Source organism: Aeromonas sp. 603079 (assembly GCF_049172135.1).
In the GTDB taxonomy this organism is placed as follows: Bacteria; Pseudomonadota; Gammaproteobacteria; order Enterobacterales; family Aeromonadaceae; genus Aeromonas; species Aeromonas veronii.
In genome coordinates this window covers 1-46,492 of sequence record NZ_JAAKPX010000031.1, presented here as the reverse complement: position 1 = coordinate 46,492, position 46,492 = coordinate 1, and the positions used below count along the sequence as shown (strand labels likewise).

Annotated in this window: 44 protein-coding genes; 30 read left to right on the top strand and 14 right to left on the bottom strand. The window is 59.9% G+C overall.

All coding sequences use genetic code 11. From position 1 onward, the window contains the following. Positions 1-303: 303 nt before the first annotated feature. The 3 genes from G5287_RS19445 to G5287_RS19435 all read right to left on the bottom strand — a co-directional run bounded on the left by G5287_RS19445 (position 304) and on the right by G5287_RS19435 (position 3,658). Positions 304-513: a cold-shock protein gene (locus G5287_RS19445; protein ID WP_005338972.1), complete on the bottom strand. Its 210-nt coding sequence runs from the start codon at positions 511-513 to the stop codon at positions 304-306. 274 nt (positions 514-787) lie between these two features. Beyond that, positions 788-1,456, bottom strand: a complete 669-nt coding sequence (locus G5287_RS19440; protein WP_103250429.1) for a LysM-like peptidoglycan-binding domain-containing protein — start codon at positions 1,454-1,456, stop codon at positions 788-790. Positions 1,457-1,555: 99 nt separating this feature from the next. Further along, entirely contained in the window at positions 1,556-3,658 is a 2,103-nt protein-coding gene (locus G5287_RS19435; RefSeq protein ID WP_421231752.1) for a methyl-accepting chemotaxis protein, read from the bottom strand. Between the two features lie 274 nt (positions 3,659-3,932). On the opposite strand from G5287_RS19435, the gene gltX reads away from it, so the two are divergent. Then, the gene (gltX, locus tag G5287_RS19430; RefSeq protein ID WP_323906666.1) at positions 3,933-5,348 is read left to right on the top strand and encodes a glutamate--tRNA ligase; all 1,416 of its coding nucleotides are present in this window, start codon (positions 3,933-3,935) and stop codon (positions 5,346-5,348) included. Positions 5,349-5,488: 140 nt separating this feature from the next. Here gltX and G5287_RS19425 read toward each other — a convergent pair whose 3' ends face one another. Further along, positions 5,489-6,739, bottom strand: coding sequence for a methyl-accepting chemotaxis protein (locus tag G5287_RS19425; protein ID WP_216952949.1), 1,251 nt, complete (start codon positions 6,737-6,739; stop codon positions 5,489-5,491). Positions 6,740-6,770: 31 nt separating this feature from the next. Between G5287_RS19425 and G5287_RS19420 the strand changes: the two genes are divergently transcribed. The 11 genes from G5287_RS19420 (at position 6,771) to G5287_RS19370 (ending at position 20,928) form a co-directional block, all read left to right on the top strand. Continuing rightward, a complete protein-coding gene (locus tag G5287_RS19420) occupies positions 6,771-7,589 on the top strand; it encodes a potassium channel family protein (RefSeq protein WP_304520555.1) in 819 nt (272 codons plus the stop codon). 146 nt (positions 7,590-7,735) lie between these two features. Then, positions 7,736-8,341 (top strand): TIGR04211 family SH3 domain-containing protein, encoded by a 606-nt coding sequence (locus G5287_RS19415; protein WP_005335443.1) that lies wholly within the window; start codon positions 7,736-7,738, stop codon positions 8,339-8,341. A gap of 329 nt (positions 8,342-8,670) precedes the next feature. Continuing rightward, positions 8,671-11,835 carry a bifunctional proline dehydrogenase/L-glutamate gamma-semialdehyde dehydrogenase PutA gene (gene putA, locus G5287_RS19410; protein WP_227342007.1) on the top strand — a complete coding sequence of 1,055 codons (3,165 nt, stop codon included), beginning with the start codon at positions 8,671-8,673 and terminating at the stop codon, positions 11,833-11,835. Positions 11,836-12,094: 259 nt separating this feature from the next. Next, complete coding sequence (gene nudC, locus G5287_RS19405; RefSeq protein ID WP_227342008.1) at positions 12,095-12,874, top strand: NAD(+) diphosphatase; 780 nt, start codon at positions 12,095-12,097, stop codon at positions 12,872-12,874. Between the two features lie 182 nt (positions 12,875-13,056). Next, positions 13,057-14,124, top strand: coding sequence for a uroporphyrinogen decarboxylase (hemE, locus tag G5287_RS19400; RefSeq protein WP_005335440.1), 1,068 nt, complete (start codon positions 13,057-13,059; stop codon positions 14,122-14,124). Between the two features lie 112 nt (positions 14,125-14,236). After that, on the top strand, positions 14,237-15,166 hold the full coding sequence (locus G5287_RS19395) for an ROK family protein (protein ID WP_227342009.1): 930 nt from the start codon (positions 14,237-14,239) through the stop codon (positions 15,164-15,166). Positions 15,167-15,226: 60 nt separating this feature from the next. Beyond that, complete coding sequence (gene epd, locus G5287_RS19390) at positions 15,227-16,237, top strand: erythrose-4-phosphate dehydrogenase (protein WP_108614224.1); 1,011 nt, start codon at positions 15,227-15,229, stop codon at positions 16,235-16,237. 61 nt (positions 16,238-16,298) lie between these two features. Then, entirely contained in the window at positions 16,299-17,462 is a 1,164-nt protein-coding gene (locus tag G5287_RS19385; RefSeq protein ID WP_005340965.1) for a phosphoglycerate kinase, read from the top strand. A 115-nt stretch (positions 17,463-17,577) separates the two neighbouring features. Next, positions 17,578-18,657: a class II fructose-bisphosphate aldolase gene (gene fbaA, locus G5287_RS19380; RefSeq protein ID WP_005340963.1), complete on the top strand. Its 1,080-nt coding sequence runs from the start codon at positions 17,578-17,580 to the stop codon at positions 18,655-18,657. A gap of 159 nt (positions 18,658-18,816) precedes the next feature. Next, positions 18,817-20,121 carry an NAD(P)/FAD-dependent oxidoreductase gene (locus G5287_RS19375; RefSeq protein ID WP_421231751.1) on the top strand — a complete coding sequence of 435 codons (1,305 nt, stop codon included), beginning with the start codon at positions 18,817-18,819 and terminating at the stop codon, positions 20,119-20,121. A gap of 216 nt (positions 20,122-20,337) precedes the next feature. Further along, positions 20,338-20,928: a hypothetical protein gene (locus tag G5287_RS19370; RefSeq protein ID WP_266135361.1), complete on the top strand. Its 591-nt coding sequence runs from the start codon at positions 20,338-20,340 to the stop codon at positions 20,926-20,928. 55 nt (positions 20,929-20,983) lie between these two features. Here the strand turns inward: G5287_RS19370 and G5287_RS19365 are convergent, their stop codons facing one another. From G5287_RS19365 to cutA, 4 genes are all read right to left on the bottom strand, one after another. Beyond that, on the bottom strand, positions 20,984-21,397 hold the full coding sequence (locus G5287_RS19365; protein WP_064341340.1) for a hypothetical protein: 414 nt from the start codon (positions 21,395-21,397) through the stop codon (positions 20,984-20,986). Between the two features lie 70 nt (positions 21,398-21,467). Then, positions 21,468-21,959 (bottom strand): GNAT family N-acetyltransferase, encoded by a 492-nt coding sequence (locus G5287_RS19360; RefSeq protein WP_139477557.1) that lies wholly within the window; start codon positions 21,957-21,959, stop codon positions 21,468-21,470. Next, positions 21,949-23,748 carry a protein-disulfide reductase DsbD gene (locus tag G5287_RS19355; RefSeq protein WP_421231750.1) on the bottom strand — a complete coding sequence of 600 codons (1,800 nt, stop codon included), beginning with the start codon at positions 23,746-23,748 and terminating at the stop codon, positions 21,949-21,951. The genes G5287_RS19360 and G5287_RS19355 overlap by 11 nt, the downstream gene beginning before the upstream one ends. Continuing rightward, positions 23,745-24,062 (bottom strand): divalent-cation tolerance protein CutA, encoded by a 318-nt coding sequence (cutA, locus tag G5287_RS19350; protein WP_263084573.1) that lies wholly within the window; start codon positions 24,060-24,062, stop codon positions 23,745-23,747. Before cutA ends, G5287_RS19355 begins: the two co-directional genes overlap by 4 nt. A 244-nt stretch (positions 24,063-24,306) precedes the next feature. Here cutA and G5287_RS19345 point away from each other — a divergent pair, with 244 nt between their 5' ends. After that, entirely contained in the window at positions 24,307-24,663 is a 357-nt protein-coding gene (locus G5287_RS19345; RefSeq protein ID WP_069529227.1) for a hypothetical protein, read from the top strand. Between the two features lie 162 nt (positions 24,664-24,825). Here the strand turns inward: G5287_RS19345 and G5287_RS19340 are convergent, their stop codons facing one another. Continuing rightward, positions 24,826-25,272: a PACE efflux transporter gene (locus G5287_RS19340; RefSeq protein WP_216961077.1), complete on the bottom strand. Its 447-nt coding sequence runs from the start codon at positions 25,270-25,272 to the stop codon at positions 24,826-24,828. Between the two features lie 125 nt (positions 25,273-25,397). Between G5287_RS19340 and G5287_RS19335 the strand changes: the two genes are divergently transcribed. Then, positions 25,398-26,279 carry a LysR family transcriptional regulator gene (locus tag G5287_RS19335; RefSeq protein ID WP_216950229.1) on the top strand — a complete coding sequence of 294 codons (882 nt, stop codon included), beginning with the start codon at positions 25,398-25,400 and terminating at the stop codon, positions 26,277-26,279. A 6-nt stretch (positions 26,280-26,285) separates the two neighbouring features. Here the strand turns inward: G5287_RS19335 and ygfZ are convergent, their stop codons facing one another. Continuing rightward, positions 26,286-27,194 carry a tRNA-modifying protein YgfZ gene (gene ygfZ / locus G5287_RS19330; RefSeq protein WP_216950230.1) on the bottom strand — a complete coding sequence of 303 codons (909 nt, stop codon included), beginning with the start codon at positions 27,192-27,194 and terminating at the stop codon, positions 26,286-26,288. 111 nt (positions 27,195-27,305) lie between these two features. Here ygfZ and G5287_RS19325 point away from each other — a divergent pair, with 111 nt between their 5' ends. Together G5287_RS19325 and G5287_RS19320 are read left to right on the top strand one after the other, a co-directional pair. Then, a complete protein-coding gene (locus G5287_RS19325) occupies positions 27,306-27,575 on the top strand; it encodes a succinate dehydrogenase assembly factor 2 (RefSeq protein ID WP_005335417.1) in 270 nt (89 codons plus the stop codon). A gap of 19 nt (positions 27,576-27,594) precedes the next feature. Beyond that, positions 27,595-27,987, top strand: a complete 393-nt coding sequence (locus tag G5287_RS19320) for a protein YgfX (protein ID WP_421231749.1) — start codon at positions 27,595-27,597, stop codon at positions 27,985-27,987. Between the two features lie 154 nt (positions 27,988-28,141). On the opposite strand, the gene nadB is transcribed toward G5287_RS19320, so the two are convergent. Then, entirely contained in the window at positions 28,142-29,749 is a 1,608-nt protein-coding gene (gene nadB / locus G5287_RS19315) for an L-aspartate oxidase (RefSeq protein ID WP_005354382.1), read from the bottom strand. Between the two features lie 182 nt (positions 29,750-29,931). On the opposite strand from nadB, the gene rpoE reads away from it, so the two are divergent. The 11 genes from rpoE (at position 29,932) to cysQ (ending at position 39,606) form a co-directional block, all read left to right on the top strand. Then, a complete protein-coding gene (gene rpoE, locus G5287_RS19310; protein ID WP_005335411.1) occupies positions 29,932-30,513 on the top strand; it encodes an RNA polymerase sigma factor RpoE in 582 nt (193 codons plus the stop codon). Positions 30,514-30,535: 22 nt separating this feature from the next. After that, complete coding sequence (locus G5287_RS19305; protein WP_227342014.1) at positions 30,536-31,138, top strand: RseA family anti-sigma factor; 603 nt, start codon at positions 30,536-30,538, stop codon at positions 31,136-31,138. A gap of 21 nt (positions 31,139-31,159) precedes the next feature. Beyond that, the gene (locus tag G5287_RS19300) at positions 31,160-32,140 is read left to right on the top strand and encodes a MucB/RseB C-terminal domain-containing protein (protein ID WP_216980206.1); all 981 of its coding nucleotides are present in this window, start codon (positions 31,160-31,162) and stop codon (positions 32,138-32,140) included. A gap of 100 nt (positions 32,141-32,240) precedes the next feature. Continuing rightward, positions 32,241-32,702 carry a SoxR reducing system RseC family protein gene (locus tag G5287_RS19295; RefSeq protein WP_421231753.1) on the top strand — a complete coding sequence of 154 codons (462 nt, stop codon included), beginning with the start codon at positions 32,241-32,243 and terminating at the stop codon, positions 32,700-32,702. A gap of 116 nt (positions 32,703-32,818) precedes the next feature. Then, entirely contained in the window at positions 32,819-34,612 is a 1,794-nt protein-coding gene (gene lepA / locus G5287_RS19290) for a translation elongation factor 4 (protein WP_005335396.1), read from the top strand. Positions 34,613-34,615: 3 nt separating this feature from the next. Continuing rightward, positions 34,616-35,539: a signal peptidase I gene (lepB, locus tag G5287_RS19285; protein WP_421231748.1), complete on the top strand. Its 924-nt coding sequence runs from the start codon at positions 34,616-34,618 to the stop codon at positions 35,537-35,539. Then, a complete protein-coding gene (gene rnc / locus G5287_RS19280; RefSeq protein ID WP_005335394.1) occupies positions 35,540-36,211 on the top strand; it encodes a ribonuclease III in 672 nt (223 codons plus the stop codon). Further along, positions 36,208-37,107: a GTPase Era gene (era, locus tag G5287_RS19275; RefSeq protein ID WP_005335393.1), complete on the top strand. Its 900-nt coding sequence runs from the start codon at positions 36,208-36,210 to the stop codon at positions 37,105-37,107. The genes rnc and era overlap by 4 nt, the downstream gene beginning before the upstream one ends. After that, the gene (gene recO, locus G5287_RS19270; protein WP_041210624.1) at positions 37,108-37,818 is read left to right on the top strand and encodes a DNA repair protein RecO; all 711 of its coding nucleotides are present in this window, start codon (positions 37,108-37,110) and stop codon (positions 37,816-37,818) included. Between the two features lie 84 nt (positions 37,819-37,902). Further along, entirely contained in the window at positions 37,903-38,640 is a 738-nt protein-coding gene (pdxJ, locus tag G5287_RS19265) for a pyridoxine 5'-phosphate synthase (RefSeq protein WP_005335389.1), read from the top strand. 198 nt (positions 38,641-38,838) lie between these two features. Next, positions 38,839-39,606, top strand: a complete 768-nt coding sequence (cysQ, locus tag G5287_RS19260) for a 3'(2'),5'-bisphosphate nucleotidase CysQ (RefSeq protein ID WP_421231747.1) — start codon at positions 38,839-38,841, stop codon at positions 39,604-39,606. Between the two features lie 79 nt (positions 39,607-39,685). Here cysQ and G5287_RS19255 read toward each other — a convergent pair whose 3' ends face one another. From G5287_RS19255 to G5287_RS19245, 3 genes are all read right to left on the bottom strand, one after another. Further along, a complete protein-coding gene (locus tag G5287_RS19255; protein ID WP_005354350.1) occupies positions 39,686-39,982 on the bottom strand; it encodes a YciI family protein in 297 nt (98 codons plus the stop codon). A 24-nt stretch (positions 39,983-40,006) separates the two neighbouring features. Beyond that, positions 40,007-40,570, bottom strand: a complete 564-nt coding sequence (locus tag G5287_RS19250) for a septation protein A (protein ID WP_421231746.1) — start codon at positions 40,568-40,570, stop codon at positions 40,007-40,009. A gap of 90 nt (positions 40,571-40,660) precedes the next feature. Continuing rightward, the gene (locus G5287_RS19245) at positions 40,661-42,184 is read right to left on the bottom strand and encodes an aminotransferase class V-fold PLP-dependent enzyme (protein WP_421210072.1); all 1,524 of its coding nucleotides are present in this window, start codon (positions 42,182-42,184) and stop codon (positions 40,661-40,663) included. Between the two features lie 175 nt (positions 42,185-42,359). On the opposite strand from G5287_RS19245, the gene trhA reads away from it, so the two are divergent. The 3 genes from trhA to G5287_RS19230 form a co-directional block, all read left to right on the top strand. Further along, entirely contained in the window at positions 42,360-42,995 is a 636-nt protein-coding gene (trhA, locus tag G5287_RS19240; protein ID WP_421210070.1) for a PAQR family membrane homeostasis protein TrhA, read from the top strand. Positions 42,996-43,122: 127 nt separating this feature from the next. Next, complete coding sequence (locus G5287_RS19235) at positions 43,123-44,784, top strand: putative transporter (protein ID WP_216952965.1); 1,662 nt, start codon at positions 43,123-43,125, stop codon at positions 44,782-44,784. Positions 44,785-45,013: 229 nt separating this feature from the next. After that, positions 45,014-46,492 (top strand): retention module-containing protein (locus G5287_RS19230; protein ID WP_421231745.1); only part of this gene is annotated, 1,479 nt, incomplete at its 3' end.

The following is a 46,492-nucleotide window of genomic DNA, read 5'->3' as shown; positions in this document are numbered from 1 at the left end:
CGGGAATAGCTCAGTTGGTAGAGCACGACCTTGCCAAGGTCGGGGTCGCGAGTTCGAGTCTCGTTTCCCGCTCCAATCTCTCTTCGAAGTTTTCATAATCCCTCTGAATTGCCCTTCACATCGCGTTGCGATGCTTTGTCGTATCTGGCGTTTACTCAGCGAGTCTCCGCCGCCTTCTGCGAACAGGAAGGTGGTACGGGTTCATTGTGCGGGTTTTACGAGGGAAAGGTGGTTGGCAGGAAGAATTGCGGGCAAAAAAGAGGAGGGGCCTTGGCTCCTCCTGCATGATTCACTGGCGCGGGCTTAGACCAGAGTAACGTTCTCAGCCTGAGGGCCTTTTTTGCCCTGGGTCACAGTGAACTGGACTTTTTGACCTTCAGCCAGGGTTTTGAAACCGGTGCTCTGGATGGAGGAGAAGTGAACGAATACGTCCGGACCCTGGGATTGTTCAATAAAGCCAAAACCCTTGGTTTCGTTGAACCATTTTACCTGGCCGGTGCGAATGTCAGACATGTGCTAAATCCTATCAATAACAAAATGAAACTAAGCCCGTGCTGGGCTGCATTTGCCTTGCAAGCAGGGGTTGGCTCATGACTGACCACGTCTCTTTGTCCCAGTAGCACGTAGAACAATCCCTGTCTAAAGCACAAACGATTGTACGTTAGCGCCGATCCTTGTCAATTTGACCCCTTTCGTTTTTTGAACAAGCTAAAAATATTGTGAAGTCAGTAGCTTATTTGTAGAGATTTGACTGAAAAAAACGGGAGGCCAGCGCCTCCCGTTTTTGTTATTCCTTGAGGGCGAACCCTTCGCCCTGCCGGTCGTAGCGGTAAACCGCCTGACCGTAGGAGCGGATCTCCACCCGCTGGATGCGGCGGGTGTCGTCCACCAGGATGAAGATAGAGCGGCCCGATTGCAGGCGGGTCAGGGGGCGATCCGGCCCCTCGATGGCGATCAGGCGGCTCAGCTCGGCACCCGGCAACTCGAATTTGCGCCAGATGGAGTAGAGGGTCTCACCCGCCTGCACATCGTGTTGCAGCCAGGTACCGTTGACCTTCTCTTCGACCGGCTTGGCTGCCGCGGGGGCACTACCTGCCGCGCCATTACCGACAGTTAGAGCTTGAGCAGGCACGGCCAGCGGCACTTCCAGCGAGCCGGAAGGGGCGGCTTTGGGGGCGGATGGTGCCGGCTCCCAGGCCAGCACCAGCAACCAGAGCGGGATCAGGATCAGCAGACCTATGGTGTTTTTACGCGGCAGCGGGCTGGACAGCTTGAATTTGCCTGCTTTGGCATCCTGGCGACGTTGGCCGAGGTTGCTCATCCCTTGGCCAAAACGTTGGCGCAGGGACAGGGTCGCGGCATTGATGCGATGGAGCAGGGATCCTTGTGATTCGTCTTGGCGACGCTGCTGGGCTCGTCTGTTATGGCCTCGTGGGCGACGGTCCGGGGTGGGCACGGCATTTACCTCTCACTACATTGCCTGCCATCAGGCAAATTCGTCGCCTATGGTAAACGGACTCGCCCCCGAGGGGGAGAGTCCTGAGGCGGAAAATTATCAGCTGAGACGAAATTGACCCAATAATTGCTGCAATTTGTCGGCCGCCTGACGCAATGCCTGACTGGCTTTGGCCGTTTCGGTCGCATCCTGAGCAATGTCGTTGGCCAGTGCGTTGGTTTTTGACAGGTTGCCGGAGACGGTTTCTGAGACCGAGCTCTGCTCTTCGGCGGCGGAGGCGATCTGATAGGTCATGTCGTTGATGGTGGAGATGGCCTGGTAGATGCTGCCGAGCGCCTCTTCCGCCAGATCCGCCTCGCCCACCGCCTGATGGGTCAGCTGCTGGCTTTGGGTGATGGCGTTGACTGCATTGGTGGAGCTGAGGCGGATCTTCTCTATCAACTCCTGGGTGTTCTGTACCGCCTGCTGGGTATTACCCGCTAGTTTGCGCACCTCGTCGGCGACTACCGCAAAGCCGCGACCCTGTTCGCCAGCCCGCGCCGCCTCGATGGCGGCGTTGAGGGCCAGCAGGTTGGTCTGATCGGCAATCCCCTGAATGACGGTGAGGATGCTGGTGATCTGGGCGCTGTCGTGGGCCAGCCCTTCGACCACTTCAGCCCCTTTACCGGCTTCTGCCGCGACCTTGTGCATCGACTGGATCACCTGCTGGAAGCGCTCCTTGCCCTGATCCGCCGCGCTTTGCGCCTGTTTGGCCGAGTCGGCGGTATTGTTGGCGTGGGTGGCGACCTCCTGACTGACGTAGGACATCTCCTGTACCGCGGTCAGCATCTGCTCCATCTCGGCCTGATGATGCTGCAGATTGTTGTCGGTCTGACCGGCAATGCGATCGGTGTCACCGGCGTAGCGGTTCACCTCGCTGGCAGTCTTGAGCACATCCCCGAGCAGCCCCTGCAGTTTGTCGATAAAGCGGTTGATCCCCTTGGCGAGATCCCCTAGCTCATCGACAGATCGGGTCGTGAGGCGTTTGGTGAGATCCCCTTCACCATCGGCGATGTCATCCACCAGGCTGACCATCTGACGGATGGGGCCTGTGATGCTGCGGGCAATCACCAGCATGGTGGCCAGCGCCAGCACCAGTACGATAACGGCACCCACCAATTGCTGGGTCATGGCTGCCTGGTTCATGTCGCTCAGCTGGCTTTCCAGTTGATCGGCCCCCGCCAGTACCACCTTGTAGGGCAGGGTGACGATGATGGCCCAGTTGCGGCTCATTCCCGGTACCATGATGGGGACGGAAATACGGAATGACTCGTCCAGCTCCTGACGCTGAACTTCCGGTTTCAGGTACTGCTGCCACTGGTTGCCCAGCACCTTACTTGCGCTGCTGCCGAGCAGGCTGGCATCGCCGCTGGTGCCGGTGATGACACCGGCGGCGCTGACGATCAGGGTTTCGCCCTGGCCGTCATAGATGTTGCTGTTGAGGCTCTTGGCCTGACGGCTGATGGAGTCCACCGCCAGATCGAGCGCTGCGATCCCCTTGAACTGACCATTCACCATGATGGGGGTGGTGATGGTGCTGACCAGCACCTGCTGACCGTTGATATCCACCTTGAAGGGATCGATGAGGCAAGAGCGTCCTTCCCGTTTCGGGCAGGCGTAGTAGTCGTTGGCGGGATTGCCGAACTCGTCCGGGTCGGTTTTTTCGATGGAGAGCAGCAGATCGGTACCGATTTGATCCTTGTCGCGATAGAAGTAGGGCACGAAGCGCCCCTTGTCGTCACTGCCCAGCGCACTCTGGCCAGCAAAGCTGGCATCCTGACTATCGAAACCGTTGGGCTCGAAGCCGGCAAAGGCGCCATAGAGCTGGGGCTCCAACGCCAACTGTGCTTTGAGCAGGTCGGTGGCCTGCTGGCGATCCAGCGGCAGTTTTCCTTGCTGTTGCAGGGCGAGGGCGCTGGCCATCTGCTGGGTGTAGGAGAGCCCTTTTTGCAGCAGTTGGGTGATGGTGGCCGCCTCGGCGCGGGCATTGGCGCTGACCTTCTGCCATGCCTCCTGCTGCAGCGCTTCACGGCTGGAGCTGATGGTGAGTTGTTGGGTCTGTTGGCCGGAATATTGGTTGAGCAGGATCAGGATGACCAGGGCTGCGGTCATGGCGATCCCGGCCATCACTAGAATGCGATTCTGGATAGAACGGAACTGCATCGTCTCTTCCTTGTTCGTGAGAAGTGTGGTGAGCGTTATTTGGGTATCGACCGGAGGAGGCAGCTCTCCAGCATTGTGCATAGCAAATCGGAAACGGGGCTTCTGTTTTGCGATCCTCTTCAAATATCGGGCTACAGATGCAAATGGCGACAGATTTAATCCCCTACTTTAGCCCGCAATGGCGTCATGGTTTTCCCATCCGTGATTGTCGGTGCTAAAATGCGACGGTTTTTTCTAACGAATTGGCCCAAGGCCCTCTACACAAGGCTTAAAGATGAAAGTCAAAACCCGTTTTGCTCCCAGCCCGACCGGCTTTTTGCATGTCGGCGGTGCCCGTACCGCACTCTATTCCTGGTTGTTTGCAAAGAACCAGGGCGGTGAGTTCGTGCTGCGTATTGAGGATACCGACCTGGAACGTTCCACTCAGGAGGCGATCGACGCCATCATTGAGGGCATGGAATGGTTGGAGCTGAACTGGGATGAGGGCCCCTACTACCAGACCAAGCGTTTCGATCGCTACAACGGTCTGATCGACGAGATGCTGGCTGATGGCCGCGCCTACAAGTGCTACTGCTCCAAAGAGCGTCTGGAAGCGCTGCGTGAAGGCCAGATGGCCAACGGCGAGAAGCCCCGCTATGACGGCAAGTGCCGCGACCACGCCCACGATCACCCGGCCGATGCGCCGCACGTGATCCGCTTCCGCAACCCGACCGAAGGCTCCGTGGTGTTCGACGACCACGTCCGTGGCCGCATCGAGTTCGCCAACACCGAGCTGGACGATCTGATCATTCGCCGTACCGACGGCGCGCCGACCTACAACTTCTGCGTAGTGGTCGATGACTGGGATATGGAGATCACCCACGTGGTGCGTGGCGAAGACCACATCAACAACACCCCGCGCCAGATCAACATCTACAAGGCGCTGAACGCGCCGGTGCCGGAGTTTGCCCACGTCTCCATGATCCTGGGTGACGACGGCGCCAAGCTCTCCAAGCGCCACGGTGCCGTTTCTGTGATGCAGTACCGCGACGACGGCTACCTGCCGGAAGCGCTGCTGAACTATCTGGTACGTCTGGGCTGGTCCCACGGCGATCAGGAGATCTTCACCCTGGACGAGATGATCAAGCTGTTCAGCCTGGATGCCATCTCCAAGTCCGCCTCTGCCTTCAACACCGACAAGCTGCTGTGGCTGAACAACCACTACATGCGCAGCCTGGATCCGGCCTATGTGGCCAAGCATCTGGCATGGCACATGGAAAACCAGAAGATCGACACCAGCAATGGCCCGGCGCTGGCCGAGGTTGTCACCCTGCTGGCCGAGCGTTGCAACACCCTGGTTGAGATGGCCGCCCAGAGCCGCTACCTGTTCGAAGAGTACGAGGCCATCGACGAAGCAGCTGCCAAGAAGCACCTGCGTGGCGTCGCTGCCGAGCCGCTGGCTCTGGCCAAGACCAAGCTGGCCGCACTGGATAGCTGGACCACCGAAGCGCTGCACGAGCTGATTGAAGCGACCGCTGCCGAGCTGGGTCAGGGCATGGGCAAGGTTGGTATGCCGCTGCGTGTAGCCGTCACCGGTCTGGGTCAATCCCCTGCCATCGACGCCGTGATGGCGCTGGTGGGCAAAGAGCGCGTACTGGCGCGTATCGACCGCGCACTGGCTTACATCGAAGCCCGTATGGCTGCCGAGTAAGTTGTGCAAGAGTGGGCAAAGCGATAGCCGAGCCTGCCCTTTGTCCGATAGAAAAAATCCGAAACCACTGGTTTCGGATTTTTTTATGGCCGGGAGCGGCGGCAGGGCACAACGCGGTCATGCCCGACCAGGGCGAGCAGTCAGGCGAGCTTGAAGGAGTGGATCTGGCTGTCGAGCTCCTTGCTGTGCTGTTCGACCAGCTCGGAGGCCTCTTGCAGCTCGCGCAGCACCACGACGGAGCCTTCGGCAATCTGCTTGACCTGTTCCAGATTGCCGCGCATCTCTTCGGCGACCGAGCTCTGCTGCTCGGAGGCGGCGGCGATGTGGCGGTTCATGTCGGCGACACCCTGTACCCGCTGCACTATGGTGGCGAGCTGGGTACCGGCCTGGGTCACCTGTTCCACCCCCTTGTCGGCCTGGCGCACGCTCTGGGCCATAAGTTCGGCGGCCTGACCGGCATTGCCCTGCAGCTGTTCGATCATCTTCTGGATCTCGACGGTGGCGGCCTGAGCCCGGTTGGCCAGCTCGCGCACTTCGGAGGCCACCACGGCAAAGCCACGACCCGCTTCACCGGCGCGAGCCGCTTCGATGGCGGCGTTCAGTGCCAGCAGGTTGGTCTGCTCCGAGATGCCGCGAATGGTGTCGACCACAGAGCCAATGCGCTCGACCCCCTGCTCCACCTCGTTGACCACGGTGGCGGAGCGCTGGATGTTGCCGGAGAGGGTGTCGATGGTGCTGACGGTATCGGCGACGCAGCGGCTTCCCTCTTCCGCCAGCTGGCTGGTTTCGGCGGTGGCGTGAGAGGCCTGATCCGCATGGGCAGCCACTTCGCGAATGGCGCCGACCATCTGGCTCATGGCGCTCGCCAGCTGTTCGATCTGGGTGAACTCTTCGTTGATCGCTTCGTTGGCCTCCTCCATGCAGAGGGTGACCTGAGAGGCGATGTCGTTGAGCTCCTTGCAGGCGGCGCGCTGGTTGTTAAACACTGCTTTGAGGTTCTCCTGCGAGTGGGAGACCGCCTTGGCGATGTCACCGAATTCATCCCGAGATTTGAGCAACACCTTGTGACTGAGATCCCGCTTGGCGAAGCGCTCCAGCAGATCCACCAGATAGTGCACCTGCTTGACCATCAGGCGGGAACCGGTCATCAGCAGGATCACGAACAGCAGCCCCATGATGGTGGTCTCCATCAGGCCGCTCCAGAGCAGGCGGTCGGCAATGGCGTTGGCTTTGTCCGGATCAAGCCCCTCGCTGAGCAGGGTGGTCTCCAGATTGTTGGTATCAAACCAGAGTTTGGTCAGTAGCAAAATGGTACTCACCACCATCAGCAACACCACTTTCGGCACCAGCCGAATGTTGCTCATCCGCTTCTCCAGCAGGTTCAACTGCATCGTAAAATCTCCTTTGAATATCGCTTTTCCTTTGCCCTCAAGGCTATCGGCATTATCTTCTCTTTTATTAATTCGCACTGTGCTTAAAGTTGGAAAATGTATGCGACATCACTTAACTCATCTACGGGCGATGGATCTGCTGATGGCATTTCTGTCGATTGTCTCGGTTCTGCTGGTGACGGCCCGCTGGTGGGGCCACGAAACCCTGACTCCCCAGACCCTGCAGCTCTTCTATGACCTGGACAGTCTGATCTGCTACTTCTTCCTCGCGCATTTTGCTTATGGCTGGATCCGTGCTCCAGACCGCAAAGCCTACTTCAAGGCAAACTGGTTCTATCTGCCGGGTAGTCTGCCGATGGTGGAGCAGCTGCGTTGGGCCCGACTGCTCCAGTTGTGGCGGGTCTATCAACTGTTCAAGGAGCACCCGGATCTCTGGGCCATGTTCCGTCGCGAGCGCAACGAGACCACCCTCTCCGGCATCCTCTTCCTCTTCGTCCTGCTGCTGGGATTGGGCTCCGGCGTCATGTACTGGATTGAGTCGGGCCAGCCCGGCAGCCAGATTGAGACCCCCTATGACGCCTTCTGGTGGACGCTGGTGACCCTGTCGACCGTGGGCTATGGCGATCTGGTACCCAAGACCGAGGAGGGGCGTTTTGTCGCCAGCCTGCTGATCCTGTTCGGGGTCGGTCTGTTTGGTGCCATAAGCGGTTTTATGGCCAGCATCTTTTTGCAGCCTGCCAAGGAGAGCGAGACCGACAAGTGGCGTCATCACTACAACAACCAGCAAGAGGAGTTGCTGCGAGAGATCCGCGCCCTGCGCAGCGAGGTGCGGGAGCTGAAAAACAAGTGAGGCCAAGGGCGGGCAAGTTGCGAGGTGACTCGCAACTCCGCGCTTTATATCCGGGGGGAGCTGCTTTTTCTTTGCTTGTCCTTTAGCCTGCTGGCGGCTTAACATTCAACCTCTTGTCCACACCAGAAAAAGAGAACCGATCGACCATGCGCGCCCTTCTCGGGATTTTGATCTGCTTGTGTGCCCAACAGGCACTGGCCGATACCCGTTATGTTTCAGACAACATCTTTACCTATATCCACAATGGCCCGGGTACCCAGTACCGGATCCTTGGCAGCGTCAAGGCTGGTGAACCGCTGGAGGTAAAGGCGGTGAACAGCGAGGCCGGTTTCACCCAGGTGGTGGACGGTCGCGGCCGCGAGGGGTGGATCAAGAACAGCGAACTGCAGAGCCAGATCAGCCTGCGCGAGCGTCTGCCCCAGGTGGAAAAAGAGCGCGATGAGCTTAAAGATCGCCTGCAGAACCTCAACGGTGACAACGAGAAACGCTTCACCGAGAAGGATGGTCAGATCGCTGCCCAGAGCAAGGAGATCGCCGCCCTCAAGGCTCAGCTGGTCAGTCAGGGTGAGGAGATGAGCAATCTCAAAGAGCAGAATGATGCCCTGACCCAGAGCTACGACAACCAGGAGCACGACATGCAGATGGACTGGTTTATCCGTGGTGGTGCCATGGTGGGGGCCGGTATTCTGCTTGGCATCCTGCTGCCGATGCTGCCCCGTCGTCGCAGCCGCGGCGATCGCTGGATGAACTGACAGCATCTGGCTGAATGAATTGCTGAGAAGGGTCGCCGTGGCGGCCCTTCTTTTTTGGGGCGCATTGGAGACATCCACTATTGGACGGAATGCGTGACTGCTTTGCGACAGGGTGGTGGCAGATCGTATACAAAATGAAGTCAGATGACCCTCACGCTTGCTGGCGTATTGGCTTCAAAAGGGAGTTCATGGGGGGAATGAGCGATCTTTGTTAAAGATTGGCAACAAATTCATTTCATATAGGGTGCAATATTGTATACATTATCGGCGTTTCGGCGGCGCGTCCGCCTTTGTCGATATCAGCCCTAGGGCGTACAGGAAGACCCCATATGTTCAAAGCTACTCAAGTGCTTGCCGCTGACTATATCCCCTCCGATCTGGCCGCCCTGCGCGAAGCCATCACCCAAAACTACGTGGTGGATGAAAATGCCTATCTGGCCGAACTGTCGGCCATGCTGCCGGGGGATGGCGCCTCGCTGGAGCAGGTGACCCAGCGTGCCCGTACTCTGGTGACCAAGGTGCGCAAGGAGAGCGGCTCCGGTGACGGTATCGACGCCTTCCTGCAGGAGTACAGCCTCGATACCCAGGAGGGGATCATCCTGATGTGTCTGGCCGAGGCGCTGCTGCGCATTCCCGATGCCGAGACCGCCGACGCCCTGATCAAGGACAAGCTCTCCGGCGCCAACTGGTCCTCCCATTTCCGCAAGAGCGACTCTACTCTGGTCAACGCCTCCACCTGGGGGCTGATGCTGACCGGCAAGATCATCAAGCTGGACAAGAAGCTCGACGGCAACCCGGCCAACCTGCTGGGGCGCATGGTCAACAAGCTGGGCGAGCCGGTGGTGCGCTCCGCCATGTACGCCGCCATGAAGATCATGGGCAAGCAGTTCGTGCTGGGGCGCGACATGAAAGAGGCGCTCAAGGCGAGCCGCAAATCCCGCGAGCTGGGTTACACCCACACCTACGACATGCTGGGTGAGTCGGCACTGACCATGCAGGATGCCGACAAGTATCTGACCGATTACCGCAACGCCATCGAGGCGGTCGGCAACGAGCGGATCAGCGACGGCGGCCCGGCCCCCTCCATCTCCATCAAGCTCTCGGCACTCCATCCACGCTATGACGTGGCCAACCGCGAACGGGTGCTCGGCGAGATGTGCGAGCGGCTGGTGGGGCTGGTGCGTCTGGCCCGCGACAAGGATGTGGCCATCAGCATCGACGCCGAGGAGATGGACAGACTCGAGCTGTCGCTGGATCTGTTCGAGCAGCTTTATCGCTCCGACGCCAACCGTGGCTGGGGCAAGCTCGGCATGGTGGTGCAGGCTTACTCCAAACGCGCCCTGCCGGTACTCTGCTGGCTCACCGCGCTGGCCCGCGAGCAGGGTGACCTCATTCCGGTTCGCTTGGTAAAAGGCGCCTACTGGGACAGCGAACTGAAATATGCCCAGCAGGCGGGTCTGCCCGGCTACCCGCTATTTACCCGCAAGGCGGGCACCGATATCTCCTACCTCGCCTGCGCCCGCTACCTGCTGAGCGAGTCGACCCGTGGCTTTATCGCCCCCCAGTTTGCCACCCACAATGCCAATACCGTGGTCAGCATTCTGGAGATGGCCGGTGATCGCCAGTTTGAATTCCAGCGTCTGCACGGCATGGGGGAGGAGCTGCACAACGCCGTGCTGAACGACAATCCCGGCCTGCACTGCCGCATCTATGCGCCGGTCGGCGCCCACAAGGACTTGCTGCCCTATCTGGTACGCCGCCTGCTGGAGAACGGGGCCAACACCTCCTTCGTTCACAAGCTGGTGGATCCCAACACCCCGGTGGACTCGCTGGCCGAGCACCCGCTGCGTACTCTCAAGCGCTACTCCGGTTTTGCCAACGACCGCATTCCCCAGCCGGTGAACCTCTTCATCGACCGCAAGAACTCCAGCGGCGTCAACATGAACATCCTCTCCATCCAGCGCCCCTTCTTCGCCCGCTTGAAAGAGCTGGAGAGCAAGCAGTGGCTGGCGGGCCCCATCGTCGATGGCGAGACCCTCAAGCGCAGCGAGGCTCGCACCGTGCTGAGCCCGCAGGATGTGAGCCTGACTGTCGGCAAGATCCACTGGGCCGACGAGCAGGCGGTGGAACAGGCTTTGGCATCTGCCCACGCTGCCTTCCCGCGCTGGCGTGAAACCCCGGTGAGCGAGCGTGCTGCCGCGCTGGAGAAGCTGGCGGATCTGTTGGAAGCGAACCGCGAGCAGTTCGTCTCCCTCTGTACCCGCGAGGCGGGCAAGTTGCTGCAAGATGGCATCGACGAGGTGCGTGAAGCGGTCGATTTCTGCCGCTACTACGCGGTGCAGGCCCGCGGCCTGATGGGGCAGGCAACCCTGTTGCCCGGTTATACCGGCGAGCAGAACGAGCTGTTCCTGCAGGGGCGCGGTGTCTTTGTCTGCATCAGCCCGTGGAACTTCCCGCTGGCGATCTTCCTCGGCCAAATTGCTGCTGCGCTGGCCACCGGCAACACCGTCATCGCCAAACCGGCGGAGCAGACCGGCCTTATAGCCCATCTGGCGGTGACTCTGGCCCATCAGGCCGGTATTCCGGGCGACGTGCTGCAACTGCTGCCCGGTGACGGTGCCACCGTGGGTGCCAAGTTGACAGCCGATCCGCGCATCGGCGGCGTCTGCTTCACCGGCTCCACCGAGACTGCCAAGCTCATCAACATGACCCTGGCCCAGCGCGATGGCGCCATCCTGCCGCTTATCGCCGAAACCGGCGGCCAGAACGCTATGATCGTCGACTCCACCGCCCTGCCGGAGCAGGTGGTGCGCGACGTGGTGAGCGCCGCCTTCCAGAGCGCCGGTCAGCGCTGCTCGGCCCTGCGGGTGCTCTACCTGCAGGAGGAGATCGCCGAGCGGGTGCTGGAGATCCTCACCGGCGCCATGCAGGAGCTGAAAGTGGGCAACCCGACCGAGCACAACACCGACGTCGGCCCGGTGATCGATGCCGATGCCAAGGCCGGTCTCGATGCTCACCTCGCCTACATGATCCCGCGTGCTCGCCTGATTGCCCAGGCGCCGATGCCCGCCGCGACCATGGAGGGACACTTCGTCCAGCCGACCGCGCTGGAGATCGGCTCCATCCGCGAGCTGGTGAAGGAGCAGTTCGGTCCCATCCTGCACGTGGTGCGCTACGCCACCCGGGATCTGGACAAGGTGATCAGCGACATCAACGGCACCGGCTATGGCCTGACGCTCGGGATCCACAGTCGCAACGAATCCCACGCCGAGGAGCTGGCAAGCCGCATCAATGTGGGTAACGTCTACATCAACCGTAACCAGATCGGCGCCATGGTCGGGGTGCAACCGTTCGGCGGCCAGGGGCTCTCCGGCACCGGCCCCAAGGCGGGTGGCCCCCACTATCTCGGGCGGTTTGTTACCGAGAAGACCCGCACCATCAACACCACTGCAGTGGGCGGCAACGCTTCCCTGTTGGCGATGGGCGATGCCTGATCTGCGTCGATAGAGGCCGGATACGGGATACCGGATAACAGCGGGCCGCCTTCGGGCGGCCTCTTCGTTGGTATGCTCCTCTTGCTCGCCAGTTTTGGCCCCGGCGGGGAGAAGATCGGAGACGATTTTGTTGTGGCGGCGGGGTCGTCAGTGGCGCTTGCCAGTCGTAAGATGGGGCCCATTCGCGCTATTTTGCCCCTGCTGCAGCCTGCTGTGACCGTGGCGTTGTTTAATCTGACTTAACGAGAGTGTTTATCCGATGTCATTAACCGAACAAGCCTGCTGGTTCGTGCTGGGGGGCGATCATCTGGTACTGCTTGATCAGCAGGGAGAGGTGCCACAAGGAAGTAAAGCGTGCCTGCCCACAGCGCTGGCTGACGCCCATTTCGAGCGTTTTGACGAGTGGCAGGGGCTGCCCTGCTATCTGCTCGATCTGGGTGATGAGGCTGACACGAGCGCTATGAGCCCCCTGCGCCAGTTGATGGTAGCGGGGGATGAAGAGGGGTTTCGTCTCGCGGGCCGTGCCTGGCAGCTCGTTACCTTCCGCCGCACCCACCGTTTCTGTGGTGAGTGCGGCGCCCCCATGACCCCGAAGGCGGGGGAGTGGGCGCAGGTGTGCCACCACGGCCACACGGCCTATCCGCGCATTTCACCCTGCATTATCGTGGCGGTGCGCAAGGGGGCGGAGATCCTGCTGGCGGCCCATCGCCGTCACTATCAGGCGGACGATCCCATGTATACCGTGCTGGCCGGCTTTGTGGAGGCGGGAGAGGACCTTGAGCAGTGCGTGGCACGGGAGGTGTTTGAGGAGAGCGGCATCCGGGTGCGCAATGTGCGCTATGTGGCGAGCCAGCCCTGGCCATTCCCCCACAGCCTGATGATGGGCTTTACCGCCGACTACGAGAGCGGCGAGATAATGGTGCAGGATGACGAACTGGTTGCCGCCGCTTTCTTTGTCGCCGACCGGCTGCCGCGTTTGCCGCCCCACGGCACCATTGCCCGGCGGCTGATCGAGTTGTCACTGGCGGGCGAGGGGTAACGAGGCGCTTATCTTTTCGCCAATCCTTTTGTACTTCTTGTTACAAGCGGGGCGGTCAGGTTTGCGCCCCTTCACATCTTTGCAACCGCGCGTCCATTTGCCACGTTTTGGGCAGTCCGATCCGGTGGGCAAAGTGGTATTATGGCCGCCATTTTATGCGTGATACGAACTCAGGAACTGGGATGAAAGAGCTGAAGAACGATCGATACCTGCGCGCCCTGCTGCGTCAGGACGTGGATATGACCCCGGTATGGATGATGCGCCAGGCTGGCCGTTATCTGCCGGAATACAAGGCGACTCGCGCCCAGGCGGGGGATTTCATGTCCCTGTGCCGCAACGCCGAGCTGGCCTGTGAAGTCACCCTGCAGCCGCTGCGCCGCTACCCGCTCGATGCCGCCATCCTCTTCTCCGACATCCTCACCGTGCCCGATGCCATGGGGCTGGGTCTCTACTTCGAGCAGGGTGAAGGCCCGCGTTTCGAGCGTCCGATCACCTCCATGGCCGACGTGCAGGCGCTGCCCATTCCGGATCCGGAAGATGAGCTGGGCTACGTGATGAACGCGGTGCGCACCATCCGCCGCGAGCTGAAGGGCGAAGTGCCGCTCATCGGTTTCTCCGGCAGCCCATGGACTTTGGCCACCTACATGGTGGAGGGGGGCAGCTCCAAGGCATTCACCAAGATCAAGCAGATGATGTACGCAGAGCCGCAAACTCTGCACCTGCTGCTCGACAAGCTGGCCGACAGCGTGATTGCCTATCTCAACGCCCAGATCAAGGCGGGTGCCCAGGCGGTCATGGTGTTCGACACCTGGGGCGGCGTGCTCACCCCGCGCGATTACCGCGACTTCTCCCTGCAGTACATGCACAAGATTGTCGATGGCCTGATCCGCGAGCACGACGGTCGCCGTGTGCCGGTCACCCTGTTCACCAAGAACGGTGGTCAGTGGCTGGAGCAGATTGCCGCCACCGGTTGCGATGCGCTGGGTCTGGACTGGACCACCGACATTGCCGACGCCAAGCGTCGGGTCGGCGACAAGGTGGCGCTGCAGGGCAACATGGATCCCTCCATGCTCTACGCTACCCCGGCTCGCATCCGTGAAGAGGTCGCCTCCATTCTGGCCGGTTTCGGTCACGGCAATGGCCACGTCTTCAACTTGGGACACGGCATCCATCAGGATGTGAACCCGGAACATGCCGGTGTGTTCGTCAACGCGGTACACGAGCTCTCCGCCCAGTACCACGGTCGCTAAGGCCGGGGCGAGAGAAGAAGAGTTTGCTTGATATCCGGGGCCGTCAGGCCCCGTTTTACATTTAAAAATGGCGCTGCGACGACGAGCGCGTGGCGTCCGTGCAGGAGGCAAGATGAGCAGCAAGTCACTGGATTGGGGTATCGATCTTGGCGGTACCAAGTGTGAATGCGTGGTGCTGGATGGCGACGAGGTGCTGCTGCGCCACCGCATCCCCACCGAGCGGGCGGGCGGTTATGACCATATGATCGGCCAGATCGCCAAGCTGGTAGCTGAGTGCGCCGAGAAGATTGGCCAGCGCCCGACCGTCATTGGCATGGGCACGCCGGGGGCGCGGGATCCGCAGACCGGTCTGATGAAGAACTGCAACACCACCGAGCTCAATGGCAAGCCGTTCAAGGAGGATCTGGAGCGCCGGCTCGGCGTGCCGGTGCTGATCGCCAACGATGCCAACTGCTTTGCGCTGGCAGAAACCCATCTTGGTGCGGTGCGCCAGCACCATCCCGATGCGAAAGTGGTGTTCGGCATCATCATGGGCACCGGAGTTGGCTCCGGCATCGTCATCAACGGCCGCATTCTCAATGGTCATCACGGTATCGCCGGTGAGTGGGGCCACAACGTGCTCTCTCCCGACGGCCCCGAGTGCTACTGCGGCAAGCATGGCTGCGTCGAGACCCTGATCAGCGGCCCGGCGCTGGAGGCCTGGTACGAGGCCAAGGCCAAACGTCGCCTCTCGCTGGCGCAAATCGCGGCTGCCACCGCCCACGATCATGTGGCCAGGCTCACCATCGACCGGCTGCATCTGCTGTTTGGTCAGGCGCTGGCCAACGTGGTCAACATTCTCGACCCGGATGTTATTGTCATCGGCGGCGGGGTAGGCAACGTGCAGAGCCTCTACAGCGTGGGACGGCAGACTATTTTGCCCTTCCTCTTTAATCCCCGTTTCAGTGCCCCCATTATTGCTCCAGCCCTTGGCGACAGTGCCGGGGTGTTCGGGGCGGCCCTGCTGGCCCGCGGTGAATTCAAGGAGGCCCTGCTGTCGTAGCCGGGGCTCCCGGGCGGCCGGTGTGCCGTCCTGTTGCTGGTTCAAGGAAACGGATTCTCGATGATCAAGATTGCCATCAATGGTTACGGGCGGATCGGTCGCAACGTGTTGCGAGCCCTCTATGAAAGCGGGCGCGACAAGACCATCAAGATAGTGGCCATCAACGAGCTGGCGGCCCCCGAGGCCATGGTGCACCTGACCCGTTACGATACCAGTCACGGTCGCTTCCACCATCCGGTGCAACTGGCGGGTAACAGCATGCTGGTGGGCGAGGATCTCATCTCCCTGTTTGCCGAGCGGGATCCGTCAAAGCTGCCGTGGCGGGCGCTGGGAGTCGATGTGGTGCTGGATTGCACCGGGGTATTCGGCTCGCGGGCCGATGCCGAGCTGCATCTGACTGCGGGGGCGGGCAAGGTGCTCTTCTCCCACCCGGCGGATGCCGATGTGGATGCCACCGTGGTCTACGGGGTCAACCATCATACCCTCACCGGAGCGGAGCGGATCGTCTCCAACGCCTCCTGTACCACCAACTGCGTGGTGCCGGTGATTGAAACATTGCATCGAGAATTCGAGATAAATTGTGGTACTATTACGACAATTCATTCGGCCATGCATGATCAGCAAGTCATCGATGCCTACCATAGTGACTTGCGCCGAACCCGCGCTGCCAGTCAGTCCATCATTCCGGTGGATACCAAGCTGGCAAAGGGGCTGGAGCGTATCCTGCCCCACTTCGCCGGCAAGTTCGAGGCGATCGCGGTGCGGGTGCCGACCATCAATGTAACAGCGATGGATCTCAGTATTACTGTTCGTAAAAAAGTGACAGTTACTGACGTAAATCAAGCCCTGCAACGGGCATCCAGAGGTACATTACACGGTATTCTGGATTACACGGAAGAACCGCTGGTCTCCGTAGACTTCAATCATGATGCACACTCCTGCATCATTGATGGTACCCAGACCCGGGTGAGCGATGCCAACCTCGTCAAGATGTTGATGTGGTGCGATAACGAATGGGGCTTCGCAAACCGGATGCTGGATACCACCCGGGCCATGATGGCCGCAGGCTGAGCCTGCCCCGGGCGAAAGGTTACTGTTTTTAACATTACCTGGAAAATATAGAGGACTGAATATGTCTGTTATCAAGATGACTGACCTGGATCTGGCGGGTAAACGCGTTCTGATCCGTGCTGACCTGAACGTACCGGTAAAAGACGGCAAGGTCACCTCCGATGCACGTATCGTTGCGACTCTGCCGACCATCAAGCTGGCTCTGGAAAAGGGCGCCAAGCTGATGATCACCTCCCACCTGGGTCGTCCGACCGAGGGTGAATACAACGAAGAATTCTCCCTGGCTCCGGTTGTCAACTATCTGAAAGACGCTCTGTCCTGCCCGGTTCGCCTGGCCAAGGATTACCTGGATGGCGTAGAAGTCGCTGCCGGTGAGCTGGTTGTGCTGGAAAACTGCCGATTCAACAAAGGCGAGAAGAAGAACACCGAAGAGCTGGCCAAAAAATACGCCGCCCTGTGTGACGTCTTTGTAATGGATGCGTTCGGCACTGCTCACCGCGCCGAAGGTTCCACCTACGGTGTTGCCCAGTTCGCTCCGGTCGCTTGTGCCGGCCCGCTGCTGGCTGGTGAACTGGAAGCGCTGGGCAAAGCCATGCTGAAGCCCGAGCGCCCGATGGTTGCCATCGTTGGCGGCTCCAAGGTCTCCACCAAGCTGACCGTTCTGGAATCCCTCTCCAAAATCGCTGACCAGCTGGTTGTCGGTGGTGGCATCGCCAACACCTTCATCGCTGCTGCCGGTCACAACGTCGGCAAGTCCCTGTGCGAGCACGATCTGATCGACACCGCCAAGAAACTGGCTGCCGAGACCAACATTCCTGTGACCACCGACGTGGTTGTAGGTGCCGAGTTCTCCGAGTCCACTCCGGCCACCATCAAGTCTGTTAACGATGTGACCGACGGCGACATGATCTTCGACATCGGCCCGGATTCTGCCAAGGCTCTGGCTGACATCATCATGAACGCCAAGACCATCCTGTGGAACGGCCCGGTTGGTGTGTTCGAGTTCGACCAGTTCGCTGAAGGCACCAAGGTTATCGCTGAAGCCATCGCTGCTTCTCCGGCCTTCTCCATCGCTGGCGGTGGTGACACCCTGGCTGCCATCGACAAGTTCGGCATCGCTGACAAAGTCTCCTACATCTCCACTGGCGGCGGCGCCTTCCTGGAGTTCGTAGAAGGCAAGGTACTGCCGGCTGTTGCGATTCTGGAACAGCGCGCTAAAGCCTAATTGACCCGGAACGGGGGGCAAAAGCCTCCCGTTTCGTTTATCATGTGCCCGCTGTGCCGGTTCATGATGAACCCTCCATTTTTTATTAACGGCATACGAGACAGGACGATTAAACATGTCTAAGAAAATTTTCGACTTCGTAAAACCCGGCGTGATCACTGGTGATGACGTTCAGAAAGTGTTCGCCATCGCTAAAGAGAACGGCTTTGCTCTGCCGGCCGTAAACTGCGTTGGTACCGACTCCGTGAACGCCGTACTGGAAGCTGCCGCCAAGGTTAAAGCGCCGGTTATCGTTCAGTTCTCCAACGGTGGTGCCGTGTTCACCGCCGGTAAGGGTCTGAAGCTGGAAGGTCAGAAAGCTGCCATCCTGGGTGCCATCTCCGGTGCCAAGCACGTTCACGCTGTTGCCGAAGCCTACGGCGTGCCGGTAATCCTGCACACCGACCACGCTGCCAAGAAGCTGCTGCCGTGGATCGACGGTCTGCTGGAAGCGGGCGAGAAGCACTTTGCTGAAACCGGCAAGCCGCTGTTCTCCTCCCACATGCTGGATCTGTCCGAAGAGTCTCTGGAAGAGAACATCGACATCTGCTGCGAGTACCTGACCCGCATGGCCAAGATGAACATGACTCTGGAGCTGGAACTGGGTTGCACCGGTGGCGAAGAAGACGGCGTCGACAACAGCCACATGGATCAGTCCGCTCTGTACACCCAGCCGGAAGATGTTGCTTACGCTTACGAGCGTCTGTCCAAGATCAGCCCGCGTTTCACCATCGCTGCCTCCTTCGGCAACGTACACGGTGTATACAAGCCGGGTAACGTCAAACTGACCCCGTCCATCCTGGACGCTTCCCAGAAGTACGTTTCTGAGAAGTTTGGCGTTCCAGCCAAGTCTCTGGACTTCGTATTCCACGGTGGTTCAGGTTCCACTCTGGAAGAGATCCGCGAGTCCATCTCCTACGGCGTAGTGAAGATGAACATCGACACCGACACCCAGTGGGCAACCTGGGAAGGTCTGCTGAACTTCTACAAGAAGAACGAAGCTTACCTGCAAGGCCAGCTGGGCAACCCGGAAGGCGCCGACAAGCCGAACAAGAAGTACTACGATCCGCGCGTATGGCTGCGTGAAGGTCAGACTTCCATGATCGCTCGTCTGGAGAAAGCATTCTCCGACCTGAACGCCATCGACGTACTGTAATTCGTTACAGCACCTTGATTGCATGAAAAGGCGCCCTTCGGGGCGCCTTTTGCATTTCTGTGATCCGCACCGGTTGGTGAGTGGAGGAGGAACTGGGTATTATCGAAACAACTTTGCTTATTTTATTAAACAATTTGCAACCAAGGCAGGATGCTGAGTATGCAGGCAGGAAAGCACAACGGATATCAGGAGCACGTCGCCTCCTACTACGCGGCCACCCGCAACGACTCGCAACAGTGGCCCGAGCTGGAGGGGGAGCACAAGGCTGACGTCTGCATCATCGGCGGCGGCTTTACCGGTCTCAATACCGCCATCAATCTGGCTGATGCCGGTTACAAGGTCGCCTTGCTGGAGGCCAACCGTATCGGCTGGGGCGCCTCCGGGCGCAACGGCGGCCAGCTTATTCGCGGTATCGGTCACGATACCAGCCAGTTCGCCCGCTGGATTGGTGAGGAAGGGGTGCGCGAACTCGACCTGATGGGGCTGGAGGCGGTGCAGCTGGTGCGCGAGCGGGTTGAGCGTTTCAATATCGACTGCGACCTCACCTGGGGTTACTGCGATCTGGCCACCCGTCAGCGCCATCTGGCCGGCTTCGAGGAAGATCTCGACCATCTGGCGAGCCTCGGCTATGAGCACGAACTCAAGCTGGTACCGCGGGAAGATATCCATAGCGTGGTGGGATCGGATCACTACATCGGCGGCCTTATCGACATGGGCTCCGGCCATCTCCATCCCCTCAATCTGGCGCTCGGCGAGGCGCGCGCCGCCGCCAGCCTCGGGGTCTCCCTGTTTGAACACTCCAGAGTGACCCATATCGATTACGGCAAGCAGGTCGAGGTGACCACGGCTCATGGGCGGGTCACCGCCGACTATCTGGTGATCGGCTGCAACGCCTATCTCAACGACCTCAATCCGGAGCTGGGGGGGCGGGTGCTGCCGGCCGGTTCCTACATCCTCGCCACCGAAGTGCTGGATCGCCGTTTGCGCCAGCGATTGCTGCCGCAAAACATGGCGGTGTGCGATCAGAATGTGGCGCTCGACTATTACCGCCTCTCCGCCGACGGCCGCCTGCTGTTTGGCGGCGCCTGCAACTACTCCGGCCGGGATCCTCGCGATATCAAGGCCTTTATGTTGCCCAAGCTGCTGCGGGTCTTCCCCGAGCTCGCTGGCACTGCCATCGAGTTTCAGTGGGGAGGCATGATCGGGATCGGCGCCAACCGGCTGCCGCAGATTGGCCGTCTCAAGGAACACCCCAACGTGCTCTACGCCCAGGCCTATTCGGGTCACGGCCTCAATGCCACCCATATGGCGGGCAAGCTGGTGGCCGAGGCGATCCGCGGCGAGAGCCGGGGCTTCGATCTCTTTGCCAGCGTGCCCCATATCACCTTCCCCGGCGGCCCGGCGCTGCGCTCCCCGCTGCTGGCACTGGGAATGTTGTGGCACCGGATGAAGGATATCTTCTGACTCCGATTATCAGCCTGCGTAGTGATGGTTGAACGAGGCACTCTTGCCAGCCCCTTGTTTATAGCGGGTTGGCACAATTATCCCGCCTGATAGACCAAAAGATGCATTCGCGCCAATCCCTGCTGGTTGGCGCTATCTTTTAGGTGTGAGCGTGATGCCGGGCCAGGCGAACAAGAGCGGGTTCGCTGGCCGAAAAAGATGTGAAGGAGGGCCAAGATGGAGATAAATGTGGTCGCGTCAGGCGGGCTCACCCCGCTGGCGCAACGGCAGGGATCTCCCGCTGCGCAGGCACAGGAGCGGGCTGTGACCTCACCATCAACGGGCAGTGACAGCCGTATGGTACGCGATCTTGGCGCCGTGCTGGATGAGCTCGGGCTGTCGCCGCAAGGGGAGGATAGCAGCGGGAGCCGTATCTCAATCAGAGATTCGCTGGAAGCGTTCATCAACACCATGATGGGCGCCCTGCAACAGCAGCAGGAACAACAGTTGGCATTGCAGCAACAACAGCGGCAAGAGCAGGAACAGCGCAAACTCGCCATCGCCGACAGCAGCGAAAATCCGCTCAAGCGGGATCTGGAGCGCCTGCTGGAGACGCTGGATCAACAGGGCGGGCAGGGAAAAGAGAGCGAACCAGGAGCCGAGATCGAAGCGGTGAACCCCTTGCAGAGCCAGCTGACCAAGCTGCTGGAGAGCAGCGGTGCGGCAGAGAGCGGGGTCACCCTCAAGGAGGTACTGTCAGGGTTGGCCAGCAAGCTGCCGAACGAACCTGCCGAGCGAAAAGGGTATCGGGTCGATACCCAGGTTTGAGCTGGTTGGCAACGGCAGCCCCGCCGTTGCAGAGACATGAGGGGCTTGTTGCCTTTTATTGCGCTGGTTCCGCCAGCCGCCAGCCCTGTTCGCTCTTCATCATCCACACCTCTGCCTCTTGCGGCAGCACCTGGCCCGCCTCGAACTCGCCATATTTACGCTCGAGCTCCATCAGACCCATCTCCTGCTGGAAGGGGCCAACCCGGTCGTAGACCAGATCCTCGTCGTGCAATACCTGCAACTGATCGAGCCCCTGCTTGAAGTGGAGCTGGTAACTCACCTTGACCAGATAGACCCCCTCCATCCGCTCCTCCTTGCCGAGGATGGTGAAGTCGCTGATATCGAACAGGTTGGCGTCTGTCTCGGCCAGTAGCTTGGCGGTGACCTGCTGGCGGATATCCTCTTCACCGGGCCCTGCACTGCAGCCATAAAGCCAGAGGGCTAGCAGGGGGATGAACCACTTTTTCATCAAAACTCCGGACAAGTGCAAAACGAGAGGGGCGATTGTGCCACGCGAATGCGCGGCGGCAAACCTCGGCTCACGGTTCCAGTGAACGTTCCAGCACGATGGCCTCGGCCCGATAATCAGCAAGCTCGCGGCGATAGCACTCGGTGAAGCCTCTGCGCAGCCAGAAGGATAGAGCACTCTCATTGCTGGCAATCACTGACAGGCGAAGCCGGGTAGCCCCCCATGAGCTTGCCAGCGTGCAGGCGTGAAGATAGAGCGACTGACCACGGCCACTCCCTTGCCAGGGTTCCCCCACCAGTAACAGACCCAGATAGGCGGTGTCTGGATTGGGGTAGCCGCGCAGCAGATCAATGACAGCGGTGAGCTCTCCCTGCTCCCAGCGGCCGATGAGATGTTTGTCGGAGAGAGGCAGGCCGGGTGGGCAGGCGACAAGTTCCTCTTCTCCTGCCTGTGCAGAGAGAGGGTCATTGCTCACCGCCGCCTGATAGGAGGGGGCCTGCTCGAACAGCCGCTGCAAGGCAGGTGCATCGCTTGTCTGCAGCCGACGCAACTCAGTGTGCATCACTTACCATCTCGAGATGTTTGGCAAAGGGGATAGGCCCCATAAAACCGGTGACCCGCTGCCCTGTCAGCTCCTTGCCCTCGCGGTCGAAGAAGATCAGGGTCGGCAGCCCCAGCACATTGAGACTGTTGAGCAGCTCCACATCGGCATCGTCGTTGGCGGTGACATCCGCCTGCAGCAGCACCATCTGGCCGAAGCGCACCCTCACCGCCGGGTCGCTGAAGGTCTTGTGCTCGAACTCCTTGCAGGCGACGCACCAGTCGGCGTAGAGGTCGAGCAGCACCGGCTTGCCGCGGGCGGCGGCCAGCTGCACCTTGAGATCATCCAGCGTCTTGATGCGGATAAACTGCGGTGCCGTTTGACCGGCATCCGCCGTGACGGCAGCAGGAGCGGCCGGTTGCAGCAGATCCTTGCCCACTACCACGGCGCTGATCATCGCCAGCAACAGCACGAAGCCGCGCACGCTTTTGGCCACCGAGTGGGGCTGGTGCTGGTTGTGGTGATAGAGATAACCGCACAGCAGCAGCCCCCAGCCGAGCCAGGCGAGGGTAGTAACTTGATCGCTCCAGAGCCGTGACAGCAGCAGGATGGGCACCGCCAGCAGGGCAAAACCAAACAGCTGCTTGATCACATCCATCCAGGCGCCCGCTTTGGGCAGCAGCTTGCCACCCGAGGTACCGAGCAGCAGCAGCGGTAGCCCCATCCCCAGTGACAGCGCATAGAGCGCCGCCCCGCCGAGCCAGAGATCGCCGCTCTGGGCCACGTAGATCAGCGCCCCCGAGAGCGGCGCCGTGGTGCAGGGGGAGCAGACCAGCCCGGAGATCATTCCCATGATAGCGACCCCGACCACAGAGCCGCCCTGCTGGCGGTTGGAGAGACTGGAGAGCCGAGTTTGCAAACTGCTCGGCAGTTGCAGGGTATAGAGTCCGAACATGGAGAGGGCCAGCAGCACGAACATCACCGAGAGGCCGATCAGCACATAGGGGTGTTGCAGCGCCGCCTGGAATTTAAGACCTGCCGAGGCCACTACCAGCCCCAGCAGGGTGTAGGTGACCGCCATCCCCTGCACATAGACCATGGAGAGCAGGAAGGCGCGGCCGGTGGAGAGGCGATGGCCGGCACCGGCGATGATGCCGGTCAGGATTGGGTACATGGGGAATACGCAGGGGGTGAAGGCGAGCCCCAGCCCCAGCGCGAAGAAGGCGACGATGCTGAGCCAGAACCCCTGATTGCCGAGGGCGGCGGCGAGCTGATCCTGCTGGCTAACCGGTGCGACGCTTTGTGCCGTTTCAGCAGTGGACGCTGTGGTTGCCGTGACCAGCGGGGCCACATCGATCAGCTTGTCGGTCGGCGGGTAGCAGAGGCCGTCGGTACAGCCCTGATAGCGCACCCGCAGGGTGGCATTTTCCCCCACCTCCTTTAGCGGCACCGCGATGCTCACCTGCTGGTAGTAGACCCGGGTCTTGCCGAAGAAGTCATCCTCGTGCTCGGTGCCTTCCGGCAGGGTCGGCTCGCTGAAGGTGAGGTTGTTCCCCTTGAAACGCAGGCTGTGGCGATAGAGGTAGTAATCGTCGGCGATGTGGAGGGTCAGCAGCAGCTGATCGCCACGCTGTTCGCTCTCGATCTGAAAGGCCTCATCGACCTGCAAAAATTTGGGTTTGGCGTTGGCCTCAATGCCCAGCGAGCTGAGCAGATCGGCGCCGCTGGCGTGTGCTGGGGCGCTGCCCACTGTTGTCATCAACAGGGCACAGAGCAGCAACAGGGGAGAGAGCAAGCGGGTGAACGTCATGAGGTCTCCCCATTGAGCCAGTCGAGATAGGCGGGCAGTCCGGCACTTACCGGCAGGGCCAGCAGCTCGGGCACCTCATAGGGGTGATGGATTTGAATACATGCCAGCAGCTCGGCAAAGAGTGGCTGGCGGGATTTGATGATGAGCTGGATCTCGGTGGCGCGCTCCACCTTGCCTTGCCAACGATAGACGGAGGTAATGCCCGGCAGTTGATTGATGCAGGCGGCCAACTGCTGGTTCAGCAGCTGTTCGCAGAGAAGGTCGGCACTGGTTTGATCTGGGCAGGTGCAGAGCACCACAATGGCGTCGGTCATAAAGCGGATCTTCACCTCGTTGGGGTAAACCGGGCAGGCGCCCTTGCCGTCTCATCCCTTTCCGCGGATGAAGGTGAAAAAAGCGCCTGAAAATCAGCGGCTACTATACCCCAGAGGCGCTTCAAATAGCATCTGTAGCCATTTGTGAGCCAGCGCCAAAAATTTGTGGGGGGCATGAGATAGACGCTGTCATGGGGACAGGGCAGAATGAGCGGGCTTGTTCCCAATTGACGTAAGGAAATGTATGACCCAACAGAATGAGCAGCAGAGAAACCGCATGTTGAGCCTGCTGCGCGAAGGTGAGCGCCGCATGTTGGTTCAATTGGCCGGGCTGCTGCGCACGACCGCCGATGAAATCAATGCCGAGCTGGAGAAAGAGGAGCTGATGGCCACCCTGGAGCAGCCCATTACAGTGGAGTATCTCAACGGCGTGGTGCAGCACCATCTGTTCGAGCGCAAACACAAGGGAGATATGGCGGTTGCCCAGCAGATCCTGAGCGATTATCAGAGCGAGCTGGAAGCGCTGCAGGCCGCTCAGGCCCAGCCTGAAGAGGCTGTCGCAACTGACGAGAGCGGCGAAGAGCTCAAGGCCCAGGCTTGAGCGACGGGCAGGCCTGAATCCTTACCTCTGAATCAGCCGGCCTGCCAGCGCTGATCCCTGTTACGGCCCCATCATGTCTGCCATGATGGGGCCGTGTCGTTTCTTCTGTAGTCTTTCCTTGTTGCTCTTCGCTTCTCGGTTTCAATCCAACGGATTCGTGCCTTAGCGCGCCTCTTGTGGCATGCCGTGCGGCACTTCGCCGGGGATGGGGAACACCTTGTCATAGCCCCAGTTGTAGACGAAGGCATAGATCAGGTAGAAGACGACGAAGCCCAGATCCAGCACCAGCGCCTCCAGCAGGCTGACGCTCAGCCACCAGGACATGACCGGCAGCGCGACGATCAGCAGACCGCCCTCAAAGCCGAAGGTATGCAGCACCCGTTGCCACAGGGTCTTGTGGGTATGGCCCTGATATTTGAGCAGCAGCTTGTCGACCCCGATGTTGTAGATGTAGTTCCAGACGGTGGCCAGCACCGAGAAGAACAGTGCCAGCGGGCCCATATGGTTGAGCCCTACCCCGGTAACCCAGCTGGCCAGCGGGGCGGCAATCAGCAGGCCAATGAATTCAAAGCCAATGGCATGGCGCAGGCGATCGTTACGGGTACGCATAAGTCACTCTCTCAATCAGATTTATTCACGGATTGCTGGTTAATCTATAGATCTTTAGCGATAGATTCATGTTGGTATCCATCGCTAAAATAGATGGATGAGAGAGCTTGCCGGAGGGCCATAAGATGACGCCATCACTGGAACAACTGAGGATCTTGCTGGCGGCCGCCGAAAACGGCTCGTTTTCCGCTGCCGCCCGCAAGCTGGGCAAGGCGCAGTCGGTGGTGAGCAGCGCTATCGCCAATCTGGAGATCGATCTGGCGCTCACCCTGTTTGACCGCAGCGGCCGCTATCCGCAGCTGACGGAGGCGGGGGCCCGCATGGTGCAGGAGGCGGGGATCCTGCTGGCGCAGAGTGAACGATTGCAATCCATTGCTGGGGAGCTGGCGGCCGGGGTGGAGACGCGCCTCACTCTGGCCATCGATGATGACTCCCACCTGCCCTGGCTCGGCACCCTGCTGGAGGAGTTCGCCACTCGTTACCCGACCGTGGAGCTGGAGCTGCTCTTCCCGTTGATGGAAGATGTGACCGAGATGCTGGTGACCGGCCGGGCCCAGCTTGGCATCAGTTATCAGAAGGTGCATCCCCAGCGGGAGATTGTCGCCCATTCGCTGGGGGAGGTGACCATGCCGCTGGTGGTGTCACCGGATCATCCGCTGGCCCGCAAGCAGCCGCTGCGGGAGGTCGATCTGCAGGGGGCACGTCAGCTGATGGTCACCGGCCGACGGGAAGGGAGCGAGCGTCAGCGTTTTCGCATCTCGGCTCAGGTGTGGTGGGTCGAGGGGGATCTCGGGGTGCTGGAACTGGTCAAGCGGGGTCTTGGCTGGTCCGCCATTCCGGAATTTCTGCTGCATCAACCGCTGAAGCGGGGTGAAGTGGTGGTGCTGGAGCCGGACTTTATCGCCAGCCACGCGCTGGCGCTGGAGTTGCAGTGGCATCGCGCCCGCCCGCTGGGGCAGGCGGGGCGCTGGCTGAAGGAGGCACTGCTGGCGCGGGTGCCTCGCTAGCCGACCTTACTCGGTCAGGGCGTAAGGCAGGGGTTGCAGGGTGAGGCGGGAGCCTTCGTCCTGCTTGAGGCGGAATTGGGCGTCAGCCTCGGTATCTTTTGGCAGCACGGCGGTGAGCCACACCTGCCCGGCCTGTTGCCAGGCGTTGAGCACCATGCCGCTGCGGCGCCAGTTGTCACCCAGTTGCAGCTCCAGGGTATCGCCCGCATTGACCGGCTCACTGGCACTGCCCGCCAGCAGGAACAGGGCGCGGTTGTTGGCGCCGCGATATTTGGCGCGGGCCACCGTCTCCTGCCCCATGTAGCAGCCCTTGTTGAAGCTGATGCCGTCCAGTGCCTGCAGGTTGAGCATCTGCGGGATGAACTCCCCCTGATGCACCGCTTCCATATGTGGCAGACCCGCCTTGATCTCGAGCCCCCACCAGAGTGACTCGTCACCTTGCGGCAGGGCATCGGCTTGCTGATTGCTGACCAGCAGCCAGCGATCCTGTTCAATCTTCACCGCCATGCCGCCGTCGATCAGACCGCTCTGCTCAAGGCCGAACTGGGCAGAGATCCAGCTATCGCTGCCCGTACCGGCGATCCCGGTGGCGTGACGCTCATCGGCGGCGATCTCGACCTTGGAGAAGACGGCAAATTTCTTCAGCTCCGGCAACTGACGCTCCAGTACAGAGGGGCTGGTCAGCAGCAGCAGACTGTCGTCGAGGCAGAGCAGGCGGAAATTGCTCCACAGCTTGCCCTTGGGATCACAGTGGCCGCCCGGGGTCTGTTGCCCCGGTTGCAGGGCGTTGACATCACAGGTGACCTGACCTTGCAGATATTTGGCGCGATCCTGGCCGCTGATACGGGTGATGGCCAGCTTGGTCAGGGGGAAGCGGGTCGGCTCGGCAGGAAAAACAGGTGGTTGCAGGCTCACGATGGTATTCCAGAGAGAAAGTATGTGAGCTGCATGGTAAAGACGTAACTAATGTTTGTCAGCCGGAAAATCCAGCTGGTACCATCCCCCGGTCTTTGTAAGGAGAGTGCCATGTTGAGCCCAGTTGAAAAATCCCGCCTGAAGTGGGCCTGCCGTCGCGGTATGCTCGAGCTGGATGTGATCTTTATGCCCTTTTTCGAACACGAGTTCGACTCCCTGAGCGAAGCCGATCAGCAGACCTTTATCCGCCTGCTGGCGAGCGACGATCCGGATCTGTTCAAATGGTGCATGGGTCATGGTGTCCCTGCCGATCCCGCATTTGCCGCCATGATCCCGATGATCCTGGAGCGCAATCAGGCGCGCCACGACCGCCAGGGGTAATACCGTGGAGCGGGTGATCATGACGGTTCACCCCTCCTGCCATCAGCAATGTTTGCTGGTGGCCCTCTTTCTGTTGCTGCTCTGGCCGGTAGCTGGCCTGATTGCCGGTTGGCAGTGGGCGCTGTTGCTGCCCGTCTGGCTGGCGGCGCTCTGGTTGAGCTGGCGTGCGCTCGCCGAGCCCCCGTTCGAGCTTGTTTGGGATGGTCAGTGGTTGCAGTGGCAAGGTCGTCGCTATCAGCTTGACAAGAAAAGCCGCATTCTGCCCGGCGTGCTCAGGCTGGTGCTTTGTCCCGATCCGCAAGAGAGTGGAGCCGTGTCGCCACGGCAACAGTGGCTCTTCTCCGATGCCCTTCCCCCCGAACATTACCGCCTGCTGGCGCGAGCCATCCACTTTCTGCCGTCCCGGCGCTGACGCCTGCTTTCCGTGATGACCATGCGCTGATTTATCGCGATAAGCTGTTGCCATGTGGCTGGCGACACTCTTTTGTGGCTGAAAAGCGGTTGAAAACAAGTGACCCCGCCGGGGCGGGGTCACTGATTGCTGTAACGTTTTGCGGGAAGGGGGATTAATCCCGCTCCGGGGTCAGCACGGTCGGTTTGGAGTCCGGCAGCATATCCGGATAATCCAGGTTGTAGTGCAGGCCGCGGGACTCCTTGCGCTGCAGGGCGCAGTTGACGATAAGCTCGGCCACCTGCAGCAGGTTGCGCAGCTCCAGCAGGTTGTTGGAGACGCGGAAGTTGGCGTAGTACTCCTGCACCTCCTGCTTGAGCAGGTCGATGCGGCGCTTGGCGCGGGCCAGGCGTTTGTTGGTACGCACTATCCCCACGTAGTCCCACATCATCAACCGCAGCTCGTGCCAGTTGTGCTGGATCACCACCAGTTCGTCGGAATCTTCCACCTTGCTCTCGTCCCACACCGGCAGGCGCGGCGGCTCCACGCTCATCGGCAGCTTGGCCAGAATGTCGGCCCCCGCCTGATGGGCATAGACCACGCATTCCAGCAGGGAGTTGGAGGCCATGCGGTTGGCGCCGTGCAGACCGGTGTAGGTCACTTCACCGATGGCGTAGAGGCCGGGGATATCGGTCTGGCCGTTGTTGTCGATCATCACGCCGCCACAGGTGTAGTGGGCGGCCGGCACTATGGGCATCGGCTCCTTGGTGATGTCGATGCCGACCGCGAGGCAGCGCTCATAAATGGTCGGGAAGTGCTTGATGATGAAATCGGCCGGTTTGTGGCTGATATCCAGATACATGCAATCCGCCCCGAGCCGCTTCATCTCGTGGTCGATGGCGCGGGCGACGATGTCGCGCGGCGCCAGCTCGGCCCGCTCGTCAAACTCCGGCATAAAGCGGCTGCCGTCCGGGCGGCGCAGATAGGCCCCCTCGCCACGCAGCGCTTCGGTCAGCAGGAAGTTGGGGTCGTCCGGGTGAAACAGGCTGGTGGGGTGGAACTGGTTGAACTCCAGGTTCGCCACCCGGCAGCCGGCCCTCCATGCCATGGCGATGCCATCGCCAGAGCTCACATCCGGGTTGGAGGTGTACTGGTAGACCTTGGAGGCGCCACCGGTGGCCAGCGCCACGAAACGGGCACGGATCACCTCGACCTGCTCGGCGTTGCGGTTCCAGACGTAGGCCCCCAGCACCTTGTTGCCTGGCAGGTTGAGCTTGCGGGTGGTGATGAGGTCGACCGCGTTGAAGCGCTCCATCAGCTGGATATTGGGGTGAGCGCGCACCTGATCGATCAGGGTCAGTTGCACCGCCTTGCCGGTGGCATCCGCCGCGTGGAAGATACGGCGATGGCTGTGGCCCCCTTCCCGGGTGAGGTGGTATTGGGACTCGCCGTCGGCGTTCTCCTCCTGATCGAAGGGGACCCCTTGCTGAATGAGCCACTGGATGGACTCGCGGGCGTGGCGAGCGGTGAACTCCACCACTGCCGGGTCACACAACCCGGCGCCCGCGTTGAGCGTGTCGCTCACGTGGGATTCGATGCTGTCGGTTTCGTCGAAAACGGCAGCGATGCCTCCTTGCGCATAGAAAGTGGCCCCTTCACTGATGGGCCCCTTGCTCAGAACCAGGACTTTGGCGTGGTCTGCCAATCGCAACGCGAGGGACAAACCAGCGGCACCGCTGCCAATGATCAGTACATCGCAAAGGTATTCAACACTTGCTTTCATAAGTATCATTGGCCTGGATTAAGAACTGGCACCATGGTAGCCCAAGCGAGGGCGAGGATGCAGCCTGCATCACATTTTTTTCAATTGAAGCGAACTTTCTCTGATTCTCCCTGTCTGAACTTGTGCGCTTAGGAAGGGCCGGAAAAGAAAAACGATAACCTGATGGGGGTTTTACGGCTCTGATGAGCGACCAGAATCTACTGGACGAACAGCTGGTTGAACGGGTCCAGCGCGGCGATAAAGCAGCTTTCAACCTGTTGGTAAAAAAATACCAGCATAAGGTGGTCAACCTGGTTGCCAGGTATGTCAACAATCCCGGTGATGTGCCCGATGTGGCGCAAGAGGCCTTTATAAAAGCCTACCGTGCATTGCCGACATTCCGTGGCGAAAGTGCTTTTTACACCTGGTTGTACCGAATTGCCGTGAACACGGCGAAGAATTATCTCACCTCCCAGGGGCGCAGGCCGCCCAGCAGTGATGTGGAGGCTGACGAAGCGGAGTCTTATGGTGGTGGTGAAGCCTTGCAAGAGGTCTCAACCCCTGAAAACCTGGCGCTGACTGACGAGATCAAACGCACCGTGTTTTCAGCCATAGAGGCATTGCCGGAAGACCTGAGGACAGCTATCACCCTCCGCGAACTGGAAGGGCTGAGCTACGAAGAGATTGCCGAAATCATGGATTGCCCTGTGGGTACGGTCAGATCCCGTATCTTCCGGGCGAGGGAAGCAATCGATAAAAAGCTGCAACCTCTGATCGAGAATTAACTGGGGAAAGACGGGTTAACTTATGGCAAATAAAGAGCAAATCTCTGCCCTGATGGATGGTGACCTGAGTGACGCAGAGGTACTGAACGAGCTGGAGATGGACTCCGACTTGCAAGATACCTGGGGTCGTTACCACCTGATCGGCGATGCCATGCGGGGTGACCTGCCGGTCAATCTGCAACTGGATCTCAGTGACAGCATTATGGCTGCGCTGGAGGATGAGCCCACCATACTGGCACCCAAGCCGGTCGAGACGGCTCCCGTGCTGCAACCTGCCGTTGCGCCGGTCAAGACAGATGCCAATGTGGTTCCGTTGTTCCGCCGTGTCGGTCAGCAACTGGGGCAATACGCCATTGCCGCCTCCGTGGCCGCCGCTGTTATCTTCGGAGTGCAGCATTATCAGGGACAGGATGGCGTTCCGGCCAATCCGGTGCTCAATACCATTCCAATCGGTGGCAGCGCGGCGCCTGTGAGCGTCCATTATCCGCAACAGGATGGTGCCCGTGCCCGTCAGCAAGGTCTGACCGAACAGCAGATGCAGGAACAGCGGGAGCGGATCAACGCCTTCCTGCGTGACCACCAGTTGCAACAACGCCTGTTGCAAGACAGGCAGAACCAACAATAACGAGTCGTCAGGGATATCAACGTGCGCCAGTACAGCCGTATTTTACTGGCCTCTCTCCTGCTGATCAGTGCCAAGGCCTCGGCCGACGATAAGTCGGCCGAGGCCTTGTTGCAGCAGATGCAGAGTGCCGTGCAGCAACAGAACTTCGAATTGTCCATGGTCAAGGCCCGTCAGGGACGTCTTGAACCGATCCGCATCAGCCATGCCGTGATCGATGGCAAGGAGGTAGCCCATCTCAGCTATCTCGATGGCAAGGCGATCGAGTATCTCCAGCGTCAGAACGAGTACACCTTCTTTGAAAACAGCCATGATCCCTACACCCTGAAGGATGCCCGCTTTCCCGGTATCTGGTCGACCCTGGTGAAGATGCCGTTGGCACAGGTGCTGGAGAGTTATGATCCTGTGCTTGCTGGCCGTAGTCGGGTGGCCGGCGAGGTCGCTCAAGTCGTCAGGTTGGTTCCCAAGGAAGCTGACAAATATGGCTTTGTGCTCTGGATTGACGAACGTAGTCACCTGTTGCTGCGAGTCGACATGGTGGAGCGGGAGGGCAATCTGGTGGAGCAGATGCTGGGGGTGGATCTGCAATTGCAACAAAAACCGTCCCCATGGCTGGTAAAGCTGGCCAACAGCAAGCAGCCCTCGGCGCTGGCGCTGGAGGATGCCTATCCTGCACCGCAACAGCAGTTGAACTGGCAGATCACCTGGTTGCCCGATGGCTTCAAGGTGCTGTCGCAAGACCGGCACCAGCTGGTGACCACCAGTGTACCGGTGGATTACATGATGCTCTCCGACGGGCTGGTGGATCTCTCGGTCTACGTCTCTCGGGTCGATCCCAAGCAGGCGGTGCGCCAGCAGCTGATCCGCCAGGGGGCGACCTCGCTGGTGAGCTACGTCAACGAGGTGGGGGTCGAGATCACCGTGGTTGGGGAAGTGCCTGCCGAGACAGCCAAACGCATCGCCGAGTCGGTGCAGCCGCTGGCTCGCAACGAAGCGGTGCAGTGAGTCCATGTTCTGGGTTCACAGTAGTGTGCGGCTTGCCGTTGGCTGTGAGTCGTGTTCAGATCCTGCCATTGCATGAGCACGAGGTGTTGCCGTGAATGAGATGAGTGAAGAGCTGGCGACCGTGGTGGCCATTGAGGGTGACCATGCCTGGGTAGAGTGCGAGCGTCGCTCCGCCTGCAGTGGTTGTCAGCAGCAATCAAACTGCGGTACCGGCACCGTGGCCAAGGCGTTTCCCCTGAAAGCCTCACGCTTGCGGATCCGCCTTACTGCCGAGGTGAGCGTTGGCCAGCAGATTCGGCTCGGCATCCCGCAGGAGAGTCTGCTGCGCGGGGCTGCGCTGGTCTATGTGCTGCCGCTGTTCTGCCTGCTGGCGAGTGCTCTGCTGGGGCAACTCTGGCTGGCACCGCTGCTCTCGGGGGGGGAGGGGGTCACCATTCTGGCCTCTCTGCTGGGTGGCGCTGGCGGCTTTTTACTGGTTCGTTACTTTTCCAACCGCCTGGATCAGGGGCGTTACGGCCCGCAGATGCTCGGCGTTGTCGTCCCTGTCCGCATCCTCCCCTGACCGAACAGGCGCTATTTCACTGGCGCTGGCGACTAAAGAATGGCCGTCAGCCGGGTTATCCAGTAAAATCGCGCCTCCATAACTGACCTTAACTAATTTTGAGTGACTCTTGCTCGATGAAACACATTCGTAACTTTTCGATTATTGCGCACATCGACCACGGTAAATCGACCCTGTCGGACCGTCTGATCCAGACTTGCGGTGGCTTGTCCGACCGCGAGATGCAGGCTCAGGTGCTTGACTCCATGGATCTGGAGCGCGAGCGCGGCATTACCATCAAAGCACAGAGTGTGACCCTGAACTACCAGGCACAAGACGGTAACACCTACCAGCTGAACTTTATCGACACCCCGGGCCACGTGGATTTCTCCTACGAGGTCTCCCGCTCTTTGGCGGCCTGTGAAGGGGCGCTGCTGGTGGTGGATGCCGGCCAGGGGGTTGAGGCACAGACTCTGGCCAACTGCTATACCGCCATGGAAATGGATCTGGAAGTGGTGCCGGTGCTGAACAAGATTGACCTGCCGGCCGCGGAACCCGAGCGAGTTGCCGAGGAGATCGAAGACATCGTCGGTATCGACGCGGTCGATGCGGTGCGCTGCTCCGCCAAGACTGGTCTGGGTGTTGATCTGGTGCTGGAAGAGATCGTCGCCAAGATCCCGGCACCGGAAGGTGACCCGGATGCCCCACTGCAGGCGCTGATCATCGACTCCTGGTTCGACTCCTATCTGGGCGTTGTCTCTTTGGTGCGGATCAAGAACGGTTCCCTGAAGAAGAACGACAAGATCAAGGTGATGAGCACCGGTCAGGTGTGGGGTGTCGATCGTATCGGTATCTTCACACCCAAGCAGGTGGATACCCAGGGTCTGGGTTGCGGCGAGGTAGGTTGGGTTGTCTGCGGTATCAAGGACATCCACGGCGCGCCGGTGGGCGATACCCTGACTCAGGCCAAGAACGGTGCCGACAAGGCGCTGGCTGGCTTCAAGAAGGTGAAGCCGCAGGTTTATGCGGGTCTGTTCCCCATCTCCAGCGATGACTACGAGTCGTTCCGTGACGCCCTCGACAAGCTCTCCCTGAACGATGCCTCCCTGTTCTTCGAACCGGAGAGCTCCACTGCGCTGGGCTTCGGCTTCCGTTGCGGCTTCCTCGGCATGCTGCACATGGAGATCATTCAGGAGCGTCTGGAGCGTGAATACGATCTGGATCTGATCACCACGGCGCCGACCGTAGTGTACGAGATCGAGCTGACCGACGGCTCCACCATCCATATCGACAGCCCGGCCCAGATGCCTGCCATCACCAGTATCAAGGAGATGCGCGAGCCGATCGCCGAGTGTCATATCCTGCTGCCGCAGGAGTACATGGGCAACGTCATCACCCTCTGTATCGAGAAGCGCGGCGTGCAGACCAACATGGTCTATCACGGCAAGCAGGTGGCGCTGACCTATGAAATCCCGATGGCGGAAGTGGTGCTCGACTTCTTCGACCGTCTGAAGTCCACCAGTCGCGGTTACGCCTCGCTGGACTACGGCTTCAAGCGTTTCGAAACCTCCGACATGGTCCGTCTGGACATCATGATCAACGGTGAGCGCGTCGATGCCCTGGCCATCATCACCCACAAGGACAACGCCCAGTATCGCGGTCGTCAGGTGGTGGAGAAGATGCGCGAGCTGATCCCGCGCCAGATGTTCGATATCGCGATTCAGGCGGCCATCGGCAACCAGATCATCGCTCGCAGCACCGTCAAGGCTCTGCGTAAAGACGTAACCGCCAAGTGCTACGGTGGTGACGTGAGTCGTAAGAAGAAACTGCTGAACAAGCAGAAAGAAGGTAAGAAGCGGATGAAGTCCCTCGGCCGTGTCGACGTGCCGCAGGAAGCCTTCCTCGCGATTCTCCACGTCGGAAAGGATTAATAGATGGCAAGCACGTTTTCCCTGATCCTGGTGGTGGTCTGCGCGATCACCGGTGTTATCTGGTGTCTGGACAAGATGATTTGGTCCAAGCAGCGCGCCGCCAAGATTGCCGTGGCTCGTGCCCATGGCGGTGCCCACCTGGATGAGAAGACCCTGGCCAAGGTGGCCCCCGTGCCGGTCTGGATTGAGCAGACCGCCGGGGTCTTCCCGGTCATCACCTTTGTGCTGCTCCTGCGTTCGTTCATTTTTGAACCGTTCCAGATCCCGTCAGGTTCCATGATGCCAACCCTGCTGGTGGGCGACTTCATCCTGGTGGAAAAATTTGCCTATGGCCTGCGGGACCCGGTGACCAACACCAAGTTCCTCGAGACTGGCGAGCCCAAACGTGGCGACGTGGTGGTGTTCAAGTATCCCCTTGAACCGCGCGTTGACTACATCAAGCGGGTGGTCGGCATGCCGGGTGATCGGGTCATCTATCGCAACAAGGAGCTGATGATCCGGCCCAAGTGCGAAGAGCAGGAAGGGAAAACGTGCCCGGGCTTCAAGAAGCTCGACGTCAAGTTTGAACAAAGAGGCGAATTTACCCAGATGGGGATCCCCCTTGACCGCTATACCGAGCAGTTGGGTGATGTCTCCCACGAGACCCTGCGCAATCCGCTGATGCCCGACATGGTTGGCCGTTACTATCGCCAGCCCGGCACCTACCCCGACGAGTGGGTGGTACCGGAAGGCCAGTATTTCGTGATGGGCGACAACCGCGACAACAGCACCGACAGCCGCTTCTGGGGCTTTGTGCCCGAGCAGAATCTGGTCGGCAAGGCGGTCGCTATCTGGATAAGTTTTGAATTCGAGCGCGAAGAAGGCTCCCTGCTGCCAAGTTGGGTACCGACAGGTGTGCGCTTCAACCGCATTGGCGGAATCAAGTAAATGAATATCAAGATGAACAGACTGCAGTCCCGTCTCGGGCATGTTTTTGCGGATCTGGAACTGTTGACCCGCGCGCTGACTCACCGCAGCGCCGGCTCTCGTCACAATGAACGACTGGAATTTCTGGGTGACTCGATTTTGAGTCTGGTGATTGCCGACGATCTGTTCCACCGCTTCCCGCAAGCGGCGGAAGGGGATCTCAGCCGGATGCGCGCCACCCTGGTGCGCGAGAAGACCCTGGCCGAACTGGGCCGGGAGTTTGACCTCGGGGATCACCTGATCCTCGGTCCCGGCGAACTCAAGAGCGGCGGTTTTCGCCGCGAATCCATTCTGGCCGACACGGTCGAGGCGGTGATCGGTGCCGTCTATCTGGATACCAATCTTGAGACGGTGCGGACACTGTTGCTGAGCTGGTATGCCAGCCGCCTGGAAGAGATCAAGCCGGGCATCGAGCAGAAAGATCCCAAGACCCGTCTGCAAGAAATTTTGCAGGGAAGCCGCAAATCCCTGCCGACCTACACCGTGACCAACGTCAAGGGCGAGGCCCACAACCAGGAGTTCACCGTCCAGTGTGACGTGGAAGGTCTGGATGGTCCCCTCGTCGGGGTCGGCACCAGCCGTCGCAAGGCCGAACAGGCCGCGGCGCAGCAAGCATTGGAAAAACTGTCATGACAGATACCACCTACTGCGGCTTTGTCGCCATCGTGGGCCGCCCGAATGTGGGCAAGTCCACCCTGCTTAACAAGCTGCTTGGCCAGAAGGTCAGCATCACCTCGAAGAAGCCCCAGACCACCCGTCACCGGATTTTGGGGATCGACACCGAGGATAACTACCAGACCATCTATGTGGATACCCCGGGTCTGCACATTGAAGAGAAACGGGCCATCAACCGTCTGATGAACCGTGCCGCCACCAGTTCGCTGGGGGATGTGGCCATGGTGGTGTTCATGGTCGACGGTACCCACTGGACCAAAGACGACGAGATGGTGCTGGGCAAGCTGCGCAATCTCAAGTGCCCGGTGGTGCTGGCGGTCAACAAGATCGACAACGTCAAAGAGAAAGAAGATCTGCTGCCCCACCTCGAGTGGCTGGGCCAACAGATGAACTTCGCCCATATTCTGCCCATCAGTGCCGAAAAGGGCACCAACGTGGAGAAGATCCGCGAGTGGGCCAAGGATCTGCTGCCGGAAAACGTCCATTTCTTCCCGGAAGATTACGTGACCGACCGCTCCTCCCGTTTTATGGCTTCCGAAATCATCCGCGAGAAGCTGATGCGCTTCACCGGTGAGGAGCTGCCCTACTCGGTGACGGTGGAGATCGAGCGCTTCAAGGTGGAAGAGAACGGCCTCTACCACATCCACGGCCTGATCCTGGTCGAGCGCGATGGCCAGAAGAAGATGGTCATCGGCAACAAGGGCGAGAAGATCAAGACCATCGGCACCGAAGCACGCCTCGATATGGAGCGGCTGTTCCAGAACAAGGTGCACCTCGAGCTGTGGGTCAAGGTCAAGTCGGGCTGGGCTGATGATGAGCGCGCCCTGCGCAGCCTCGGGTATGGCGACGACTGATTGCTGACCCCGGCTTTCGTCATCCACAGTCGGCCCTATCGGGAGACCAGCCAGCTGGTCGAGGTCTTCACCCAGGATAGTGGCCGATTTACTCTGGTGGCTCGCGGTTCTCGCGGGCCACGCTCCCCTCTCAAGGGGCTGCTGCAACCCTTTACCCTGCTCACCATCGCCTGGCGCGGCAAGGGGGATCTCAAGAACCTCACCCAGGTCGAATGCCCGGATCACTCCCTGCGTCTCGGCGGCGATCGCCTCTTCTACGGCCTCTATCTCAACGAGCTGGTTTACTACCTGCTGGAAGCGCACACCCCGTTCCCCGAAGTATTCGACGCCTATGCCCGTGCCATCATGGCGCTGGCCGATGGCGAGACGCCGGAGCTGCCGCTGCGTCGCTTTGAGTTCCTGCTGTTGCAGGCGCTCGGCTATGCGGTCGATTTCGAATACACGGCGGACGACGAGTCGCCCATCGAGCCGACCTTGCTCTATGGCTTCGAGCGTGAATTGGGCTTTGTTGCTTGCGAGCGGGCGCCGGATCCCCGTACCCTGTTTCTCGGTGCCCACCTGCTTGCCTTTGCCGAGGGACGTTTCGATACCCCTCCCTTGCTGCAGGCGGCCAAACGTTTCAGCCGATTGGCACTGCAACCCTATCTGGGCAAACGCCAGTTAAAGAGCCGGGAGCTGTTTTTAAAACGCAAAGCCAGCATCCAAGGCTGACACAGATTACAGACATACGGATATTGGCGCGGTGTGATTCGCTGACCGCGCAGTCAACAGATGAAGCCTTTCAAGGAGTTCTCAATGAGTGAAATCTATCTGGGTGTGAACATCGACCATATCGCGACTCTGCGCAACGCCCGTGGCACCCAGTACCCGGATCCGGTACAGGCCGCCTTTGTGGCCGAACAGGCCGGGGCCGATGGCATTACCGTGCATCTGCGAGAAGATCGCCGCCACATCACCGACCGCGATGTGGAGATCCTGCGTCAGACTATCCAGACCAGAATGAATCTGGAAATGGCGGTGACCGAAGAGATGATCGGCATCGCCTGCCGCATCAAGCCCCACTTCGTCTGTCTGGTGCCGGAGAAGCGCACCGAGGTGACCACCGAGGGCGGTCTGGACGTGGCCGGTCAGCTGGACAAGGTGACTGACGCCGTTGCCCGCCTCTCTGCTGTGGGTGCCCAGGTATCCCTCTTTATCGACGCCGATCCCATCCAGATCGATGCGGCTGCCGAGAGTGGTGCCCCCTTTATCGAGATCCATACCGGCCGTTACGCCGATGCCACCACAGATGCCGAGCGCAACGCCGAGTTCAAGCGTATCGCCGCCGGCGCCTCCTATGCCGCAGGCAAGGGCTTGAAGGTCAATGCCGGCCACGGTCTGCACTATCACAACGTCAAGGCCATCGCCGCCATCCCCGAGCTCTATGAGCTCAACATCGGCCACGCCATCATCGGCCGCGCCGCCTTTGATGGTCTGGCCAAGGCTGTGAGCGATATGCGCCTGCTGATGCAGGAAGCCCGTCAGGGGATCTGACCCACCAGACAGGCGGCCTGATGAAGTCTGCCAAAAATAACAAGGGACGCCACGGCGTCCTTTATTATTTCTGGCCCTGTTCAAGCAAGGGCAATGGGTTGGCGGCTATAGAGCTGTAATAACCCAGCACAATCGGCTATAAGCAGTTGATGTCAAAAGGGTTACACTGGTTGACCCTGTGAATTGGACGAGATTGTTATGGATCACCCCCTGTACCACCCCGATATCACCGAACTTGAACCTGTCGCTCGCGCGGCGGGAGCGGCCATCATGGCTATCTACAGCCAGCCCTTCGCGGTGGAGTACAAGAGCGACGAGAGTCCGCTGACCGCGGCCGACAAGGGTGCTCATGAGGTGATCGTTCAGGGGTTGGCGCGGCTGACTCCGGATATTCCCGTATTGTCGGAGGAGTCAGGGCCCGAGGTGATGGCAGCGCGCCACGGCTGGTCCCGTTACTGGCTGGTGGATCCCCTCGACGGCACCAAGGAGTTTGTCTCCCGCAATGGCGAGTTCACCGTCAATATCGCGCTGATTGAAGAGGGGGCGCCGCGCTGGGGATTGGTCTATGCGCCGGTGCTGGACAAGCTCTGGTATGGCGGCAAGGGCGCGGGGGCCTGGCGCATCGCCGATGGCAAGCACGAGTCCATCCAGACTCGGCCTCATCTTGAAGGAACTGCGTGGCGGGTGGTGGGCAGTCGCAACCACCTGTCGCAGGAGACCCTCGATTTCTTGGCTCCCTTTGGCGAGATCGAGCTGGTTTCCATGGGCAGTTCGCTCAAGTTCTGCATCATCGCCGAGGGGGGCGCCGAGCTCTATCCGCGCCTAGCACCCACCTGCGAGTGGGATACCGGCGCTGCGCAGGCGGTGCTGGAGGGGGCGGGTGGCAGCGTCACCCAACTCGACGGTTCACCCCTTGCCTACAACAAGCCGGACATCCTTAACCCCTGGTTTGTCGCCAGGGCGTGAGGCTGATACCGGGATGCAAAAAGGCCGGACTGGAGTGAACTTCCAGTCCGGCCTTTTTTATTTTGCTATTCGCTTCGGGTCAGAAGACCTTCTTGAACGGCTTGATGGTCACTTTGGCATAGACGCCAGCTGCCACATAGGGATCGGCATCGGCCCAGGCCTGGGCGTCCGCCTGCGAGGCAAACTCGGCGATGACGGTGCTGCCGGTAAAGCCGGCATCGGCCGGATCCTCGGCATCGATGGCCGGGTTGGGGCCGGCTGTCAGCAGCCGCCCCTCATCCTGCAGGGCTTGCAGGCGAGCCAGATGGGCAGGGCGAACTTGCTTGCGCAGTGGCAGGCTATCGGGGACATCTTCGGAGTAGATGAGATACCACATGAGACAATCCTTTTCTGATGAGGGTTACTTTTTGGGTTCGTCTTTTTGCTGGGACAACTGCTCGGCAGGGATATGGCGATAGAGATAGACGCCGCTCAGCAGGGTAAAGACCAGCGTCATCCCCAGCAGGCCGAATACCTTGAAGTTGACCCACATCTCTTGCGGCAGGTTGAACGCCACGTAGAGGTTGAGCAGGCCACAGACGGTAAAGAAGCCGACCCAGCCGAGATTGACCTTGTCCCAGACTGCATCGGGGGCTTGCAGCTCCTTGGCCAGCATCTGTTTGATCAGATTCTTGCCAAAGCCGTAGCGGCTGATGAGCAGGCCCAGTGCGAACAGCACGTTGATGACGGTCACTTTCCACTTGATAAAGGTGTCATCGTGGAAGAAGACAGTGAGGCCGCCGAAGAAGCCAACCAGCAGGAAGGTGAATAGCTGCATCTTCTCGACTTTGCGATAGCGGATCCTGCTATAGGCGAGCTGCAGACCGGTGACCACCACCAGTGCGCCGGTAGCCATGTAGATGTCGTAGAACTTGTAGACCGCAAAGAAAACGATAAGTGGAATAAATTCAATAAATTGCTTCATTGTTGGCGCCTAGTCCTCAAAGATGGCCTGCAAATTTCGCCCAGTCTACCTGTACAGCAGACAACGGCAAATGAATAAGACCGCTCATTTTTACGCCGGTTCCGCGCTGTCGCCAAACAGTTGGCGTGCAATCGAGATCCCCAGTCGCTGCTGATCGGCCAGCAGGTCGCGGATATGGCGCTCTTCGATAAGCGGGTTGAGCAGCACGGCGCGCAGCAGGGTGAGCGGTTGGGCACCGTAGCGTACCACCGCCCGCTGGGTACGGGAGACAAAGCTGTGCCCTTCGGCGCGCTGGGCTTTTTGCAGCGCCACGTTGAAGGCATTGATCTGTTCGTTGGCCGTCTCGTCCAGCAGCTTGCCCTGTAGATGGGGCGGGATGCAGCGGTAGGAGAGCAGGTTCATCACCGGAGCAGACATCAACTCGAAGGCCGGATTGCTGGTAATAAGCTCGGCCATCAGTCTGGCTCGGTCGTAGTTGGCCTCGAGCAGGTCGGCATAGCCCTGCTGGCCGAACAGCTGGAAGGCGGCATCCAGATAGAGGGCGTTGGCCGGGCGGGTGCCCTCCAGGGTAAAGCGACCCTGATCGAACGAGGTGGCACGGATGGCGTAAGGGGCCTCCCGCTTGACCGCCATCATCAGGTCTGGCTGGCGGCAAAGCAGCATGCCGGTACCGAGCGGCACCAGCAGTTGTTTGTGGCCATCCAGGGTGACGGTATCGGCTCGCTCGATCCCGGCCAGCAGGGTTTGATAGCGGGGGGAGAAGAGGGTCGGGCCACCCCAGGCAGCATCCACGTGGAAGTGGATCTGCTCGCGTTCGGCGATGGCCGCCAGCTCCGGCAGGGGATCGATGGAGCCAAAGTCTGTGCTGCCCGCCACGCCGACCAGCGCCAGTACTTTCAATTTTTGCTCTTTGCTCTGGATCAGCGCCTGCTCCAGCGCGGCCAGACTGAGCCGGTTCTGTTCGTCGGTCTCGAGGCGCCAGACGCTGCGGGCGCCGAGTCCCAACAGATCCATCCCCTTGTCGAAGGAGTAGTGCATCAGCCGGGAGCCCAGAATGACGGCGCCGCGATAGCCCTGCTCATAGAGGGCGAACAGGTTGTCGCCGCAGGCACGGTTGCGGGCTAGCCACAGCGCCGTGACGTTGGCGATGGTGCCGCCGCTGGTCATGACGCCGAGGGCGGCATCCTTGGCATGCATCTGCTCGCCGTAGAAAGCATCGTCCCTGCCATAGATGAGGCGGTGCAGCTTGGCCAGCACCTCCCGCTCCAGAAAGCTGAGCAGTCGGGAGGACTCCATCTTCATCGGATTCTGGTTGAGCATCACCAGCAGGCGCGACAGCTCGGCAGTGAAGGCCGGCAATGGTGCTGTCATATGACCCATGTAGCGTGGCGAGGTGAGATGGGATGCGCCGGGTACCAGGGTGGCCAGCCGCGCCAGATACTCATCGATGGAGAGACCGACCGCAGGCATTCGGGATTGAGCGAGCTGGTGGGTGAACTGGTCGCGCTGGTAGATAGCCTGACTGTCGTCGGAGTGGTGGAAGCTCTCCAGCAAGGTGTTCATCGCCTCGCCAAAGGCGGGATCCGCTTGTGTAAACAGCTCAGTCAACGTCATCAGGTTCTCCAGACCAGGTCACCGGTGTTGGTGTCTATGCCGCTTCTGTCGGGCATCGGCGGCAGAGCATACACCAAAGGGGGGCGGGTGACAGCCACTCCATTTTTTAAGCGAACACTTGTACTCCGAAATGGCGCTGGGTAGAGTGAGCCACAGTTATTGTGGAGTCGATGTTATGAGTGGTGTGATGGATTACTCCCCCCGGGAGGAGCTGGCAAACCGGCTGAGTCACGGTGCGGGATTGTTGCTGGGGATTGTCGGGCTGGTGCTGTTGCTCATCAAGGGATGGGGGCAGGGTACGCAGGCGCTGGTGAGCTACAGCCTTTATGGCGGCAGTCTGGTGCTACTCTATCTTGCCTCGACCCTCTACCACTGCATGGCGGAAGGGCGGGCCAGACGCTGGTGCAAGGTGTTTGATCACTGTGCCATCTATCTGCTGATTGCCGGTACTTATACTCCCTTCCTGCTGGTTGCACTCGACACGCCGCTGGCAAAGGGGTTGATGGTGGTGATCTGGGCCCTGGCGCTGGCTGGCGTGGTGTTCAAGTTGGTATTTATCAACCGCTTCAAGAAGTTGTCGCTCTTTACCTACCTGATGTTGGGCTGGTTGTCGCTGGTGGTCATCTACCAGCTCTATATCCATCTGGCCGGTGAGGGGCTGCTGCTGCTCGGGCTTGGCGGCCTTATCTACAGCCTCGGGGTCATCTTCTATGTGGCCAAGCAGATCCCCTATAACCACGCCATCTGGCATCTCTTTGTGCTGGGTGGCAGCGTTTGTCACTTTATGGCCATTTACGGCTACGTCGCCTAACGTCTTGCAACTAGCCCTTAATTGGTATTTTTAGCGCGTAAAAGGATAAATTCGTGCGGTATCACACAGTTGGCATCAGCGTTTGCTGACAAGCTAGGGCCAGTTCAATTCGCAAAGGATGCACGAAATGAGTGAAATCGCGCTTTCCATCAGCATGTTGTCGCTGGTGGCAGTGCTGGGACTCTGGCTTGGAAACTGGCGAGTCTATGGCGTTGGGTTAGGGATCGGTGGGGTGCTGTTCGGCGGCATCATAGTGGGTCACTTTGCCGGGGTGTCAGAGCTGGCGCTCGATGAGCAAACACTCCATTTTATTCAAGAGTTTGGCCTGATCCTGTTTGTTTATACCATCGGCATTCAGGTCGGCCCCGGTTTTTTCTCGTCATTGCGCAGCTCCGGACTCAAGCTCAATGCCTTTGCTGCTTTGCTGGTTATCCTGGGGTGCATCGTTGCGGCGGCACTTCATCAACTGTTTGATGTGCCGCTACCGGTGATCCTCGGGGTCTTCTCCGGTGCCGTGACCAATACCCCATCTCTTGGTGCGGGTCAGCAGATCCTGGCGGAGCTGGGAGCTCCCCATGGTTCAACCGGGCTGATGGGGATGGGATACGCAGTGGCCTATCCATTCGGCATCTGCGGCATTTTGCTCACCATGTGGCTGGTCAGGGTCTTCTTTCGCATCAAGATCGACGATGAAGCCGCCCAGTTCGAGTTGCAGACAGGTAAAACCAAGGAGAGCTTGCAGACCATCAACATCGCGGTACGCAACCCCAACATGCATGGCTTGATGCTGAGCGAGATCCCGAGTCTCGACGAGTCTGATGTCATCTGCTCACGCCTCAAGCGTGGCGACGAGCTGATGGTGCCGCGCCCTGATTCCCGTATCGAGCTGGGCGACCTGCTGCACCTGGTTGGTGAGCGCCATGCACTGCACAAGGTGTTGCTGGTGCTGGGTGAAGAGGTCGACACCTCCCTATCGACTCGCGGTACCGACCTGAGGGTGGAGCGGGTCGTGGTGACCAACGAGCAGGTGCTGGGCAAGAAGATCCGCGATCTTGACATCAAACAGCGCTATGACGTGGTGATCTCGCGCCTCAACCGGGCCGGTATCGAGCTGGTACCGACCAGCCAGACCAGTCTGCAGTTTGGTGACATCCTCAACCTGGTAGGTCGTCTCGATGCCATCGAGGCCGTGACCAATGTGGTCGGCAACGTGCAACAAAAACTGCAACAGGTGCAGATGTTGCCGGTATTTATCGGGATTGGCCTCGGCGTATTGCTCGGCTCCATCCCCTTCTACCTGCCCGGATTCCCGGCCGCTCTCAAATTGGGTCTGGCGGGGGGGCCGCTGGTGGTGGCGCTGATCCTGTCGCGGATCGGCAGCATCGGCAAGCTCTACTGGTTCATGCCCCCCAGCGCCAACCTCGCGCTGCGGGAGATCGGGATCGTGCTGTTTCTGGCGGTGGTTGGCTTCAAGTCAGGGGCCGGCTTTGTTGATACCCTGATCAACGGTGATGGCCCCTCCTGGATGCTATATGGGGCAGCGATTACCCTGATCCCCTTGCTGGTGGTCGGGGTGCTGGCGCGTCTCTATGGCAAGATGAACTATCTCACCCTCTGTGGCTTGCTGGCTGGCTCCATGACGGATCCTCCCGCATTGGCCTTTGCCAACGCCATGCACCCGACCAGTGGTGCCAGTGCGCTCTCATACGCCACTGTCTACCCGCTGGTGATGTTCTTGCGGATCATCTCGCCACAACTGCTGGCCATCATCCTCTGGGCCGGTGCATAGGGTTAAACCGGACAGGAGCATGCCTTGTCATGCTCCTGCCATTATAATGTAATATATTGATAATTTTAGTTTTTATTTTTCGGTAATCCCCTCATCACCCTTCTGTCTGGCTGAACGGTCCAGCCTCAAATCAGTCTATTCTTTCGAATTTTCGAACTGGTTATTTGCTCTCTCTCTGTGCAGAGTAGGCTGTGGCTTTTTGCATGCAAATCAGGATTCAGGAGAGAACATGATTACCAATTCCGTTACTCTGGAACAGGGCGTAACCGTCACCCAGCTCAAAGGTCAAGTTTATCAGGTGGCTGCAGATGGTAGCCGCAAGTTGCTGGTGGAAGGGGATGTGCTGCCGAAAGGGGCGGTGATCATGTCGCCGGATGGCGCCAGTTTCATGGGCGGCGGACAGTCTTTCAATGTGCAACCTGCCAGCGAGCAGAGTGAGCCTGCCGAAGAGGAAGATGCTCCCCAGCTGGCGCAAAACAGTGCCGCAGGCACACCCGATGATATCAGTGCCCTGCAAGAAGCCATTTTGGGTGGCGCTGACCCGACCCAGGCCTTTGAAGCCTCCGCCGCAGGCGGTGCACCTGCTGCCGGTGGTGGTGGTGTTGGTGGTGTCGCCGGAGCCAGTGGCAACGGCGGTTTTGTCACCATCGACCGTACCGGTTCCGCAACCATTGCTGAAGCCACCTTCGATACTATCTACAACGCCAATGGCGAGCCACCGCTGGATGCGGCTGGAGAAGATGAGGTATTTGACCTTACGCCTCCAACCATCTCCGTGGTAGCGCCAGACAATACCAATGACACCACTCCGACCCTGACCGGAACCACGGATGCGCCTGCAGGCAGCACGGTGACCCTGGTGGTGACCGATGTCAACGGCAATCAGCAGACCCTGACCGCTATTGTCACACCTAATGGCACCTTCACCGTGGATGTGGTTACCCCACTGGCCGAGGGTTCTTATACCGTCACCGCCACAGTGACCGATCCTGCGGGGAATACCGGCAGTGCAACTGATGATGGCAGTGTGGATGTAACCGCTCCAGTGATTACTGTTGATGCACCTGACAATACCAATGACACCACCCCGACCATCACGGGTACTACGGATGCACCTGCTGGCAGCACGGTCACTCTGGTCGTGACCGATGCCAATGGTAACCAGCAAAAATTGACCGCCACGGTACAACCTGGTGGCAGCTACAGCGTAGATGTCACTACTCCGCTGGCCGAAGGCAGCTATGAGGTGACGGCCAGCATCACCGATCCGGCTGGCAACACAGGTACCGCTACCGACGATGGCAGTGTTGATAGCAAGGCCCCTGACCTGGCCATCACCCTGGATGCCGACATCACCGCCGACGACGTCATCAACGCCGCCGAAGCGGGTCAGCAGATCCCGGTCAGCGGCACCGTGAGCGGCGAGTTCAAGGCAGGGGACACCGTCACCCTGACCGTCAACGGCAAACCGTTTACCGGTCCGGTGGATGCCGATGGCCGCTTCACCATCTTGGTGGCGGGCAGCGACCTGGCGGCCGATGGCGACCGCACCATCGATGCCAGCGTGACCAGCACCGACGTGGCGGGCAACAGCGCCACCGCGACCGACAGCGAAGGTTATGAAGTGGATACTGACCTGCCGAGCATCGACCTGGCGGCGATTGGCGATGGCAACCTGTCGGTGGATGAAGCCAAGGCGGTCGAGCTC

Coding starts and splice junctions, on each gene's coding strand:
- G5287_RS19445 (WP_005338972.1), bottom strand. CDS start 513: ATGTCTGACATTCGCACCGGCCAGGTAAAATGGTTCAACGAAACCAAG.
- G5287_RS19435 (WP_421231752.1), bottom strand. CDS start 3,658: ATGCAGTTCCGTTCTATCCAGAATCGCATTCTAGTGATGGCCGGGATC.
- gltX (WP_323906666.1), top strand. CDS start 3,933: ATGAAAGTCAAAACCCGTTTTGCTCCCAGCCCGACCGGCTTTTTGCAT.
- G5287_RS19425 (WP_216952949.1), bottom strand. CDS start 6,739: ATGCAGTTGAACCTGCTGGAGAAGCGGATGAGCAACATTCGGCTGGTG.
- G5287_RS19415 (WP_005335443.1), top strand. CDS start 7,736: ATGCGCGCCCTTCTCGGGATTTTGATCTGCTTGTGTGCCCAACAGGCA.
- putA (WP_227342007.1), top strand. CDS start 8,671: ATGTTCAAAGCTACTCAAGTGCTTGCCGCTGACTATATCCCCTCCGAT.
- nudC (WP_227342008.1), top strand. CDS start 12,095: ATGTCATTAACCGAACAAGCCTGCTGGTTCGTGCTGGGGGGCGATCAT.
- hemE (WP_005335440.1), top strand. CDS start 13,057: ATGAAAGAGCTGAAGAACGATCGATACCTGCGCGCCCTGCTGCGTCAG.
- G5287_RS19395 (WP_227342009.1), top strand. CDS start 14,237: ATGAGCAGCAAGTCACTGGATTGGGGTATCGATCTTGGCGGTACCAAG.
- epd (WP_108614224.1), top strand. CDS start 15,227: ATGATCAAGATTGCCATCAATGGTTACGGGCGGATCGGTCGCAACGTG.
- G5287_RS19385 (WP_005340965.1), top strand. CDS start 16,299: ATGTCTGTTATCAAGATGACTGACCTGGATCTGGCGGGTAAACGCGTT.
- fbaA (WP_005340963.1), top strand. CDS start 17,578: ATGTCTAAGAAAATTTTCGACTTCGTAAAACCCGGCGTGATCACTGGT.
- G5287_RS19375 (WP_421231751.1), top strand. CDS start 18,817: ATGCAGGCAGGAAAGCACAACGGATATCAGGAGCACGTCGCCTCCTAC.
- G5287_RS19370 (WP_266135361.1), top strand. CDS start 20,338: ATGGAGATAAATGTGGTCGCGTCAGGCGGGCTCACCCCGCTGGCGCAA.
- G5287_RS19365 (WP_064341340.1), bottom strand. CDS start 21,397: ATGAAAAAGTGGTTCATCCCCCTGCTAGCCCTCTGGCTTTATGGCTGC.
- G5287_RS19360 (WP_139477557.1), bottom strand. CDS start 21,959: ATGCACACTGAGTTGCGTCGGCTGCAGACAAGCGATGCACCTGCCTTG.
- G5287_RS19355 (WP_421231750.1), bottom strand. CDS start 23,748: ATGACGTTCACCCGCTTGCTCTCTCCCCTGTTGCTGCTCTGTGCCCTG.
- cutA (WP_263084573.1), bottom strand. CDS start 24,062: ATGACCGACGCCATTGTGGTGCTCTGCACCTGCCCAGATCAAACCAGT.
- G5287_RS19345 (WP_069529227.1), top strand. CDS start 24,307: ATGACCCAACAGAATGAGCAGCAGAGAAACCGCATGTTGAGCCTGCTG.
- G5287_RS19340 (WP_216961077.1), bottom strand. CDS start 25,272: ATGCGTACCCGTAACGATCGCCTGCGCCATGCCATTGGCTTTGAATTC.
- G5287_RS19335 (WP_216950229.1), top strand. CDS start 25,398: ATGACGCCATCACTGGAACAACTGAGGATCTTGCTGGCGGCCGCCGAA.
- G5287_RS19325 (WP_005335417.1), top strand. CDS start 27,306: ATGTTGAGCCCAGTTGAAAAATCCCGCCTGAAGTGGGCCTGCCGTCGC.
- G5287_RS19320 (WP_421231749.1), top strand. CDS start 27,595: ATGACGGTTCACCCCTCCTGCCATCAGCAATGTTTGCTGGTGGCCCTC.
- nadB (WP_005354382.1), bottom strand. CDS start 29,749: ATGAAAGCAAGTGTTGAATACCTTTGCGATGTACTGATCATTGGCAGC.
- rpoE (WP_005335411.1), top strand. CDS start 29,932: ATGAGCGACCAGAATCTACTGGACGAACAGCTGGTTGAACGGGTCCAG.
- G5287_RS19305 (WP_227342014.1), top strand. CDS start 30,536: ATGGCAAATAAAGAGCAAATCTCTGCCCTGATGGATGGTGACCTGAGT.
- G5287_RS19295 (WP_421231753.1), top strand. CDS start 32,241: ATGAGTGAAGAGCTGGCGACCGTGGTGGCCATTGAGGGTGACCATGCC.
- lepA (WP_005335396.1), top strand. CDS start 32,819: ATGAAACACATTCGTAACTTTTCGATTATTGCGCACATCGACCACGGT.
- lepB (WP_421231748.1), top strand. CDS start 34,616: ATGGCAAGCACGTTTTCCCTGATCCTGGTGGTGGTCTGCGCGATCACC.
- rnc (WP_005335394.1), top strand. CDS start 35,540: ATGAATATCAAGATGAACAGACTGCAGTCCCGTCTCGGGCATGTTTTT.
- era (WP_005335393.1), top strand. CDS start 36,208: ATGACAGATACCACCTACTGCGGCTTTGTCGCCATCGTGGGCCGCCCG.
- pdxJ (WP_005335389.1), top strand. CDS start 37,903: ATGAGTGAAATCTATCTGGGTGTGAACATCGACCATATCGCGACTCTG.
- cysQ (WP_421231747.1), top strand. CDS start 38,839: ATGGATCACCCCCTGTACCACCCCGATATCACCGAACTTGAACCTGTC.
- G5287_RS19255 (WP_005354350.1), bottom strand. CDS start 39,982: ATGTGGTATCTCATCTACTCCGAAGATGTCCCCGATAGCCTGCCACTG.
- G5287_RS19250 (WP_421231746.1), bottom strand. CDS start 40,570: ATGAAGCAATTTATTGAATTTATTCCACTTATCGTTTTCTTTGCGGTC.
- G5287_RS19245 (WP_421210072.1), bottom strand. CDS start 42,184: ATGACGTTGACTGAGCTGTTTACACAAGCGGATCCCGCCTTTGGCGAG.
- trhA (WP_421210070.1), top strand. CDS start 42,360: ATGAGTGGTGTGATGGATTACTCCCCCCGGGAGGAGCTGGCAAACCGG.
- G5287_RS19235 (WP_216952965.1), top strand. CDS start 43,123: ATGAGTGAAATCGCGCTTTCCATCAGCATGTTGTCGCTGGTGGCAGTG.